The 48863-nt window shown below is 70.4% G+C and carries 41 protein-coding genes and 5 pseudogenes; 22 read left to right on the top strand and 24 right to left on the bottom strand.

Going from position 1 to position 48863, the window contains the following annotated elements:
• Positions 1-195: 195 nt before the first annotated feature.
• Positions 196-570 (bottom strand): hypothetical protein, encoded by a 375-nt coding sequence (locus ACF1CT_RS34590; RefSeq protein WP_391787992.1) that lies wholly within the window; start codon positions 568-570, stop codon positions 196-198.
• A 62-nt stretch (positions 571-632) separates the two neighbouring features.
• Between ACF1CT_RS34590 and ACF1CT_RS34585 the strand changes: the two genes are divergently transcribed.
• A protein-coding gene (locus ACF1CT_RS34585; protein WP_391787991.1) for an IS5 family transposase occupies positions 633-1441 on the top strand; the annotation gives its coding sequence in 2 pieces (ribosomal slippage) (positions 633-972 and positions 972-1441; 810 coding nt in all).
• Between the two features lie 26 nt (positions 1442-1467).
• Here ACF1CT_RS34585 and ACF1CT_RS34580 read toward each other — a convergent pair.
• A pseudogene (locus ACF1CT_RS34580) lies at positions 1468-2362 on the bottom strand (IS982 family transposase).
• A gap of 145 nt (positions 2363-2507) precedes the next feature.
• On the opposite strand from ACF1CT_RS34580, the gene ACF1CT_RS34575 reads away from it, so the two are divergent.
• Complete coding sequence (locus ACF1CT_RS34575) at positions 2508-3461, top strand: hypothetical protein (RefSeq protein WP_391787990.1); 954 nt, start codon at positions 2508-2510, stop codon at positions 3459-3461.
• The gene (locus ACF1CT_RS34570; protein WP_391787989.1) at positions 3461-3619 is read left to right on the top strand and encodes a hypothetical protein; all 159 of its coding nucleotides are present in this window, start codon (positions 3461-3463) and stop codon (positions 3617-3619) included. The genes ACF1CT_RS34575 and ACF1CT_RS34570 overlap by 1 nt, the downstream gene beginning before the upstream one ends.
• 927 nt (positions 3620-4546) lie before the next feature.
• Here the strand turns inward: ACF1CT_RS34570 and ACF1CT_RS34565 are convergent.
• Positions 4547-6202 carry an ISL3 family transposase gene (locus ACF1CT_RS34565; RefSeq protein WP_391787988.1) on the bottom strand — a complete coding sequence of 552 codons (1656 nt, stop codon included), beginning with the start codon at positions 6200-6202 and terminating at the stop codon, positions 4547-4549.
• A gap of 110 nt (positions 6203-6312) precedes the next feature.
• Between ACF1CT_RS34565 and ACF1CT_RS34560 the strand changes: the two genes are divergently transcribed.
• Entirely contained in the window at positions 6313-9273 is a 2961-nt protein-coding gene (locus tag ACF1CT_RS34560; protein ID WP_391787987.1) for a hypothetical protein, read from the top strand.
• A 131-nt stretch (positions 9274-9404) separates the two neighbouring features.
• On the opposite strand, the pseudogene ACF1CT_RS34555 reads toward ACF1CT_RS34560, so the two are convergent.
• The 5 genes and pseudogenes from ACF1CT_RS34555 to ACF1CT_RS34535 form a co-directional block, all read right to left on the bottom strand.
• Positions 9405-9527: pseudogene (locus ACF1CT_RS34555) on the bottom strand (flavoprotein); the annotation flags it as partial.
• 47 nt (positions 9528-9574) lie between these two features.
• Positions 9575-10541, bottom strand: a pseudogene (locus ACF1CT_RS34550) (FAD-dependent oxidoreductase).
• 20 nt (positions 10542-10561) lie between these two features.
• Positions 10562-10973: pseudogene (locus ACF1CT_RS34545) on the bottom strand (NUDIX domain-containing protein).
• Positions 10974-10975: 2 nt separating this feature from the next.
• The gene (locus ACF1CT_RS34540) at positions 10976-12175 is read right to left on the bottom strand and encodes a damage-control phosphatase ARMT1 family protein (RefSeq protein WP_391787986.1); all 1200 of its coding nucleotides are present in this window, start codon (positions 12173-12175) and stop codon (positions 10976-10978) included.
• Positions 12176-12200: 25 nt separating this feature from the next.
• Positions 12201-15731: an NB-ARC domain-containing protein gene (locus ACF1CT_RS34535; RefSeq protein WP_391787985.1), complete on the bottom strand. Its 3531-nt coding sequence runs from the start codon at positions 15729-15731 to the stop codon at positions 12201-12203.
• Between the two features lie 270 nt (positions 15732-16001).
• Here ACF1CT_RS34535 and ACF1CT_RS34530 point away from each other — a divergent pair, with 270 nt between their 5' ends.
• From ACF1CT_RS34530 to ACF1CT_RS34505, 6 genes are read left to right on the top strand one after another with little or no spacing between them, the layout of a single operon-like run.
• Positions 16002-16679, top strand: coding sequence for a class I SAM-dependent methyltransferase (locus ACF1CT_RS34530; RefSeq protein ID WP_391787984.1), 678 nt, complete (start codon positions 16002-16004; stop codon positions 16677-16679).
• On the top strand, positions 16676-17992 hold the full coding sequence (locus ACF1CT_RS34525) for a N,N-dimethylformamidase beta subunit family domain-containing protein (RefSeq protein ID WP_391787983.1): 1317 nt from the start codon (positions 16676-16678) through the stop codon (positions 17990-17992). The genes ACF1CT_RS34530 and ACF1CT_RS34525 overlap by 4 nt, the downstream gene beginning before the upstream one ends.
• A gap of 19 nt (positions 17993-18011) precedes the next feature.
• Positions 18012-19160 (top strand): glycosyltransferase family protein, encoded by a 1149-nt coding sequence (locus ACF1CT_RS34520; RefSeq protein ID WP_391787982.1) that lies wholly within the window; start codon positions 18012-18014, stop codon positions 19158-19160.
• 5 nt (positions 19161-19165) lie between these two features.
• Positions 19166-20767: a hypothetical protein gene (locus tag ACF1CT_RS34515; protein WP_391787981.1), complete on the top strand. Its 1602-nt coding sequence runs from the start codon at positions 19166-19168 to the stop codon at positions 20765-20767.
• Positions 20719-21273, top strand: coding sequence for an FkbM family methyltransferase (locus ACF1CT_RS34510; RefSeq protein ID WP_391787980.1), 555 nt, complete (start codon positions 20719-20721; stop codon positions 21271-21273). The genes ACF1CT_RS34515 and ACF1CT_RS34510 overlap by 49 nt, the downstream gene beginning before the upstream one ends.
• A 23-nt stretch (positions 21274-21296) precedes the next feature.
• Positions 21297-21935: a histidine phosphatase family protein gene (locus ACF1CT_RS34505; protein WP_391787979.1), complete on the top strand. Its 639-nt coding sequence runs from the start codon at positions 21297-21299 to the stop codon at positions 21933-21935.
• A gap of 32 nt (positions 21936-21967) precedes the next feature.
• Here the strand turns inward: ACF1CT_RS34505 and metG are convergent, their stop codons facing one another.
• On the bottom strand, positions 21968-23692 hold the full coding sequence (gene metG, locus ACF1CT_RS34500) for a methionine--tRNA ligase (protein WP_391787978.1): 1725 nt from the start codon (positions 23690-23692) through the stop codon (positions 21968-21970).
• Between the two features lie 348 nt (positions 23693-24040).
• On the opposite strand from metG, the gene ACF1CT_RS34495 reads away from it, so the two are divergent.
• The 3 genes and pseudogenes from ACF1CT_RS34495 to ACF1CT_RS34485 form a co-directional block, all read left to right on the top strand.
• Positions 24041-25336, top strand: coding sequence for a nucleotide sugar dehydrogenase (locus tag ACF1CT_RS34495; protein ID WP_391787977.1), 1296 nt, complete (start codon positions 24041-24043; stop codon positions 25334-25336).
• An 11-nt stretch (positions 25337-25347) separates the two neighbouring features.
• Positions 25348-26289 carry an NAD-dependent epimerase/dehydratase family protein gene (locus ACF1CT_RS34490; RefSeq protein ID WP_391787976.1) on the top strand — a complete coding sequence of 314 codons (942 nt, stop codon included), beginning with the start codon at positions 25348-25350 and terminating at the stop codon, positions 26287-26289.
• A gap of 498 nt (positions 26290-26787) precedes the next feature.
• Positions 26788-26919 (top strand): annotated as a pseudogene (locus ACF1CT_RS34485) (undecaprenyl-diphosphatase); the annotation flags it as partial.
• Between the two features lie 94 nt (positions 26920-27013).
• Here ACF1CT_RS34485 and ACF1CT_RS34480 read toward each other — a convergent pair.
• Complete coding sequence (locus ACF1CT_RS34480; protein WP_391787975.1) at positions 27014-27268, bottom strand: LapA family protein; 255 nt, start codon at positions 27266-27268, stop codon at positions 27014-27016.
• Positions 27269-27518: 250 nt separating this feature from the next.
• Here ACF1CT_RS34480 and ACF1CT_RS34475 point away from each other — a divergent pair, with 250 nt between their 5' ends.
• On the top strand, positions 27519-28367 hold the full coding sequence (locus ACF1CT_RS34475; protein ID WP_391787974.1) for a universal stress protein: 849 nt from the start codon (positions 27519-27521) through the stop codon (positions 28365-28367).
• 165 nt (positions 28368-28532) lie between these two features.
• On the top strand, positions 28533-30107 hold the full coding sequence (gene lnt, locus ACF1CT_RS34470; RefSeq protein ID WP_391787973.1) for an apolipoprotein N-acyltransferase: 1575 nt from the start codon (positions 28533-28535) through the stop codon (positions 30105-30107).
• A 104-nt stretch (positions 30108-30211) separates the two neighbouring features.
• Here the strand turns inward: lnt and ACF1CT_RS34465 are convergent, their stop codons facing one another.
• Positions 30212-31117 carry a Gfo/Idh/MocA family protein gene (locus ACF1CT_RS34465; RefSeq protein ID WP_391787972.1) on the bottom strand — a complete coding sequence of 302 codons (906 nt, stop codon included), beginning with the start codon at positions 31115-31117 and terminating at the stop codon, positions 30212-30214.
• Positions 31118-31516: 399 nt separating this feature from the next.
• On the opposite strand from ACF1CT_RS34465, the gene ACF1CT_RS34460 reads away from it, so the two are divergent.
• Complete coding sequence (locus tag ACF1CT_RS34460; protein ID WP_391787971.1) at positions 31517-31963, top strand: hypothetical protein; 447 nt, start codon at positions 31517-31519, stop codon at positions 31961-31963.
• A gap of 56 nt (positions 31964-32019) precedes the next feature.
• On the opposite strand, the gene ACF1CT_RS34455 is transcribed toward ACF1CT_RS34460, so the two are convergent.
• From ACF1CT_RS34455 to ACF1CT_RS34425, 7 genes are all read right to left on the bottom strand, one after another.
• Positions 32020-32505, bottom strand: coding sequence for a hypothetical protein (locus ACF1CT_RS34455; protein ID WP_391787970.1), 486 nt, complete (start codon positions 32503-32505; stop codon positions 32020-32022).
• Positions 32506-32664: 159 nt separating this feature from the next.
• Entirely contained in the window at positions 32665-33348 is a 684-nt protein-coding gene (ung, locus tag ACF1CT_RS34450) for a uracil-DNA glycosylase (RefSeq protein ID WP_391787969.1), read from the bottom strand.
• Between the two features lie 86 nt (positions 33349-33434).
• Positions 33435-35015 carry an ABC transporter substrate-binding protein gene (locus ACF1CT_RS34445; protein WP_391787968.1) on the bottom strand — a complete coding sequence of 527 codons (1581 nt, stop codon included), beginning with the start codon at positions 35013-35015 and terminating at the stop codon, positions 33435-33437.
• Between the two features lie 118 nt (positions 35016-35133).
• The gene (locus ACF1CT_RS34440) at positions 35134-35889 is read right to left on the bottom strand and encodes an SDR family oxidoreductase (protein ID WP_391787967.1); all 756 of its coding nucleotides are present in this window, start codon (positions 35887-35889) and stop codon (positions 35134-35136) included.
• Positions 35890-35909: 20 nt separating this feature from the next.
• Positions 35910-36671, bottom strand: coding sequence for a 3-oxoacyl-ACP reductase FabG (gene fabG, locus ACF1CT_RS34435; RefSeq protein WP_391787966.1), 762 nt, complete (start codon positions 36669-36671; stop codon positions 35910-35912).
• 323 nt (positions 36672-36994) lie between these two features.
• A complete protein-coding gene (locus ACF1CT_RS34430; protein ID WP_391787965.1) occupies positions 36995-37378 on the bottom strand; it encodes a DUF3037 domain-containing protein in 384 nt (127 codons plus the stop codon).
• A complete protein-coding gene (locus tag ACF1CT_RS34425; RefSeq protein WP_391787964.1) occupies positions 37375-38232 on the bottom strand; it encodes a HipA family kinase in 858 nt (285 codons plus the stop codon). Before ACF1CT_RS34425 ends, ACF1CT_RS34430 begins: the two co-directional genes overlap by 4 nt.
• A gap of 251 nt (positions 38233-38483) precedes the next feature.
• On the opposite strand from ACF1CT_RS34425, the gene ACF1CT_RS34420 reads away from it, so the two are divergent.
• From ACF1CT_RS34420 to ACF1CT_RS34410, 3 genes are all read left to right on the top strand, one after another.
• A complete protein-coding gene (locus ACF1CT_RS34420; protein WP_391787963.1) occupies positions 38484-38918 on the top strand; it encodes a hypothetical protein in 435 nt (144 codons plus the stop codon).
• Complete coding sequence (locus tag ACF1CT_RS34415; protein ID WP_391787962.1) at positions 38884-39261, top strand: hypothetical protein; 378 nt, start codon at positions 38884-38886, stop codon at positions 39259-39261. The genes ACF1CT_RS34420 and ACF1CT_RS34415 overlap by 35 nt, the downstream gene beginning before the upstream one ends.
• A gap of 192 nt (positions 39262-39453) precedes the next feature.
• Complete coding sequence (locus ACF1CT_RS34410; protein ID WP_391787961.1) at positions 39454-39906, top strand: Rieske (2Fe-2S) protein; 453 nt, start codon at positions 39454-39456, stop codon at positions 39904-39906.
• Here the strand turns inward: ACF1CT_RS34410 and ACF1CT_RS34405 are convergent.
• Positions 39890-40555 (bottom strand): cysteine hydrolase family protein, encoded by a 666-nt coding sequence (locus ACF1CT_RS34405; protein ID WP_391787993.1) that lies wholly within the window; start codon positions 40553-40555, stop codon positions 39890-39892. The two genes, ACF1CT_RS34410 and ACF1CT_RS34405, sit on opposite strands and share 17 nt — an antisense overlap.
• Before the next feature lie 234 nt (positions 40556-40789).
• On the opposite strand from ACF1CT_RS34405, the gene ACF1CT_RS34400 reads away from it, so the two are divergent.
• Entirely contained in the window at positions 40790-41266 is a 477-nt protein-coding gene (locus ACF1CT_RS34400) for a pyridoxamine 5'-phosphate oxidase family protein (RefSeq protein WP_391787960.1), read from the top strand.
• Positions 41267-41306: 40 nt separating this feature from the next.
• Here the strand turns inward: ACF1CT_RS34400 and ACF1CT_RS34395 are convergent, their stop codons facing one another.
• Positions 41307-42224: a LysR family transcriptional regulator gene (locus ACF1CT_RS34395; RefSeq protein ID WP_391787959.1), complete on the bottom strand. Its 918-nt coding sequence runs from the start codon at positions 42222-42224 to the stop codon at positions 41307-41309.
• A gap of 73 nt (positions 42225-42297) precedes the next feature.
• Between ACF1CT_RS34395 and ACF1CT_RS34390 the strand changes: the two genes are divergently transcribed.
• Positions 42298-43377, top strand: a complete 1080-nt coding sequence (locus tag ACF1CT_RS34390; protein ID WP_391787958.1) for a DMT family transporter — start codon at positions 42298-42300, stop codon at positions 43375-43377.
• Here the strand turns inward: ACF1CT_RS34390 and ACF1CT_RS34385 are convergent.
• Complete coding sequence (locus ACF1CT_RS34385; RefSeq protein ID WP_391787957.1) at positions 43364-44695, bottom strand: aminotransferase class I/II-fold pyridoxal phosphate-dependent enzyme; 1332 nt, start codon at positions 44693-44695, stop codon at positions 43364-43366. The genes ACF1CT_RS34390 and ACF1CT_RS34385 overlap by 14 nt on opposite strands.
• A 35-nt stretch (positions 44696-44730) precedes the next feature.
• Between ACF1CT_RS34385 and ACF1CT_RS34380 the strand changes: the two genes are divergently transcribed.
• A complete protein-coding gene (locus ACF1CT_RS34380; protein WP_391787956.1) occupies positions 44731-45432 on the top strand; it encodes a pyridoxamine 5'-phosphate oxidase family protein in 702 nt (233 codons plus the stop codon).
• Between the two features lie 45 nt (positions 45433-45477).
• Here the strand turns inward: ACF1CT_RS34380 and ACF1CT_RS34375 are convergent, their stop codons facing one another.
• From ACF1CT_RS34375 to ACF1CT_RS34365, 3 genes are all read right to left on the bottom strand, one after another.
• Complete coding sequence (locus ACF1CT_RS34375) at positions 45478-46431, bottom strand: EamA family transporter (protein ID WP_391787955.1); 954 nt, start codon at positions 46429-46431, stop codon at positions 45478-45480.
• Positions 46432-46774: 343 nt separating this feature from the next.
• Positions 46775-47806, bottom strand: a complete 1032-nt coding sequence (locus tag ACF1CT_RS34370) for a DMT family transporter (protein WP_391787954.1) — start codon at positions 47804-47806, stop codon at positions 46775-46777.
• 262 nt (positions 47807-48068) lie between these two features.
• Entirely contained in the window at positions 48069-48620 is a 552-nt protein-coding gene (locus ACF1CT_RS34365; protein ID WP_391787953.1) for a Clp protease N-terminal domain-containing protein, read from the bottom strand.
• Between the last annotated feature and the right edge of the window lie 243 nt (positions 48621-48863).

The following is a 48863-nucleotide window of genomic DNA, read 5'->3' as shown; positions in this document are numbered from 1 at the left end:
AAAACGCTCGGCTGGAAAACCCCAGCCGAGCGCCTGCGTGATCTACTGACGACCACGTAAGCCATCAGGTGTTGCGAGGACCCCAAGAATCCGCCACTGCCGTGCGGGCCCTTCCGTACAGAGGGTGGAGCGGGTCAGCTGGGGTTCATGTCCGGCCTAGACGAGTAACTGATCGTTTCAGAATGGAGCCGACGGTCAGTCGTCGTCGAGCCGCTGAAGGACCTGCGTGAAGTCACCACAATCGAGCAGACCAGTCAGCACGTTCGTGATGTTGTCGATGCCTGCGTCTCGAACGATGAGGCCGTCGGAGCACCAGAAGTAGCGGCCGCTCAGGGACTCGCCGGTTCGGGAGTCCTTTCCCATGAGGCGCTCGACCTCAGCAAGAGTGAACACGGTCGCGCTCCAGCGTGACTCGTCCGCTGTCAGCCGGACCTCGACACCGACGTTGCAGACGGCATCCAGGGGCTCGTCCGCGCTGGGCAGGAATGATGCCTGGAAGCGTTCTGTTCGGACGCGATACCAGGGAGCGTCCCACCCCTGCTCAGTGGCTTCGGCCCCGTTGCTGGTCATGCGGGGAGTATGTCGAGCTGGCCCGGAGGGCTCAACCGGATTCTCTGGCAGGCTTCAGCATCGTGACCAAGAACCTTGTCCCCGACGAACTGTGGGACCGGATAGCCCCGCTGCTGCCAGCACGACCCGCGCGCCGACATCGCCACCCCGGGCGGCTCCCCGTGCCGGACCGGGTCGCACTGGCCGGCATCATCTACGTCCTCCGCAAGGGTGTGGCCTGGCGTGACGTACCGAGCACCGTCGTGGGTTGCTCCGGTGTGACAGCCTGGCGCCGGTTGCGTGACTGGACCGAGGCCGGTGTCTGGCCGCGCCTGCATGCCGCCCTGCTGGGCGAACTGCGCCGCGCGGACTTGCTGGACATGGACGACTGTGCCGTGGACGGCTCGCACATCCGGGCTCTCAAAGGGGGGACCATGTCGGCCCCTCGCCTGTCGACCGTGCCCGTCCCGGTTCCAAACACCACCTGATCGTCGACCGCCACGGAACCCCGCTCGCCGTCACACTTACCGGCGGCAACCGCCATGACGTCACCCAGCTCCTGCCGCTACTCGACGCCATCCCGTCGATCCGAGGTATGCGGGGACGCCCCCGCCGCAAGCCCCGGCGCCTGTATGCCGACCGGGGCTACGACTTCGACAAGTACCGCCGCCTGCTTTGGGAACGCGGCATCAAACCGCTGATCGCCCGCCGAGGCGAGGCCCACGGTTCCGGACTGGGCAAGGTCCGCTGGGTCGTCGAGCGCACATTTGCCTGGCTGCACCAGTTCAAACGACTCCGCATCCGCTACGAACGACGCGCCGACATCCACCAAGGTCTCCTCCAGCTTGCCTGCAGCATCATCTGTCTCCGACGGCTTCGGGCGGCATTCTGAAACGATCAGTAAGACCGAAGTGCTGGTCAGTGGTCGTAGGCGATGAGTGATCGGGTGATGGGTGTTCCGTTGGCCCGGTTGTGCCAGATGGCTGCGGTCAGGGCGAGGATGCGTTGTCCGACGCGGGCCAGGACCCCGGCTGGGGTTCTGGCGCCGTGGCGTTCGAGGTCGAGTTGGCCCTTGAGGGTGTCGTTCACCGACTCAATGAGCTGCCGGATTGGTTTGAGCAGGTGCTCGCCCGGCCGTGGTTTGCGGTTGCGGTAGTCTGGGCCGCAGCAGGGTCAGGCCGTGGTCGGAGATGAAGGCGTCCAGGTGCCTGGAGACGTATCCCTTGTCGCCGACGATGGTCTGCCCGGGGTGGGTGGCCAGTAGGTCGGCATCCTGGGTGAGCATGCCGGCGAGGACTTCGCGCTCGTCCGTTTTCGGGCTGGCCAGTGCCCAGGCGACGGGCAGGCCGCCGGGTGTGCAGAGCAGATGCAGACGCAGGCCCCAGAAGAACCGTGAGTGCGAGGCGCAGTAGCCGTATGCGGCCCAGCCTGCCAGCTCCGGGCGTTTGACCGTGGGCCTGGAGCGGGCGCACTCGACGGGTGTGGAGTCCACGACCCACACATCGTCGTGCCACAGGTCGGTGTCCCGGGCGAGGTTCCGGATGAACCGGCCGATCAGGACGTTCGCAACCCGCAGACGCTTGTTGTAGCCGGATTGCTCGGGCAGGTAGGGGAACTCGGCGGCGAGGTGGCGGCGGGCGAACCGCAGCCAGCGGGCCTCGGAGACGAACCCAAGGACCGACTGCATCACCGCCAGCGTCAGCAGCTCGGCATCCGTCAGCCTCGGCGGACGCCCGAATCGCCGCGTTCCTGCCAGAGAGTCATCGATCCTCACGTACAGTGCTGTCGCGAGGGTTTCGAGGTTTGTCGTCACAAACAAACCAACGAGACCCTCGCTTCATGCACCCGGCCACTTCGGACTTACTCGTCTAGGCCGCGGCCTGTACGTCGGAGCGCCGTCCCTCCCGGAAGGACACGAGACAGCGGCCGGGCTCCCGCAGGCAGGGACGGGGCTGGGGATGACCGACCTGGTCGCGTCGGCGTGGTCGGCCATGCAGGACCTCCCGCCCATGCCCGCAGCATGGTTCGCGGAGCCGACCACCGAGGAGCTGCCGCCCGGGTCGGGGGGAGTCCACTACGCCAACGGCCGGGTCTACGGATGGGTGGCCAAGGCCGGTGAGCCCCACGCCGGGATGCCGGGCCGGAACCTCACGATCGAGTCCCTGGGCACCATCGACACCACCCACTTCCTGCGCGCCCGCTTCAACCTGGACGACGGCACCATCGTCCGGGCCGGCGCCATGACGATGAACGTGGGCCACCACCGCGACGGCGCGGAATGCGAAACCTCCGCCTGCCAGTTCGACGACACACGGACCGTCGGCGCGATCGTCACCGTCGGCATCAACGCCGGCGGGATGTGGTTCTCCGGGGCAGCCGCCCCGTGGCTCTCGGAATGGGACCGGTTCGTGTTCCAGGGCTGCCAGCCCAGCTACCACATGCTGGAACGGCCCGGCGGGTACGAGCTGCGCGCGGTCCTCACCGTGCCCGTCCCCGGCCACTCCTCCCAGCTCCTGGCGTCCGTCGCCGAGCGCTCCAACCTGGCCCTGGCGGCGTCGGCAGCAGCCGCCCAAGACACCCCGTCCGGACACGGCACCGCCCCTGCGGACACCGTGTCCGAGACGGCCCCGGCACAGCCGGTACCCACCCCCACCGACCTGCCCGGACAGCGCCCGGACACCCTGTCCGCCCCGGTGCCCGGACAGCCGGACACCGGCTCCGGGGACGTCGTCGAAGCCATGGCTGCGCTGCTCACCAGCCCCGTGTTCCTCGACCAGTTCGCCGACGCCCTGGGGCGCCGGGAGACCGAGCGCGCCGAGGAGCACCGGGCGGAGCTCCAGCGGCTCATGGCCGCTGTCGCCCCTGCCCGTCAGGAACTCACCACCACCACTACGGAGAAGGAGGCCGCGTAATGGCCTGCGCCTGCAAGAACAAGAACAACCGGCACGAGGTCGTCCAGAACGGCAAGGTCGTCTACCAGGGCAACAAGGCCACGGCGCAGGCCGTGGCCAAGCGCTACCCGGGCAGCGAAGTCCGCCCGGTCGGTAACACCGGCGCCAAGGCGCAGTAGGCCCGTTGGCCGGGCCCGTCCCGCCCCGGCATGGTGGCGGGGCGGGCCGGACGTGCAACGAGCCCTCGGCTGCCGGGGCTTGATCGCCTTCGGAGGCTCGGGGAGGGGGCCTCGCGTGCACGGAACGGGCCCGTGACCCCGAGGGGTGACGGGCCCGCCCTGTTCAGCCGTGCTGTCGCTCAGCGCCGGGCGCTGACCCACAAGATCAGCACTGTCACAAGGCTGCTACCTGCCTTGTATGCCGCTCCGCGCACGACCTCGTATCCGAGGCCGGGGGGGCGGTGGCCTGCCCGCTTCATGAGTCGGTGCAGGTGATCGCGGGTGCGCGTGAGCAGAGCGATCAAGCCCGTAAGGCGCCGTCCACGGCCCTTCGGGATACGCTTCATTTTGGTGCCCTTCATGCAGTTGGTTGGACTGGCGCCGCAGAAGGAGTTCATCTCGGCTCAACTGGCCTAGGAACCAGAGCAGAGGTGGACTCCTTTTCTGCGGTCTGCGAACCGGAACCAAGCACTCAGTGGGTGCTCCCGAGGAGAGCCCCGCAGGCCCGCCTGTGCTCGCCGGAACTGCGAACTAGGCGTGGGTACTTGATGACGATTTCGCGGAATCTCGCACGTGCTCCGTTGCGCGCGCGTGACCGTTCCTTGAGGCTACGCGCATGAACGAGGTACGCAACTGTGTCAGGCGCCGGGGAGGCGGTAAACGTGTACAAAATAGTCATAAGGTAAATGCTTGCTCACGCGTTTGGGTGTGTGCATGAGGACTACCGCGCTGAGCGCCTGCTGATCTTCCGTCAAAACCGCATCCCTCAAGGCGCAGATCGTGGCTCACGACTTGACACCGGGGCCTGATCCCCCGGCGGGCTAGGATGCTGTTTTCGACGGGTAGTAGCGGGGTCTGGCACAAGTTCCGTGAGCTGGTCACGTAGCGTCACGCAAGGAGGACGCGTTTCCGGAGTAGCGGGAAGCCTGCACGGCCAAACATCTGTCGTTTAAGCATCTTGATCCGGTTGACTGCCCCTTCGACCGGACCGGAGTTCCAGTGCGTGGTCAGTCCAGCGGTCACGGCGTCGTAGTCGCTGTTCAGGCCGGTGGCGAAGCTGCTGATGCCGGGGAGGTTCGCGGCGGCAGCCCGATTGATCCAGGCGGGCAGGCCGGCGCCGGAGAGCGTGGTGAGCATCTCGGCGAAGGAGCTGACCAGGTCGGCGGCAGCGGCGAGTTCAGGGCAGCGGGCCAGTACGGACTTGCGGAGAAGCTTGTCATCCTCTGTGAGGGTGCCGGGGTGGCGCGTGAGTAGGCCGGTGACCTGCCGGACCGAGGGAGTCGGTGGGGGTGGAGGCGCCTTCTCGTAGGCCGGGAGGTCGCGGCGGATCCAGTCACGGACGAGGGAGTAGTGCCCGCGCCAGCCACGTGCGCTGATCTCCCGGTGGAGGTCGAAAATGGTCACCCGGCCTTCTTCTTCCGCCCAGCGGTGTTCCAGGTAGGGCTTGAACGGATCGAGCCTTGTGCGGCGGGGCGGTTTCCGGCCCTTGACCATGTCCTGCCAGCGGGCGGCCCGGGCGTATCGCTGGACGGTGTGCCGGCCCCAGCCCAGGTGCTGAGCGATCCCCCGCAGGCTCATGCCTTGGGCGAGGAGTTCGTGAACGAGCGTGTGATGAGCGCGGGCGCGGTCCGCGAACTTCCCCGTCGGCTCGGCCTCCTGGAAGTCGTCAAGTTCCTCCTCGTGGCCCGGGCCGTCGTGACCAGCGGACTCTTGCGGGAGGGGGGTCTGCCACGCTGGCTCAGGCGCGGGGACGTCGGGGGTGAGGGTCTTGAGGTGCGCGCGGTGGGCGGCGACGGTTTTCTCGGTCGCGGTGGCCAGGTTCTGCCAGAGGTGGAAGCGGTCGGCCACTTGCTGGGCCTTGGGTGCGGCGGTAGAGGCCGCATCGGCGTAGGCGCCGGACCTGTCTCTGCAGATCACCTCGATCTCCGGGTGCCCTTCCAGCCAGGGGATCAGGGTGTCGGCGTCGCGTTCCGGGAGCAGGTCGAGGACCTGGTGGGTGTCGGCATCGATCACGACGGTGCCGTAGACGTGACCGCGGCGCAGGGCGAAGTCGTCCACCCCGACCGCGCGGGGTGCGGTGGCCGCTGGGTCGGGCAGGTCCATGACGCGCCGCAGGAGCGTGCTACGGCTGAACGGGACGCCCAGGTGACCGGCCATGCGGGCACCGGCCCGGCCGGCCAGCGCCAGGCCGAGCAACCCGAGCGTGTTCCTCAGCCGCTCGGTGACCTGTCCGTGTCGGCGCGTCAGCCCCGGCACCTGCTCGACGAACGTCCTGCGCGGACACGGCGCGGAGTCGCAGAAGAACCGCCTCACCCGCAGAGCCACGGTCACGGCCCGCCCCGCGGCCGACAGGTCAGCGGGAAAGCGCAGGTAGGCGCTGTGGATGCGAGTGGCCTCCTGCTCGCATCCGGGACATGCCGCCGCTGAAGGTGTGCACCGCGCCTCCAGCCGTATGCCCGCACCGGTGCCGTACACGGCTGTGACGGCCAGCCCACGAACCCCGGGGAACAACAACTCCTCTATCGCACACGCGAGATCGTCCACAGCGAACGAATCTCGACTGAACCACCCTTACGAGGAGCGAAATCCGGGCGATCTCCCGAGCCGTCACATAACCACAATTAGTCACGCTACGTGACCGGCTCACAGAACTTGTGCCAGACCCCAAAAGCGAACTGCCCAGCGAGTTCGACGCCCATCTGACCGTCCTCATCGACGCCTTCGGCGGCGAACAGCACACCTCCGTCGGGCGTCACGACATCGCGCACGCTCCGGTCCACGGACTCGTCCAGGCGACGTCCGCCAGCTACGAGGACACCGACCAGCAGATCGTCTGGCGGACTGTGCCACGTCACGGGACCGCTCTGCCAACGCAGGACGCCGAGGACCTCGCCACCCTGCTCAGCCGCCTGCCCGGCCTGCTCGCCGGCGCCGCCGCCAACGTCGCCACCGCAGGGCAGGCACCGCTCAACGTGCCCTGCACCGTTCTCTCCCTCGACAACGAAGACCGAGCCCTCCTTTACCAGGCCCACAGGATCGGCGACTGGGTCGTGACCATCGACCGCACCCTCGGTCTGGAGTACTTCCATCATGCCGGCCGACACGACCGGCCTGAATACGTCATCGACTATGCACCGCCGCTCGACAGCGGCCTCGGTCACCAGATCATGGTCAGTTCGAACTCGGTCGACGAACTCCGCAACCTACTCGGCCCCACCGCCGAACAACACGGCATCGACGTAGAGCAGCGGCACCTCAATAGCTTCTTCGAGCAACTACGGCTGCTCTCCGGAAACCTCGCCTTCAAGCTGGCCTCAACCGCCCCTAACCAGCGCACCGAGGTCCTTGGCCTCTCCCTGGCCCGCCTCTACCTGGACTACCAGGGCGCGCTCCACAACCAGGTCGTCGTCCCGCTCGACGCCCATCCTGAGCTGTACACCGAAGCCCGCCGCCTGTCCCGCGAACTCGGCGAATCCCTCTCTTTCCAGCGCAGCGACCTCGCCCTGTTCCACCTCGATGCACAACGGCGGACGATCACCTGCCGACTCGTCGAGGTCAAGTGCTATACGGCGCTCGACGACATTGGCGCCTACCAGCGCCTGAAGACGAAGGTCTCCCAGCAGCTACGACAGAGCGAGACCATCCTCGCCGAATCCTTCGACCCGGCTCGCTCCACTCCAGACCGGGTGGACCGCCCGGTCAAGAACCTTGTCCTAGCCTCAATGCTCCGCTTCTATCTGGATCGGGCGGTACGCCACGGCACCGTGGGCCACATGCCCCGGGTTGCGGCACACTCCCTCCTCGACAGCCTCGATGACGGCTATCGCCTCGAGTTCACTCGCAGTGGGCTGATCTTCGATCTCGCACGAAGCGGCACCGATCGCGAACACGAGGACGGGGTGGGGTACCACCGGATCGGCAACGACCTGATCACGGAACTGATCAACGCGATCCCCACCGTGCGGTCAGATGTTCCTGCGGACGCGCTGGTCGAGGAGCCAAACGGAGACGCCCCGGAGGCGGACAGTGCGGCCACCGCTCCCACATTGGCGCTACTGCAACTGTCGGTTCCGCGCCTCCCCGACGCGGAATTCCAGGCACCCGACACGGCAAGCATTCCGGAGTCGGAGGATGGTCCGGCAAGCGAAGGGGAAGCGATGCCCGTCGCCGACGAGGCCGGCGCGGCACCCGAGGCAGACAATGCTTCCGCACCCACCTCTGCTGAACGGCGGGGTCATGCCAACAACCCGGATTCGGAAGAGTCCACACCCGCTATCGAAGTAGCTGCTCCCGTACCCGCCATCCCTGACCAGGCCCCCCTGGACGCCGTCCTCGACCAGCGCGGCTTCCACAATGCTCCGACCATCGACGCCCAGCCCACCCCCGTTACTCCGGCCAAAACTTTGCAAGAAACACTCCCCGAAATCTTCCTCGGCGTCACTCGTCCGTCCTCGCAGCACGGCGTGCTCGGCGAAGTGGCTGGCCGGAAAGTCGCTGTCGACCTTTATGAGACCCACACCATCAGCCTCTTCGGCGTGCAGGGAGGCGGCAAGAGCTACACCCTGGGCAGCATCATCGAGATGGCCACATTGGCCACCCCGCCTATCAATGCACTCCCCCACCCCCTGGCGACCGTGGTGTTCCACTACAGCCGGACCATGGATTACGCCCCGGAATTCACCTCCATGGCTCGGCCGAACGACGACAGCGCACAGCTCGATGTGCTCAAGGAGCGCTACGGGGCCGAACCCCAGGCCCTGACGGACGTTCTGCTGCTCGCCCCCGCCGATCAAGTAGCCAACCGACGGTTGGATTTCCCTGGTATCGAGGTTCAGCCACTGGCCTTCTCCTCTAGCGAGCTCCAGGTATCCCACTGGCGCTTCCTCATGGGCGCGGTCGGTAACCAATCGACGTACATCCGGCAACTCACCCGCATCATGCGGGCGAACCGCAACAACCTTAGTCTCGACGTTATCCGGCAAGGAGTTGCCGACTCCGGTATGCCGGACCACGTCAAGCAGCTCGCCCAGGATCGACTGAACCTCGCCGAGGATTACATCGACGACAGCGCCCATCTCACCAAGCTGATCCGCCCCGGCCGCCTGATCATCGCGGACCTTCGCGACGAGTACATCGGGAAGGACGAGGCCCTCGGCCTCTTCGTCGTCCTCATGCAACTCTTCGCCGAGGCCCAAGACGAAGAGGAGCACTTCAACAAGTTGGTCGTATTCGACGAGGCCCACAAATACATCGACAGCCCCGACCTCGTCGCCGGTCTAGTCGAGACGGTCCGCGAGATGCGGCACAAGGGAATGAGCATCCTGGTCGCCAGCCAGGATCCTCCTTCCGTGCCGATCTCCCTGATCGAACTCTCCGACCATGTCATTCTGCACAAATTCACCTCGCCGGCCTGGCTGAAGCACCTCCAGAAGGCCAACACCGCCTTCGCTGGGCTGCGCTCAGAGCAGATGGCTCAGCTTCAACCTGGCGAGGCGTACGTGTGGTCGAGCAAGGCCACCGACCCCGAATTCACCAGCGGTGCCTTGCGCATCCGGTGCCGCCCCCGGGTGACGATGCACGGAGGTGGGACCAAAACTGCGGGAGGCGGCAGGTGATGTGCGTTGGCGCACGCCGCTCCATGGGTCCGGCCCAGCCCTCCGGCTGGTGGTCATAACCGGACTTCCTTCCGATGCACACAGCGAAAGACAGCCGAGAATCCCCGGTTCGTGCTTTGCCCGCAGCTGGTCATGCTTCGGCCGAACACCAGGTGGGCGGCCATGGCGGCGTTCACGTACGGCAGGACCACGGTCGGGATGCTCATCCCGTATGCCTCACACAGGATGCCCAGGGCGAGGGTGTCGGCGACGCCGACGGCGCAGACGACGACGTATAGGAAGGGCTACGTCGTCTGGTCGTTCATCGCTTGTCTCTCTCGTCGGGGGCCAGGAGGCTCGAGGCTTCCTCAGCGCAGCCCCACGAGAGCGTGACGCCGGCGCCTCCGTGCCCGTAGTCGTGCAAGACCACGGTGCCGTCCTCCGACTGCTCCACTTCGACCCGAACCATGGCCCGGGTCGGCCGGACACCGATCCGGTGTTCCAGAACGCGGGCCTCGGCAAGGCGAGGTTCGACCTCGGCGCAGCGGGCCAGGATGCCAGCCGCCGCTTTGTCGTCGGGGGCGAGATCGACTTCGCCGTCGATGGCGGTGCCGCCCAGGACGACTGTGTCACCGTGGGGGTAGAAGCACAGCAGGTCTGGGGAGAGGCCGGTGTCCTCGGAGAAGAACCCGGTCAGCCCGGGGTTGGTGACAACGACGTGCTGGCCGCGGATGGGCCGAAGGTCAGAGTCCGGGACCAGCCCCTTGGCACCGAGGCCCGCCCAGTTGACGATCACAGGGGCCGGGCCGACGTCCGCGAGCGAGGCCAAGAGCCGCCACTCGACTGTTCCTCCAGCAGCATCGAGCCGGCGCAGAAGGTAGTCGAGGTAAGTGGGCATGTCGAGCAGCGGCACGGTGAACTTGTAGCCAACCGAGAACCCGGTCGGCAGTTCGGCCGGCTCGCATGGTCGGAAGTCAGGCAGAGTGGTGGCCCAGTCCGGTGGCGCCTCGGCCGTGCGGGACGCCTCAATGCCACTGGTGAGCCGGACCCCCGCCGAAGGGTCCTCGGCAAGCTTGCGGAAGACCTCCAAGGACCACTGCCCCCGCTGGTCGACCTTGTCCCTCGGCTCAACCAGGTACGCCCCCCATATCGCCCCGGCCTCCAGCGAGGTGACGCCCGGCACCTGCCCGGCGATCACGTGCACCGATGCTCCAGCCTCGGTGCACGACAGCGGTGGTGAGCCCTGCCACCCCAGCCCCGACAACGACAACGCGCACCTCACGCCTCAAGGATGCTGACCCGAAGGAGCTCACGAGAGCAGAGCCCCATCGAGGTAGTCCTGCACCGGCTCGAACAGCCCGTACGGCACGTACTGCGGGATCTCGCCGTACGTGGCCCAGGCCCAGGCCGGCCACCTCATCAGCACTCGCCACGACCGCCTGGCCGCCGACGGGGCGGCATGCGATGTAGTGGATCTCCCGGCCTGTCATGGGGTGCACCCGTTGTCCCAGCACACTCTGCGGCACCACCAGGAGCCCGGTCTCTTCCTCGGTCTCACGCGCTGCGGCTTCCCCGGGAGTCTCCTCGGGTTCGACCTTCCCGGCCGGAAACTGCCACGAGAGTGCGCCTTCCGCCACACGTCGCCGCACGAGCAGGACTCGCTCGCCCTGAGCGACGACGGCAGCGGCGACTGCTCTCTGGGCCTCGGTCGTCACGAAGATCCCTACCGTCGCACCTGAATCAGCGCGTGCGTTCCACTCGTACGCCAGGCATCCCCAGCCATTTCGAGAGCATCCACGATCTCCTGCTCCAGGCCGACGATGACATCGGACTTCAGGGTCCGGAGCGCCGCGACGGCCCCGGGGAAGTACCCGGTGCGTTCAGCGAAGGGTGTCGTGGGGTGCCATAGCTGGTCGCCCACCAGACGGCGGTAGTTGAGGTCGCCCTTCAGGATGGTGAGCGTCGCGCTCGCGAACTCGCCGCGAAGGTCCTCGGGCATCTCCTCGTACGGCAGCGGAGCGCAGAAGAACGGGTGGGTGCGGACCTCTAGGCTTCCCTCCGCCATGGCCCTCCACAGTCGGCCGCCGATCCGGCCAGCTTCGCCGGGCGCCTCGGTAAGGCGGCGGAGGCAGTCGACCACGTCCGCCGTCATCGCGTCGGAGACGTAGTACGGGTAGGGCTTCACGTGAAGCACCACCCGCTCGGCATGCCCGTGTTCGAGGAGGTGGTCGATGAGAACGAGGTCGGGAATCAGCTCACGTCCCGCGTTGTCGGCCACCACGGCTACGGTGGCCGAGGTGCCGGCGGGCAGGAGCTGCCACAGCGTGGCGCTGTCGTCGGCGACCAGCGCAGAGGTCGCGGCGTCACTCGTTCCCGACTCCCCTGCCGAGACGCTGAAGCCGAGGTCCGCGCGGTTGCCCCAGAGCGAGGCGTGTAGCAGGGCCGTAGCCCGCTCTTCGGCCGAAGCATCAGCGAGGGGGTCCAAGGCTCGCAGCTCCTCCTCCACCGCCTCGCCGCGCAGTTCGGCCTGCTTGAACGGCGCGAACAGATCAACTCCCTGCCACGGCCCGCTGCCGAAGTACCCGACCGCGCCAAGGAGCCTGCGGTAGAAGTAGCTCTCCGCCCACAGGAACGGGGCGTCGTACCACGAGCGCCCGAAGTGCTCCTGCCCCCAGCCCGCCCAGCGCTCGTAGTCGTGTTCCCCGGGGCCGAGCGGCTCGACCACACCGTTGGTGATCTCGTCCAGCAGGGCGTCGAGGGCCTCGTGCTGTCGGCGGCCATACGGGAAGGCGTCTCGTACCTGTTGGATGAGCGCGGGGTGGCGCTTGGCCAGCACGCCCCAGGCGAACGAGCCGGGCTCGTTGCTCAGGATGACCGGCGCGCCAGCCACATCGCCCGAGCCACGGGAGGTCTTCTCTGTCATGGTGTCCAAGCCCTTCGGTTCTCGCTCACGTATCCATGATCCCCAGGGTCACGACGCCGGCCGCACTGCCCACCAGCACCTCGCCGGTCGTCGGCTCGAAGGCCGCGCAGTGCAGTGAGGCGTCCACTCGGACCTTGGCGATCTGCCGCTGCTCACCGAGCGACCACACGCGCACCGTCCCATCCGCGGCAGCCGACACGAGGCGGTCCTCGTCGCTCATGAAGCCCAGCATGAGGATCCGGCCCGTGTGGCCGGAGAGATGGGAGGTGAACCGGTCCGTCCCCAGGTGACGCACCGCTATGTCGCCAGTTCCCGCCCCGACCGCTACGCGGTTGCCCGGACCGTCCACGGTGACAGCGCGGGCCCAGCCGCTGGGGCTGCTGAACCGGCTCCTGAATTCTCCGGTGAGGGCGTGCCACACGCGTACAGAACCGTCGCCACCGCAGGCGGCCAGAAGGTCTCCGCCGTCGTCGAAGGAGAGCGACCGCAACCGACCGGCGTGCACGTCCTGGCTCCACAACGGCGTCCCGGTGGGGAGATCCCAGCACCGGATGTGTCCGTCGCCCGTGCTCGCGGCAACCCGAGGCGTCGAACGGGCCATCGCCACGGCCCACGTACGCGGGGTGTCCTGGTTCAGAGTGAGCGACCAGGCCGTGTCTCGCAGCGACCAGACCCTGACGGCCCCGTCGCCACAGGCCGCGGCCACGTGTTCTTCGCCGCAGGCCAGCGACCAGACACGTCCGTGGGCCGCCGGCAGCTTCCGCCTGACCGTCGCGGTCGTGGCGTCGATGACGTCGACGCCGCCGGCCCCGTTGCCGACCACGGCGGTACGTCCACTGGCCGCGAACTGCGTGGACCACACGGTGTTCGAGCCGCTGGCCAGGGTCCTGAGCCTGCTCTTCCCCACTGTCCAGACGCGGACAGCACCGTCCTCGCATCCGGCGATCACAGTGCCGTCGCCCGTTCTAGCGAGGGAGCGCACCCAGTCCACGCCTTGTGGGAGCTGCGTCTCGCTCACCGGGTTCTCCGCCGAGAACGCCTGGATCCTCGGCTCCTCGGTGGCGGCGACGAGGACGTCGTCGTGCGGGGACGGGGCGACGGCGCGCACGCGCGCCTTGAGGCCGGTCAGCTGACGGACGAGCGCGAGTTTCCCGTCGGCCACGTCCCACACGGCTACGGAACGGTCACCGGACCCGGAGGTCAGGAGGGACGAGCCCGGGGTGAAGGCCACGGAGCGGACCCAGTCCCGGTGCGCCGCGCGTTCGTCCAGGAGGCGGCCGGTGCGCAGGGCGAAGAGTCGGACGAACTCGTCCTCGCCGGCCACGGCCACGAGCGAGTCGGAGTCCCCGCCGATCGCCACGGACCAGACGGGGGTGCCCGCGGCCCGCATCGTACGCAGGAGCACCAGCCGCTCCAGGTCCCACGCGCATACGGCTCCGTCCTCGGCACCGGAGACGAAAACCGGGTCGGCTGAGGAGAAGGCGAGGCTGCGAACACGGCGGTTGTGCCCGGGCAGCACCCCGACGGGTTCGCCGGTGTCTGTGCGCCACAGTCGGATCGCTCCGTCGTCCCCCGCTGAGGCGAGAACCATCCCGTCCGCGGAGAGCGCGGTGGCGAACACCCACCCGGTATGGGCTTCGTGGGCTCGGAGAAGCCTGCCCGTGTTCAGGTTCCACAGCCTGACCACCCCGTCCTCGCCACCTGATGCCACGAGGTCGCGGACGGCGGACACGCTGACGACCGCACCGATGTGACCGCGCTCCGTCGCCGCCTCGGAGCTCACCTCAGGGGGCGGCAACAGCCACCGCGGGGCGAGCACCGTCCCCTCCCTCGCAGCGCCTTCCAGGGTTCGGGTGGCCTCGGGGGTGGATGCACGCCGCAGCACGATCGAGAGAGTCGAGGCGATGTCGGCCGGGCTCTCCAGCCCGTTCAGCAGATACCCGGCACCGGTCAGGGCCCGGGCGGTGACCCACACCTGGTGCTGCGGGTGGCCGGCATCGTGGCGTTCGGGCATGGCGTCGAGCACGGCGGCGTCCGCGGTCAGCGACTGGTGCCCGACCAGTTCGACCTTGCGCATGACGTACGTCGGAGAGGCCAGCAGGCTGACGAGCTCGGCGTCGAGGCCCGCCTCACGCAGGTGGTAGGGGAGGTGACGCCACAAGTATCCCTCGCTATCAGCGAGCGTTTCCCAGGCACCGTCCGTGCTCTGCCGGTACGCCTCGATCAGGGACCGGTGAAGGGGCTCCCACTGATCGCCGATCAGATGGCGCAGGTAGGACCGGAACACGTCGTGCAACACGATGGCATTCCGGTCGGCCAGGTAGGCGCTGATCAGGGACCGGTCGGAAAGCACCCGGCAGAACTGGCGCACCACGTGGGGAGCCCATCCGTTCGCGGTGCCCCACCAGTGGGTGAGGACGGACATAGGAATCGGCACCGACGGAGGGAACACGGCTAGGGAGAGATACCGGTCTCGCAGGTCCGTGCGCCCGGCGATCGACACGCTCTCCGCGAGGCTGCGGAGGCTGGACTCGAGCGCCTGCCCAATGGCGTGCTTGCGCTGGTCGGAATCCCAGACGTCGAAGGCCTGAGGGCCGTACGCACGGATCGCCGCGTTCGTCTCCGTGACGGCGCGACCGGCCGGGGCGCCGAAGCCGACCTCCTGCGAGACGTTCGCACCGACGATCGACGCGAGCAGCGGCCATCCCCCGCACACGCCCGCGAGGCGTGCGGCCTCGGCATCGCCGAGGGCACCGACGTTGCGGACGAGCAGCTCGCGGATCTCCCCCGGCGCCATGGGCCCCAGGCGCACGACTCGCGCGGAGCTGGGGCACACACGCACGTTCCTCGTGGTCACGAGCCGTACGCAGTCCTCGCCGCCGAGCAGGAAGGGGCCGAGGTCGGTGGCGGACCAGACGTTGTCGACGACGAGGAGGGTGCGTCGTCCCTGGAGCAGACGGGCGAGGTGGAAGCCGGCCTGCTCCGGATCCGCAAGGGACGGACGGTTGCCGTCGAGGTGGACGCACAGGTCGGAGATCAGCTCGACGACCCTGGCGGCCGTGCACCCCTCTCCGGTCTCCACCCAGAGGATCTCCGAGAAGGAGTCCCGTACGCGCGGGTCGTGGCACACCTGCGTGGCCAGCGTCGTCTTCCCGAACCCACCAGGGCCGCACAGAGCGACCGCGGCGACGGTGTCGTCCTGCGTCGCCTCCCGGAGTACGGAGACGAGCCCTTCGAGATCTTCGGACCTGTGTACCAAGCCGGGCTCCGGAACGGGTATCGGGAGGTAGTCGTCCGGCGCCTGCGCGACCTCGGGCGTCGGAACACCGACGGAGGCCCAGAAGCGCTGCCGCACCTCCGCGTCGCTCCGTTCCAACGCCGTGTCGAGTAACGCCTGGGAGTCCGGTGCGACGACGATCTCCTCGCCCCGGGCCTCCCAGTTGGACACCGTCCGGTCGCTGACGCCGAGGTAGGACGCGAAGCCACGCACGCTCCGACGCGTCGCGAGCCGCAGAGCGCGCGCCTCCCGTCCGGTCCAGCGCTGCACTGTGGCCACCTGAGCTCCTTCGACCGACACCGACGACGGTAACAGGGTAGGGCGGTCTGACCAGCGGCGTAGGGCCTTCGCTGCGACGGGAGTTCAGCACGGATGCAGCACCCGGGCCATTCCGGTCAGGTCCGACCGAGGCGCACCCGTCGCCGTGGACAGCGGCGGTGCTGCACCGCGAGTGCGACACCACGACAGCCCGCTGACCAGCGCCGCTCGGCAGTCTTCTCGGCACGGAGCACGGCAGCTCCGCACCTAGTCGAGAGGGGTGGTCACAGCGTGACCGGAACGAAGGCGCGACAGGGCGGTCCGGGCGACTGGTCCGGAGGCCAGATCGCCTACTACCAGGCGCGAGCCGACGAGTACGACGCCACGTACAGCACCCGGATGGACATGCCGCGACTCGCGAAGGCCCTGGACTCGCTGCCGGTGGGCGGTGACGTCCTGGAGATCGCCTGCGGCACGGGCCAGTGGACGCGGCTGCTGTCCCACCGGGCCCGCAGCCTGACCGCACTGGACGCGGCGCCGGAGATGCTCCGCCGGGCCCGCGACCGCATGCGAGGCACCGAGACCCGGTTCATCGAGGCGGACGTCTTCGAGTGGGAGCCGGACCGCCAGTACGACACGGTGTTCTTCGCGTTCTGGCTCAGCCACGTGCCGCCGGTGGAGATGGAACCGTTCTGGGACCTGCTCAGGTGGGCCTTGGTGCCCGGCGGTCGCGTGGTGTTCCTCGACGACTCGCCGGCGAAGGCGGAGATCGAGGACCGGGTGGAAGCGGCGCCCGTGCCGACCGTCCATCGCACCCTCTCCGACGGTTCCCGCCACGTCGCCGTGAAGGTGCTCCGAGACCCCACCGAGCTCACCTCCCAGCTGAGCGGCCTGGGTTGGGACGCCCGCGTCAAGGCGATCGACCCCTTCCACCTCGCCGGCGTGGCCCGTCCCGAGGGGGGCATGTGAGCACCGTCGACGGCTACGCGGCCCGACCGAGCGTCCGAGCCGGCGAGGTGGTGCGCCTGCACATCGCCACCACCGCGCCCCGCTTCCACGTCGACTTCTACCGCTGGGGAGCCGAACCGCAGCACGCGGGGCACGTCGAATGGCCCGGCCGTCCCGCGTCTCCTGGACGTTTCGACGCGGACTGGCAGTGGCCCGCGTACGAGTTCCTCGTACCCCCGGAGTGGCGGTCCGGTGTCTACATCGCGGTGCTGGGCACGGAGCGCGCGTCCGGCATGCCGCCGCTGGATGCCCGGGAGGCGCGCATCCTCCTGGTCGTCACCCCCTCCGCGCCCTCCGGCCGCAGCATCCTGTACAAGATCCCGACGTTCACCTACCAGGCGTACAACACGGCGGGTGACGGCAGCCTCTACAGCGCCGCTCAGGTCACGACGCGCCGCCCCGGGGGCGGTGTCGGCGGGCCCGTGAAGGGCCTGCCCGACGCGTACGACCCGTCATCGCCCCGGCAGACGTTCGCCCACTGGGACGCCCCCTTCATCGCCTGGATGGAGCGGAACCGGATCGAGGCCGACTGCTGCACCGACCTGGACCTCCACGACGGGCTGTTCCTGCGCGACGGATACCGCCTCCTGGTCGCCGCCGGTCACGACGAGTACTGGAGCACCGACCTCCGCCACCACGTGACCGCCTTCCGGGATGCCGGCGGCCACATCGCCAACTTCGGTGCCAACACCTGCTGGTGGCGCGTCGGCGTCACCCCGGACGGGACAGGGCTGTCCTGCGACAAGTTCCCGCCCGGAGCCCCCGCCGGCACCGACCCGGACAGCTCGTACGGGTGCCCGGACCACTGGTGGGAGTCGGAGCCGGAGAACACCCTCCTGGGCGTGAGCTACCGCAACGGCGGTGGCCACTGGGACGGTATCCGCGCTTCCCGGGGCTTCATCGTCACGGACGCCGGTCACTGGGCGTTCTCCGGCACGGGGCTCAGGACCGGCGACAGCCTCGGACACGACGGGGCTCTGATCGGCTACGAGTGCGACGGCACGGCCTACGAGTACGACGCCGCCGGCCGCCCGCGCCCCACCGGCCGGGACGGAACCCCGAAGGACTTCGAGATCCTCGGCATCGCTGAACTCCTCCCGGACTGGAACTTCGCCGCCCGTGAGCCGCTGCCCAGCCCCCGGGCCGCCACGCTCGGCGTCTTCATCGCCGGCGGCACGGTCTTCACCGCCGCCACCACCGACTGGGCCCGCCTCCTGTCCACCCACCCCCAGGTCGCCACGGTCACCCGCAACGTCATCATCCGGCTCTCCTGACCGAAGGAAAGGGATCGTCGTGTCCGGAAACGGAAACGTACGGCCGCTCGACGTCGTCATCGGTGTCAACGGCATCGGCATGGGACACACCGTCCGGCAGAGCGTGATCGCCCAGTTCCTCCGCGACCGCGGGCACCGCGTCCGGATCGTCACCAACGGCGCCAGCCGGGCCGAGTACTTCCGAGACCTCGGATTCCTCGCCTGGGACGGCTGGATGCCGATGCTGCTTGCGCGCGACGACCGGATCCACGCGCGCGACGCCATACGCGCGAACATCCGGCAGGCGCCCGGAGGCTTCCTCCGGCACCTCCAGCTGCGCAGCGCCGTCCGGAACAGCGGCGTCCCGGACGTGTTCGTCACCGACTACGAGCCCAACACCCCTCGCCTCGCCTACCACTTCGGCCGACCGCTGGTGTCCATCGACCAGCAGAGCAAGTATCGGCACCTGGACCTTCCCGCCGTCGGCCGGTACGCCCGCACGGCCGACGAGCAGCGACTGCGGTACTTCGCGCCGCGCGTGGACCGGTCCTTTATCTGCTCCTACGTCCCGCTGAACGCCGAGGACCACAGACTGGAGTTCATCGCCCCGGTCGTTCCCGACCTCGTCCGGTCGGCGCCGGTCGCCACCGAGCCCCTCGCCACGGCCTACTTCTCCCGCTACTTCGACCACGGCCCGGAGGAGTCCGTCCGCGAACTGGCCTCGGTCTTCCGCCAGTCCGTACCGGACCGCACGCTGCGGATCTACGCGCAGCCGACTGAGATGGGGTCGCTGCGCGGGTACGCGGACCCCCGGGTCGAGATCCGTACCTTCGACCGCGAGGCGTTCATCGCGGACATGGCCCGCTCCGAAGTCGTGTTCTCCAACGCCGGCTTCAACCTGATCAGCGACGCCCTCGTTCTCGGCAAACCGGTCCACCTCATCCCGTTACCGACTTACGACCAGCACTGGTGCGCCAAGGTCGTCGACGAGGCGGGACTGGGCACGGCGGCCCCACGCGTCGAACGACGAGCCGTCCTCGACTTCCTCGCGCGTGGTCCGGCGCTCCGCGACAACGTCGTGCGTCACCGGGACCAGTACCTCTCCGCCGATCCCCGCGAGCGGATCGCCTCGTACCTGGAGAGCCTGCCGGCCGTCGACCGGCCGATGCCCGCGCCGATCGCGGGGTAGTCGACATGCCGACTCCCCCGGTTCCTTCCTACGTGGTGACCATGGCGGTCGTGGCCGCCGTGGTGGTCTGCTACCGATTCGGGGTCTCCCCTGCGGTACGGGCTCTCGCCCGGCACCCCACGCCACTGGCCATGGGTGCGGCCGTCGCGGTCATCGCCCCCTTGGCCCTCTGTCCTTCGCCCCTCCCCGAACAGCTGCGCTGGTTCGTCGTCTCCGTGATCGCCCTCCTCACCTGGCGAGGCGCCACGAGCGACTACGACGTCACGCTGCCCATCAGTCCCCAGCGTAGGGACAAGCTGCTCCTCCTGTTCCTCGCCGTCGCGTCCTGCCTCTGGGCTCCCGCCCTGCTGGCGTGGATCGCCGTGTTCTGCGGCAGGCTGCGTGGCTGGCAGCACCACGCGATGATGCCGGTGAGACTGCTGAAGGGGTACCTCGCCTGGTTCCTCGTGACCGCGGTCCTCACCCCGCCCCCGTCCGACTCCACGGCGGGCCTGGTGCTGGTGCTCGGCTGTGTCTCGCTGTCCCACTACGTCAAGCCGGCCTGGAGCAAAGCACATCTGGGGCCTCGCCCCTGGTCCTGGGCCTGGCACAACCGCACGCACTACCTCATGGCCTCGGCGTACTCCTGGGGCTGGGCGCGCTTCCTCCCGTCCGGGAAGGTGTCTCAGCTTCTGCGCCGAGCGAGGGTCGTGGACCGCCCCGTCAACATCCTCACGATGGTCGTGGAGGCCGCCGGGCTGGTCGCCTTTCTCGACCGTCGGCTGCTGATCACGATCCTGGTGACGACCGTGCTCTTCAACCTCGCCGTCGCCCTCGCCTCCGGCATCCTCTTCTGGGAGAACATCGCCGCCAACATCGGACTCGCGACGGCCTTCGGGTTGCTTCCCGACACGGGGTACGACACGGCCTTCGGGTGGCCCGCCGCACTGGTCGCGCTCACCGTAATCCTGCTCAGCACCGCCGACCTGCTGTGGCAGCCCTGGCATCTGGGGTGGTGGGACGCGCCCTTCACCGCCCGCGTCCACTGGCAGGTGGAGACCGTGTCCGGCGCGACGCGGGGGCTCTACAGCGACTACATGTGCCCGTACGAGCGCGAGTTCGGCCGCGTAGAGGGCTACTTCCTGACGGACGAGCCCGTCCTCCACGGCCACCTCGGAATCGTCTGGGACCGGCGGATTCGCGATCTGCTCGTCCAGGCCGGCCGGGACCGGGGCCAGCTGCACACGCTCAAGCAGACATACGGCCGAACGCACAGGGACGAGGAACGCTCGGCCGAGCACGTCGCCTTCCTGACCGCCATGTTCACCCGGCTCAACGCCGGTGCTCGGAAGAGCCCCCTGCCCCGGTGGCTACGTCACCTCAAGGCGCCCGGGGGCCAGCTCTACCGGTGGGGCGATCTGCCCGCCTACCGCGGCGAGGAACCCGTCCGCCGCATCACCATCCGCTACGAGGAGCGCTGCTACCTCCCCGAGACCGGCGACTTCGTCCTGCTCGCCGACCGCGTCGTACGGGAGATCGACCTCAGCGCTCCGATGACCGACCTGGAGGACAACACCACATGCGCAAGATCTTCGTCGACTGCGGCGCCAACCTCGGAATCGTGCTGAAGCACTTCATGCACGAGCTCCCGGACCACGACTTCTACGCCTTCGAGCCCAACGCGACCCTGCTCCCCTCCATCACGGCGAACGTGGAGCAGGCCCGGCACGCCGGCCTGGTCGAGGTCTCCCCCAGTGCGGTGTGGACCGAGGACGGCACGATCGACCTCTTCCTCGGCCACCACGAGAGCTCCACCGTGATGCCCGGCAAGCGGGTACCGCCCGTGTACGACCAGCAGATCGACTACAGCTCACCCGTCGCCGTGCCGGCGGTGGACTTCAGCGCCTGGCTCCGACGGACTGTCACGCCGGAGGATCACGTCGTCGTGAAGATGGACATCGAGGGCGCCGAGTACCCCGTGCTCAGGAAGCTGCTCGCCGACGGGACGATCGACCTTGTCTCCGTCCTCTACGTCGAGTGGCACCACGACCGCTTCCCCGCCATGAGCCGGGCCGAGCACGACGAGGTCGCCGCCGCCGTCTCCGCACGCGTCGACGTCCGCCACTGGGACTGACCGGAGTGAGGGGACACGACGCCATGGACACCCAGCGCATCTACCTGATCAAGCACGGCGAGACGGAGGAGAACCTCCAGGGCATCCACCAAGGCCGCGCGGTCGGCGGCCGACTCAGCGGGCGTGGACGCGCCGACATAGGACGGGTCGGCGCCTGCCTCGCGGCGGCCTGGGTCGCCGTGGACCAGATGCTCGTCAGCCCGATGTCCCGTTGCCGGGAATCGGCCGCGATTCTCACCGCCGCGCTCGCCCCGGCCGACGTCCGCGTCGACGAGCGTCTGGCCGCCAAAGACAGCGGTCACCTCGGGGGCCGGCCCAGGGAACTCGCCGCCGCCGAGGCCGCGCGCCACGGTGTGCCGATCCACCGGCTCCGCACGCCGGGCGGCGAGTCGTCGGAGGACGTGCAGGCCCGCTACGTGGACCTCTGGGACGAGGTCTGCTCCGGCGAGCGGCGAACCACCGTCCTCGTCGGGCACGGTGGGGGCATCGCCTGCCTGCTGCTGTGGCTCACCGGGAACGGCTTCGACCGGTACCTCCAGCACGTGCCCGGGTCCGCCGGGGTCACGTGCGTGGAGATCGGCGGCCCGGCTCCGCGCGTGCGGCTCATGAACGTCTCACCCGCGGACCTGCCCGTCCTCCTCAACGCCCGTGCCGCCCGATGAGAGTCGGGACGGTACGGGTGCGGGGACGCCTGTCATGCCTCCGGGGCGCCGCCGAAGCGCTCACGGTAGGACTCCAGGTCCTCCTCCGTGATCTTCGCGAAGAGCACCGGAGGCACCGTGAACGCGGTGCCGGCAGGGACGGTGTCCAGGGACCTGGCCTGCTCCGCCGTCACCCAGGTCGCGGTGTCGTTCTCCAGGGCGAAGGCCCCGCGCATGGCGGCCGACGAGGCCGGGATGAACGGCTCGGAGACGACCGCGTAAAGGTGGATCAGGTTCATCGCGGTACGGAGCGTCAGTGCGGCGCCGTCGGCGTCGGTCTTGATCTCCAGCCACGGCGCCTTCTCCTCCAGGTAGGAGTTGCCCGCGGACCACAGCGCACGCAGGGCGGCGGCGGCCTTGCGGAACTGCAGGGCCTCCATCTGCTCCTCGTACTCGCCGAGCAGCCGTGCGATCTCCTCGCCCAGCCTGGTCTCCGCCTCGCCGGCGGCGTGGCCGGCCGGGACCTCGTCGCCGAAACGCTTGCGGGAGAACGACAGCACGCGGTTGACGAAGTTGCCGAGGGTGTCCGCCAGGTCCTTGTTCACCGTGGCGGTGAAGTGCTCCCACGTGAAGGAGGAGTCATCCGACTCGGGGGCGTTGGCGATCAGGAAGTAGCGCCAGTAGTCGCCCGGCAGGATCTCCAGGGCCGCGTCGGTGAAGACACCGCGCTTCTGGGAGGTGGAGAACTTGCCGCCGTAGAACGTCAGCCAGTTGAAGCCCTTGACGACGTCGACCTTCTTCCACGGCTCGCGTACGCCGAGTTCGGTGGCCGGGAACATCACCGTGTGGAAGGGGACGTTGTCCTTGGCCATGAACTGCGTGTACCGGACGGTGTCGTCGGCCTCGTACCACCACGACTTCCAGTCGCGGGTCTCACCGTCGGAGGCGGCGTCCGCCCACTCCTTCGTCGCGCCGATGTACTCGATCGGGGCATCGAACCAGACGTAGAAGACCTTGCCCTCGGCCGCGAGCTCGGGCCAGGTGTCGGCCGGAACCGGCACGCCCCAGTCGAGGTCGCGGGTGATGGCGCGGTCGTTCAGGCCCTCGGTCAGCCACTTACGGGCGATGGACGTGGACAGGTGCGGCCACTCCGCACTGACCGTGGCGATCCACTCCTCGACCTCGTGCTGGAGCTTCGACTGCAGCAGGAAGAGGTGCTTGGTCTCGCGGACCTCCAGGTCCGTGGAACCGCTGATCGCCGAACGCGGGTCGATCAGGTCGGTCGGGTCGAGCACGCGGGTGCAGTTCTCGCACTGGTCGCCGCGGGCCTTGTCGTAGCCGCAGTGCGGGCAGGTGCCCTCGACGTACCGGTCCGGCAGGAAGCGGCCGTCGACCGGCGAGTACACCTGGCGGATCGCCCGCTCCTCGATGAAGCCGTTCTCGTTCAGCTTCCGCGCGAAGTGCTGGGTGATCTCGACGTTCTGCTGCGAGGAGCTGCGCCCGAAGTAGTCGAAGGCCAGCTCGAACCCGTCGTACACGGCCTTCTGCGCGTCATGGGCCTGCGCGCAGAACTCGGCGACCGTCAGCCCGGCTTCCTTGGCGGCCAGCTCGGCCGGCGTGCCGTGCTCGTCGGTGGCGCAGATGTAGAGGACGTCGTGACCGCGCTGGCGGAGGTACCGGGAGTACACGTCCGCCGGAAGCATCGACCCGACCATGTTGCCCAGGTGCTTGATCCCGTTGATGTAGGGAAGCGCGCTGGTTACCAGGTGTCGAGCCATCCTTGGATGCTCCATTTCGTACGTACGGCGCCGGTGGCGCTGCCACGGCGGGCCCAGGTCGGGAGGCCGCAGCCGATGCGATCACTCCGATCGCACACCAGCGTCACGCACAGTGACGAACGGGGCTGCAAGCCACGGTCATCGTATCGAACCGGGGGTTTGGCCAGCCCACGGGTTTTCTGGCCTCCCCGCGCTGCCCACGAAAGCACTCGGCCGTCCGAGACAGGCGGCCAAGCAAGTCTCGTACGGCCGAGGCGCTCCCCATCCTACGGCCACCGCCGACCGCAAATCCCGCACCACAAGTACGTCCCCGCTCCCCCAAGCCCAGACCTCAGCGAGGTGGACCACATGCTCAGGAATCACGAGCCCCATCGACTCCGCGTGGTCGTCGTGGGGCAGGGATACGTCGGCCTCCCGCTGGCCGTGCGCGCCACCGAGGTAGGGCACCACGTCGTCGGCCTCGACGTGGACGCCGGGCGGATCAAGAGGCTCATGCTCGGCGAGTCCTACGTCGAGGACATCTCGGACCGGCGGCTGGCGCCCCTCCTCGCCGCCGGCGTCTACAGGCCGACCGTCGACCCGGCCGACTGCGCCGGGTTCGACGTGGCGGTCATCACCGTCCCGACGCCGCTGTGCGACGGTGCGCCGGACCTGTCGCACGTCGAGGACGCGGCGCGGACGCTCGGCCGCCACCTGACCCGCGGAGCGACGGCCATTCTGGAATCGACCACGTACCCCGGGACGACCGAGGAGGTGTTCCGCCCACTCCTCGAGCGCGGCTCCGGACTGACCGCCGGCCGCGACTTCCACCTCGGCTACAGCCCCGAGCGCATCGACCCCGGGAACCTCAGCTGGAGGCTGGAGAACACGCCCAAGGTCGTCTCGGGCATCACCCCGTCTTCCTTGAAGTCGGTCCGTGACTTCTACGCGTCCCTTGTAGACACAGTCGTCCCCGTGGCCACCTGCAAGGAGGCGGAGCTGACCAAGCTCCTCGAGAACACCTTCCGTCACGTGAACATCGCCCTCGCCAACGAGCTGGCGATCTTCGCCCACGACCTGGGCATCGATGTCTGGGCGGCCATCGACGCGGCGTCCACCAAGCCGTTCGGGTTCATGCGCTTCACCCCCGGCCCCGGGGTCGGAGGCCACTGCCTGCCCGTCGACCCCTCGTACCTGTCGTGGCGGGTCGAACGAACCCTGGGGCAGAACTTCCGCTTCGTCGAGCTGGCGAACGACGTCAACAACCACATGCCCGACTATGTGGTGCGGCGTCTCGTGGCGGGCCTCAACGAACGTGGAAAGCCGCTCAAGGGCTCCCGGATCCTGCTGCTCGGTGTGGCGTACAAGGCCAACACCGGGGACGCCCGTGAGACGCCGGCGGCCCGCATCGCCGAACTCCTCACCGGTATGGGCGCCGACGTCCAGGCCGCCGATCCCCATGTCCTGGATGACGCCCACCCCCGCGCCGCCGGTCTGGAGCACCTCCAGCGGATCGAGGTGACCCCCGGCCTGCTCGCGACAGCCGACGCCGTAGTCCTGCTCGCGGACCACGACGCCTTCGACTACCCCCTCATCAGCGCCCACTCCCCGTACATCCTCGACTGCCGACGCCGGCTCACCGGTACCCACGTCGACTCTCTCTGAAGGGAAGCAACGTGAAGATAGTGATCACCGGCGGCGCCGGATTTATCGGCGGCAACCTCGCCCGTGCGCTGACCGGGCTGCCTCAGGTCACCCAGCTCCGGGTCGTCGACAACCTCTCCACCGGGGACAAGGCGAACCTTGCCGGCCTAGACGTGGACTTCTTCGATGGAGACGTCCAGAACGACGCTCTCCTCGACCAGGCGTTCCGCGATGCCGACGCCGTCGTCCACCTGGCCGCCCTCCCCTCGGTGCCACGCTCCCTGCGTGACCCCCTGGCCAGCCATCACGCCAACGCGACCGGCACACTCCAGGTTCTGGAAGCCGCCCGCCGGGCCGGCGGCCCGCACGTGATCGCCGCGTCCTCGTCCTCCGTCTACGGCGCCAACCCCCAGCTACCGAAACACGAGGACCTCGTCTCCGCCCCCATGAGCCCGTACGCGGTCACCAAGCTCACGACGGAGGCGTACCTGAGCGCCTACCACCACAGCTTCGACCTTTCGGTGCTCCCCTTCCGCTTCTTCAACGTCTACGGCCCCGGCCAGCGCGCCGACCACGCCTACGCCGCCGTCATCCCGAAGTGGATCAGCGCCACCCTCGCAGGCGAGCCGGTGACCATCCACGGCGACGGCACCCAGACACGCGACTTCACGTACGTGGGTACGGTCTGCGACGTCCTCACCGATGCCCTCCTCCGCCGGGTCGTGGACCCCCGCCCGGTGAACCTGGCCTTCGGCAGCCGTACCTCGCTTCTGGACCTGGTCCAGGAGATCGAGACGGCGACGGGGCTTCCCGCGCGCCGGGAACACGTGCCGGTCCGTGTAGGCGATGTCCCTCACTCGCAGGCCGACAGCACGCGGCTGAGGGATCTGTTCCCTGAAGTCGCCACTGCGGCGTTGCGGGAAGGGATCCCCGCCACAGTCGGCTGGTTCCGTCAGCGTCCAACTGCACCGTAGGAGGAGTGCTCCCACACCGCCTCATGCCCCAAACCGCCCCATAGACTGAGGCGCATGGCCTCGGCCTGCCCCGGGAGGGATCCGCCGGCCCTGCGAACGAGTCCGAAGGTTCCGCCGCCTCGGGGTTGGCCGGCCACCCGCGCTCAGGAGGGGGTGGCCGCAGGCTGCCGGACCGCCGGGCTCCCGTCTTATCGGATGGAGACCCGCCGGCTCCGGGCCCGTGGAACCCGGCGCAGCCGCAGCAACACGCGACGACCTCGCCCGACACTCTCAAGACAAATTGGGTTGAACTGATCGCCTCAAGAAACAGTGATCACCGCTGACGCACCGAGGCTGACCATGGAGCAGGAGATTGCCGATCCGCTGCAAACCAGGTGGCTGCGCTTCGTGGCCAGCGAGGGAGAGCACTGGAAAGTGCCATCTCCCACTGCTCTCCCATTCAATCTTGATGAGTGGTGGAAACAGCAGGTCAGAGCCGCTCAGAACCTCGACTTGAACTGGTTCATGAAGTTCATCACCACCAAGAGCTTCATGCCGTTCGTGATCTACCGCGTGCTGCTCGGACTCGTGCTGTTCGCCCTGGTGGCGGCGGGGGTGCTGAGCCCGCACGCGGGCGAGTCGGCGGGCTAGGACCTGCCCTCGGACCGGGCCCGGGCCCTCCCGTTCGGATCGTGCCGGGCTCGCGGGGCCCGGCACACACCGTCACGCCGTTGTCGTCGGGGGCTCAGCGCCTGGCCCGGCGGTGGGCGATCAGCCCGCCGAGGACCATTCCGGCCACCAGCGTCACGGCCAGCACGGCCCAGAGCGGCAGGGTGAGCACGGGGATCCACAGACGGATGGCCACCGACGCCGTGTTCACGGCGATGAACCAGATCGCGACAGCCGTCAGTACCACGATTCCGATGGTGCGCATCCGGATGTCCCGGCCCTTGACGGAGAGGGTCGGCGGAGCGTGCGGTCGGGTCGTTTTCTGTGCCATGGTCCCAGTATCGGGCGATATGGACGAAGTCGGCCTGTCCGGCGGGCCGGGGCCGGGAGTCCGGTTCCGGTACGGACTTCGCACCGGAGTGCCGACATCCCCGGGCGCACCGCGGAAACACGGCCCGCGGCGGGCCGGTGCGACCTGGACAGGGGCCGGATCCTCCCGGCAGTTGGGGCCGAAAGTCCCTGCCGCAGGCCGTGCGCGCGTACCAGCCTGGAAGGCGTACCGCAGGACCTTGGAGGAAACCATGACCACCGAGCCTCCCGTCATCGCAGCAGTCGATGGCTCGTCGCACAGTCTCGAAGCCCTCGACTGGGCCGCCCACGAGGCGGTGCGTCGCGGGCTCGCGCTGGTCGTCGTGCACGCGCGGACCCCGATGCCGCACGCCGCCCGGGAGACGCAGCAGCGCGAGGCGGAGGAACTGCTCACCCTGTGTGTGCGAAGGGTGTCCCGTCTCGCCCCGGACCTGCACCCGACGACGCTCACTCCGATGGACTACCCGGCGGCGGCGCTCACCTCGCTCAGTCGCGACGCGTCCCTGGTGGTCGTCGGTTCGCGGGGCCTGGGAGGCTTCCGTTCGCTGCTGCTCGGTTCCGACAGCATGGCGATCGCCTCGATGGCCAAGTGCCCGGTCGTCGTCCACGGCGGACCGCCCGAGCAGAGCCGCGAGGAGACGTCCTCGGACATCGTGGTCGGCGTGGCAGCCGACGAGAGCAGCGAGGCGGTGCTCGGCTTCGCCTTCGCCACGGCCGCGTCCCGGCCCGGTGCCCGGCTGCGGATCGTGCACGGCTGGACGATGGTCTCCTCGATGCTGTCCGGCGGCCCCGTCTTCGACCGGGACGCCGCCGCGGGCGCGGCCGAGCGGACCCTCGCCGAGCTCACAGCGGGTTGGCGGGAGAAGTATCCGCAGGTCGAGGCCGTCAGGGAATCGGTCGGCGGATCCGCCTCGCGCGCTCTCGTGACGGCTTCGGCCACCGCGGCCCTGACCGTGGTCGGGCGGCGACGGGGCGGTGAGTCCCTCGGGCTCGGCCTCTCCCCCGTCGCCCAGACCACGCTCGGTCACGCGCTCGGCCCGGTGGCCGTGGTGCCCTGCTGAGCACCGGCCCCTCGCACACCGGATCCGCTCCGCCCACCGCGCTTCCGCCGCCCGGCACCGGGGAAGAACTGCCGAACGGGGGCCCCGGGGTGACACTGCTGATCAGGCAGGACGAGGAGGCGCGGCATGCGGGTTCCGGCCGGTCGGAGCGAGGGACGCGCCCGGATGCCGCGATCCGGCCGGTGGCGCTGGTGCCTCGCGCTGCTCGCCGGTGCGCTGCCCGCGCTCGCGTTCCCCGCGCCGTCGCTGTGGTGGCTGGCCTATGCGGGCCTGGTGCCGTGGCTGCTGCTGATCCGGTCCGCCGGTACGGGCCGGCGGGCGGCGCTCGACGGCTGGCTCGGCGGGGCGGGCTTCCTGCTCGCCGTGCACCACTGGCTGCTGCCGAGCCTGCACGTGTTCCTGTTGGTCCTGGCGGCCCTGCTGGGTCTGCTGTGGGCGCCGTGGGGGCTCCTTGTCTTCCGGCTGCTGCGCGCAGGGGTGTCCGCGAAGTCGGCCGCGACGGCCGTCGTGGTGGTGCCGTGCGGCTGGCTGCTGATCGAGGCGGTCCGTTCCTGGGACGGGCTCGGCGGTCCGTGGGGGCTGCTCGGCGCGAGCCAGTGGGAGGTGCCCCCGGCGCTCCGGGTGGCGTCCGTGGGTGGTGTGTGGCTGGTGAGCCTCCTGGTGGTCGCGGTGAACGTCTGCGTCGCCCTGTTGTTCGCGAACGCCTCCGCTCGCGCGGTCGGGGTCGTCGGTGTCGCGGTGTGCGCCCTGTCGGTGGGCGCGATGGCGCTGTGGGCCCCGCGGCCCCGGCCGTCCGGTGTGGCCAGGATCGCCGTGGTGCAGCCCGGTGTGATCACGGGCCCGCGCAGCGTCGAACAGCGGCTCGCGACCGGTGAGCGGCTGACCGGATCCCTGGCGGGGCGCGATCTCGATCTGGTGGTGTGGGGCGAGAGCAGTGTGGGCCTGGATCCGGCACGGCACCCGGACGTCACCGGCCGGATCGCGGAACTGTCGCGCCGGGTGGGCGCGGACGTGCTGATCAACGCGGACGCCCGGCAGACCGACGGATCGGACCGGTCGGGCATCTTCAAGTCCGCGCTGCTGGTGGGGCCGGACGGACTGACCGGGGATCGGTACGACAAGATGCGGCTGGTGCCGTTCGGCGAGTACATCCCGGCGCGCTCGTTGCTCGGCTGGGTCACATCCGTGGGCCGGGCGGCCGGAGAGGACCGGTTGCGGGGCGCCGAACCGGTGACGATGGAGCTTCCCGCGGCGGCCGGTGGGAAGGGCCTGCGCATCGGGCCGCTGATCTGTTTCGAGTCCGCCTTCCCCGACATGAGCCGGTGGCTGACCCGGCACGGCGCCCAGGTGCTGGTCGACCAGTCGTCCACGTCGACGTTCCAGCACAGCTGGGCACCCGAACAGCACGCCTCGCTGGGGGCGCTGCGGGCCGCCGAGAACGGCCGGCCGATGGTGCACGCCACGCTCACCGGCGTCAGCGCGGCCTACGGCCCGCGGGGGGAGCGTGTCGGCGCCCCGCTCGGCACGGACACGAGCGGGGCCGAGGTGTTCGACGTACCGCTGGCGTCCGGCACCACCCTCTTCGTCCGGTGGGGGGCCTGGCCGCTCACGGGCGCGGCGGTGGTGCTCGTCCTGTACTGCGCCTTCGAGGGGGTGCGGACGCTGCGCGAGCGCGGCAGGGAGGGAACGGGGCGCCGGTCCGGCCGCGCCCCCGGCCCGCGCGCAGGGGGCCGCGTCTGAGGCCCCGGCCGGGGACGCCCGTAACGGAGACCGGACCGGGGCCGGCGTATCGGTCCGGCCCCGAACGGCAGCGGCCCGGCCGACCGGTCACCAGCCCGTCGGGCTCAGCGCGGGGTCCCTTCCAGATCGCGCAGGACACGCTCGCACAGCTCGTGTGTCCGCAGGGCGTCCCGGGCGCTCAGCACCGTCCCGGCCCGCACGGCGTCGAGGAAGGCCAGCACGCCCTGCTCGATGCCGCGCTGGCGGGCCACCGGAACCCAGTCGCCGCGCCGCCTCACGCTCGGTTGCCCCTTGTGGTCGATGACCTCCGCGAGATCGAGGACCTCGCGCTTGGCGTCCTGGCCCGAGACCTCCAGTCGTTCCTCGACCGAACCGCTGAGCCGGTTCATCGCACCGATGGCGGTGAACCCCTCGCCGGACAGCTGCAGCACGACGTGGTGCAGCAGCCCGTCGACGATCCTGCCGTGCACGACGGTGTGCTCGATCGTCCCCGGGACGAGGAAGCGGAGGGTGTCCACGACGTGGATGAAGTCGTCGAGCACCATGGTGCGCGGGTCCTCGGGCAGGCCGACCCGGTTCTTCTGCATGAGGATCAGCTCGCGCGGGTGCTCGGCGCACTGTGCGTAGCCGGGCGCCGTGCGCCGGTTGAAACCGACGGCGAGGCTCGTCCGGCGTTCCTCGGCGACACGCACCAGCCGTTCGGAATCGGCGAGTTCGTAGGCCAGCGGCTTGTCGACGTAGGTCGGGACACCCGCCTCCAGCAGTCGGCCGACGATCTCCGGATGCACGGCCGTGGGCGCGTGCACGAACGCCGCGTCCAGCCCCTGGGCCAGCAGGGATTCGAGGTCCGCGTGGCGTTGCCGGGAGGGAATCCGGTGGGTTTCGGCGACGGCGGCCAGAGTGGCGGGGGTACGGGTCTGCAGATGCAGTTCGACCCCCGGAACCGTGGTCAGAACCGGCAGATACGCCTTCCTCGCGATGTCGCCGAGCCCGATGCAACCGACCTTCACTAGGTCTCCCTCCCAGAGTTCCGGCGACGGCCGGCGCGCGGTCGACCGGGCGGGTGCGCCCCCTCGGGCCACTCGGTCCGGTGCCTGACGCGGCGACCTGCGCGCCCCTTCGTCCGGGCAGCATACGTCCGCCGCCCGGGACGCCGGTCCGCGATGCCGCGGGGGGACGCGCCGGCCCGCGCCGCGACGCGGCACGGAACGGGAGGCGCACGGCGGGACCTCGCACCGGCCGAGAAGGAACGGCGGGCGGGTTTCGCCGGAACGCCGTGCGGGACACCGGACCCCGACGAGGCGGCACCGTCCCGTCGAGCGGCGTTGCGCCGACCGGAGTCACTCGTGCGGGCCAATCCCCGCGGTCCGGCTCACACGGAGCCGGACCGGCACAGCAGAGTTGATCAGGTGCAACGAACCAGAACCACCGTGAAGCTCCTGGTCGGCGTGGCGGTCACGGCGCTGTCCGGCTGCGTGTCCGTGACGCCGCAGCAGGGCGTTCCGCCCCGGCCCGGGAACAGCAGGCCCGCCCAGGACCTGACGCCCCAGACCGCTCGGCCGCCGGTCCACGACAGTCTGGCCGCTGTGGAGGGCACCGAACCGTCCGCCGCCGCGTCGGCCCCGGCGCCCGGTGCCTCGCCGGACACCCGACGCGTCGCGCCACGCCCTCCCCGGCGGCCAAGGCACCCCGCCCCGACGCGCCCCCGGCAGGCACCGCCCGTCGTCTCCGTGCCCGCACCGCGTCTGCCGGCCCCCGTCACCGGGAAGGGTGTCTGCGCGATGGGACGGGGTTACGGGCACTGGCCCGCCGGCAGCCCGCAGTCGCGTATCTGCGACGACACCTACGGCCACTGAACGCGGTGGGAGAACGGTGAGCGGGTGACCCGTCCGGCCCCGGACGGGTCACCCGCTCACATGTCGCGCAGGCGCAGCTCCAGCCGCGCGATCGCCGCACGGACTCCTCCCGCGTACCCGTCGTCCGCCCCGTCCCGCGCGAGCGCTCCGGAGGCCGCGCGCGCCCGGTCCAGATGGGTCCGGGCCGCGTCCGGCCGCTGGAGCTTCACATAGTCCGCCGCGAGATTGAGGTGCAGCGACGGGTAGAAGACGCGTACCGCGAGCGCGTCGGCATGGTGTGCCGCGCGTTCGTCGGTCACGCTGTCGGCAGCGGTCAACGCCCGCAGGTCCCAGGCGAGTTCGTCGCCGTGATCGTCCTGGGCGTCGGCCATGTAGTGGGCGAGGGTGCACCGGTGCAGGGCGTCGCCGTCCTCGCCGATCTCCGACCAGAGGCCGCCGAGACGATTGCGGGCCTCCTCCCGGTCGCCGCCGTGCAGCAGCATGATGGCCTGACCGATCCTGGTCATGACGGCGTCCTTCGACGCCTCCTGCTGCTCGGTCATGACGGCCTCCCTGTCCGGTGCACCCGCTTCCCGGACGACGCTAGCCCCGACGGCGGCCGATCCGGCTGAGGCTCGTGCGGACACCGCCGCCGGTCCATCGCACGGCGTCCTCCGGAGGACCGGAGGACGCGTTCGGGCGGCCCCGTCGGGCCGCGGACATCAGCCCAGGTCGGGGATGCGCCAGTCGATGGCCTCGTGCCCCTGCGCCGCGACCGCCTCGTTGATCTGTGTGAAGGGGCGGGAGCCGAAGAACTTCTTGGCGGAGAGAGGTGACGGGTGTGCGCCCTTGACCACCACGTGGCGCGTCTCGTCGATCAGCGGCAGCTTCTTCTGGGCGTAGTTCCCCCAGAGCACGAAGACCGCCGGGTCGGGCCGGGAGGCGACCGCGCGGATCACCGCGTCGGTGAACTTCTCCCACCCCTTGCCCTTGTGCGAGTTCGCCTCGCCCGCGCGGACCGTCAGCACCGCGTTGAGCAGGAGCACGCCCTGCTGGGCCCAGGGCATCAGATACCCGTTGTCGGGGACGGGCAGGCCGAGTTCCTCCTTCATCTCCTTGTAGATGTTGCGCAGGGAGGGCGGCGTCTTCACGCCCGGGCGCACCGAGAAGCACAGACCGTGTCCCTGCCCCTCGCCGTGGTACGGGTCCTGGCCGAGGACGAGAACCTTCACGTCGTCGTACGGTGTGGCGTCCAGCGCGGCGAACACCTGGTCGCGCGGCGGGTAGACCGGCCCCTTGGCCCGCTCCTCCTCGACGAACTCGGTGAGCTCCTTGAAGTAGGGCTTCTGCAGCTCATCGCCGAGGACGCCGCGCCAGGACTCGGGCAGCAGGTCGGTGTCGGTCACGTCAACAACCTCCGGTAGGTAATACGTTCTTCACCCGAGAACCTACCGGGGGCCACTGACAACGGGCCCCGCGAACCCCTGCCGGGCTACCAGCTGGCCTTGCGGTAGAGCTCCCACATCTGCATGACCGTCTGCGGGTCGAGAGCGCGCTCGCCGCCACCGATGTCCTCGCCCGAGGCCACGTACAGCTTGCCCTGCCACAGCGGCAGCATCCGGACGTCGTCGACAAGGATCTTCTGGGCCCGTTCGAACTGCTTGCTGACCGCCCCCCGGTCGCTCTTCTTGCGGGTCTGCGGCAGCAGCTGCTCGGTGATCTCGTTCTTCACGTAGGGCATCCCGGTGATGCTGTCCTTGCCCACGAACGGGGCGATGAAGTTGTCCGGGTCCGGGAAGTCCGGGAACCAGCCGCGGCCGAAGACCGGGTATTCGCCCTTGTTGAAGCCGTCCTGGAACTCCGTCCAGGGCTTGCTCCTCAGCGTGATCCGGAACAGTCCGGACGCCTCCAGCTGGCGCTTGATCTCGTCGAACTCCGGAGCGGTGGAGGAGCCGTAACGGTCGGTGGTGAACCAGAACGTCATGGCGACCGGCTTGGTGATGCCCGCCCGCCTGAGGATCTGCTCGGCCTTCTTCGTGTCCGGGTCGCCGTAGGCGTCGAAGAAGCTCGTGGTGTGTCCGCCGATGCCCTTGGGGACCATGGAGTACAGCGGCTCGGCGGTGCCCCGGTAGACCTTCTCCACCAGTGCGTCCCGGTCGATGAGCTGCGCGACGGCCCGCCGCACGGCGACGTTCCCGGAGGCCGGGTCCTCGGGATTGAAGACCAGGAAGCGGATGTCGGCGCCGACCGTCTCGACGATCTGCACGTGGCCGTTCTCGTTCTGCTTCTCCTCCAGGTCGACGACCTCCTCCGCGGTCAGTCCGCGGTATATGGCATCGATCTCGTTCTTCTTCAGCGCCGCGACCACGGGGGCGGATTCCTTGAAGTACCGAATGGTCACGGCGTCGTTCTTGCGGTCGGCGAATCCCTTGTAGTCCGGGTTCCGCACGAGTTCCGCCCGGTTCCCCGGCTTGTACGAATCCAGCAGGTAGGGCCCCGAACCGGTGACCTTGCCGTCGTCGCGGATCTTGTGCGTGGAATAGTCACCCGGCGCCACCAGCGACATCGCGGGGGTGGCGAGTATGAACGGGAAGGTCGCGTCCGGCTTGCTGAGATGGAAGACGACGACGTCGTCCCCTATCGTCTCGATCCGGTCGAGCGAACCGAGCATGCCGACCGGTCCGCCCTTGACCTTCAGGGTGGATATCCGGTCGATCGAGTACTTCACGGCCTCGGCGTCGAGCGCGGCACCGTTGGAGAACTTCAGTTCCTTGCGGAGCTTGCACCGGTAGGCCGTGCTGGTGTTGTCGGTGAACCGGCACGATTCGGCGGCGTCCGGCTCGGGACGGGTGCTGCCGGTGGGGAAGCTCACCAGAGTCTGGAAGACATTCCTCATCAGTTCCCACGAGTTGTCCCACGCCGCCGCGGGATCGAGGGTGGAGGGCGAGCTTGTCGTACCGACGACTAGCTTCTGCTCCCCTTTCGAGCCGCTGTCGGAAAGAAGTCCGCAGCCTGCCAGCAGAGAAAGGGAAATAAGGACCGCAGCGGCCTGCAGTCTGGCCCGGTAGAACACGTGGACGCTCCTCGATCAACCATGGGTCGGCAGACCATACCGCAGCGCCCCGTCGGGTCAATCCGCAGGCCCGACAGGGCACTTGAGTCATTCTCGGCGAAATCCGCTCAGGCCGATCTCAGCCCACCCCCGCATTCAGGAACATTCCGCCGTCGACCACCAGCGTCTGTCCGGTGATCCAGTCGGAGTGGCTCGATGTGAGGAATGCGGCGGCGCCGCCGATGTCCTCCGGGACACCGAGCCGGCCGAGCGGGTAGGCCGCGGCGGCCTCCTCCTCACGGCCCTCGTACAACGCCCGGGCGAATTTCGTCTTCACGACCGCCGGGGCGATCGCGTTCACCCGGACGACGGGCGCGAACTCGTGCGCCAGCTGGAGTGTCAGGTTGACCATCGCGGCCTTGCTCATGCCGTACGCGGCGATGAGCGGGGAGGCCGAGACGCCCGAGATCGAGGCGATGTTGACGATCGCACCGCCGTTGTCCTTCTGCCAGGCCTTCCAGGTCAGCTGGGCGAAACCGAGTGCCGAGACGACATTGGTCTCGAACACCTTGCGGACGACGTCGAGGTCGAGGTCCGCGATGGGGCCGAACACCGGGTTCGTCCCGGCGTTGTTGATGAGGAAGTCGACCCGGCCGAACGCCTCCATGGCGCGTTCGACTGCCACCTCCCGGTGGGCCGCGTCGTGCGCCTTGCCCGCCACGGCGATCGCCCGGTCGGCGCCGAGCCGCTCGACGGCCTCCCGGAGCGCGTCCTCGCCGCGTCCGGTGATGCACACCCGGTCGCCGCGGGCCACGAGCGCCTTCGCGATGCCGTAGCCGATTCCCCGGCTCGCCCCCGTGATGAGGGCGACCTTCCCACTGTCCTGCGCAGTCATGATGTCCGAAACCCTCCGGGTCAGTTGAGCGGTCCGCCGGCGACGTACATGACCTGACCGGAGATGAAGCCGGCCTCGTCGCCCGCGAAGAAGGCGATGGCGGCGGCGACGTCCTCGGGACGGCCGACGCGCTGGACCGGGATCTGGGTGGCGGCGGCGGCCTGGAACTCCTCGAAACCCATGCCGATCCGGGCGGCGGTCTGCGCGGTCATCTCGGTGACGATGAACCCGGGGGCGACGGCGTTGGCGGTGATGCCGAACTTGCCGAGTTCCTTGGCGAGCGTCTTGGTGAAGCCCTGCAGACCGGCCTTGACCGCGGCGTAGTTGGCCTGGCCCCGATTGCCGAGGGCCGAGGAGGAGGAGAGCGAGACGATACGGCCGAACTTGGCGTCCACCATGTGCTTCTGAACGGCCTTGGCCATCAGGAACGCGCCCTTGAGGTGCACGTTCATCACGGTGTCCCAGTCGGACTCGGTCATCTTGAAGAGCAGGTTGTCGCGGAGCACGCCCGCGTTGTTGACGAGGATCGTCGGAGCACCGAGTTCGGCGGCGACCCGCTCGACCGCGGCCTCCACCCGGGCGCCGTCCGACACGTCGCAGCCGACGGCGAGCGCGGTGCCCCCGGCGGCGGTGATCTTCTCGACGGTGTCCCCGCAGGCCGCCTCGTCCAGGTCCAGTACGGCGACCGCCCGGCCCTCGGCGGCCAGGCGCACCGCGGTGGCGGCGCCGATCCCCCGCGCCGCTCCGGTCACGATGGCGACGCGCTGCTCGGTGGTGGACATGCTTGGTTCTCCTCGCCCTTGGATCGCCGCTCAGCGGACGTCGGGACGGTCCGGCACGCAATCCTCGCGCGGGCCGGGCCCCATGGACTGAGCGACCGCTTAGTACCTTCAGCAGACGAGACGCTAGAAGCCCGGGCACCCGGTGTCAACGGCGCGCGGCCGCAGGGGCGCATGTCACACCCCGGCACCGTCGCACGGCGGGGCCGGGGCGCCGGGACCGCCCCGCGGCGGACGGTACGAAAAGGCCGGCCGCCCCACCGACGCGGGACGACCGGCGGGACGGCCGGCGGAGGGACCGGCGGAGGGACCGGCGGAGGGACCGCTCAGCGCACCAGCAGATCGAGCAGTCGCTCGACCTCGGCCTCCGGATCGCCGGTGAGGCCGCTGTGCACGGGACTCGGCTGGATCACGGTGGAACGCGGCGCGATCAGCCAGCGGAAGCGACGTCCGGCGTCGTCGCGAGCCGCCTGTCCCGCGTCCGTCCCGCCCCGGCATACGCCCTCGACGGCATGCAGGGCGGCCCGCACCCCGACCACGTCCGCCGCCGGGTCCAGGGCCTTCAGCTTGGCCTCGTCGAGATGCGTACGGGCGGCGACGAAGCTCCGCGCGCGGCAGTAGACGACCACACCCGCGTTGAAGAACTCCCCGCGCTGCACCCGCGGCACCACGCGCAACAGCGCGTACTCGAAGACATCGCGCTCGTTCATCGCCTGCCGCCCTCGTCCTTCTGCTTCCTGGTGGGGTGCGGCCACTCGGTGAGGTGCTCGGTGAGCCAGCCGGGGGCCCGGGACGGCTCGGTCCGCGTGGGGCCGTCCATCGTGATCCGCTCGTGGATGGTCGCGGCGCGCGGCAGCAACGCCTCCACATAGGCGCGACGCAGCTCGTCCGTGGAGTCGAAGCCCGGTTCGTCGGCCAGCCACTCGTCGGGGACGTCCGCGGTGACCTCGGTGAGCAGTTCCTCGGTGACCAGCGGTGCGAGTGCGGCGGCCGCGGCCGCGACGTCGGGGGCGAACGGGGCGAGCGCGTGATCCGACGCGTTGTACGGCTTGGCCGCCGACGCCCGCGCGCCGGGCCAGTTGTGGTGCCAGATCATCGTGGCGCCGTGGTCGATGAGCCACAGGTCGCCGTGCCACACCAGCATGTTCGGGTTGCGCCAGGACCGGTCGACGTTGTTGATCAGCGCGTCGAACCAGACGACCCGTCCGGCCTCCTCCGGGTCCACCTGGTAGGCGAGCGGGTCGAATCCGATGGATCCGGGCAGGAAGTCCATCCCGAGGTTGAGACCGCCGCTCGCCTTCAGGAGCTCCTGGACCTCCTGGTCGGGTTCGGCGAGCCCGATGACAGGGTCGAGCTGGATCTGCGCGAGTTCGGGGACACGGAGACCGAGCCGACGGCCGAGCCGCCCGCAGACGACCTCCGCGACCAGCGTCTTGCGCCCCTGTCCGGCTCCGGTGAATTTCATGACATACGTGCCGAGGTCGTCGGCCTCGACGATCCCGGGCAGCGATCCGCCTTCCCGCAAAGGCGTCACGTAGCGGGTCGCTGTGACTTCGGTGAGCATTTCCCCAGGCTATCCCCGGTCCCGACAGGCGATGACGCGTGTGCGCCCCGTGCGGCCCGGCCGCGGCGCACCACCGCCGACGGCGCACCCGGACGACGGGGGACCGGGGCCGGACGACCGGCCCCGGAGGCCGTTCGCCCGTTTCGCGTCCGTGAACGCACCGGACGACTCCGGCCGGTGCTCCGCCGCGGCGAGGCACCGGGGCGACCGTCGGCCGCCCGGCACGTTCGCTCACTCAATGGCGTCGCCGTATGCCGTCAGGCACCCAGCGAAAGCGCATCCGCAAGTCGCCGTCGGACCGGCGCGCGGCGATAGTCGACACGGCTGCCGCCACCGCGCTGACCGAGGGACTTGAGTGCGTCACCCTGTGCCGGGTGGGCGAACGGCTCGACGTCCGCCCGGGTCTCATCAGCCACTGCTTCCCGGTGGTGGAGCAACTCGTGGCCGAGGCCTTCGGTACGGCCGCCGGTGGCGAGCTGGACGCCCTTCTTCCCCCGGACCGGGCCGAACGGCCGCCCACCGAACGTCTTGCACGGTTCTTCGCTCTCGCGACCGGACCCGCGTTCGACGATCTCAGCCGGCTCCGGATCTGCCCGGCACCTCAGTCGCTGTCGCCCGGTGCTGCGCGAACGGGTCGGCCGGCAGGAGGCCGTGTGGCGCGGACGCCCGGAGGAGCTGATCGGTGAGGGTGTCGCCCGTGGCGAGTTCCACACCCGCGACCCGTACGCGGCGACGATCCAGATCCTCGTCGTCATCGACGGGCTCGGCGCTCACGCGAACACCGACACCTCCGACCGGCCGGCCGTGGTGACGCGGATGGCCGTCACCACCGCCGAGCGGGAACTCGGACTGGCGATCGGCACGCTCACGCACGGCCCCGGTGCCGGGCGGCTCCGGCGACGCCCCGCACGGCCCGGCCGAGTCCCGGGCCATCTCGTCCCGGACCGCCCCGTCCCGCACGCCTCGGCACTCGTTGAGCGCAATGCCGGCTCCGCCACCCGGATGCTTTTCGCCGGCGTACCCCGGTGACGCGCCGTCCCGGGGCTCCCGGGCACGGACGCGCGCTCATGCCCCTGCCGCGTCGTGCCGATGACGAGGGGGTCCCCGGGCCGCGGATCGCACACGGGTCCCGTCGCACGTGCTCCGGGGCGTGCACATGAACCATGAGGACCGAAGTCGCGCACATCGGGCAGCCACGACTGCCCGGAAGGGAGAACCGGCGTGAGCACATCTCAGGACGACGAGGCCCGTCCCGGGCGTCGGACCGTTGTCGCGGCGGTCGGGGCCGCCTCCGTGGCCGCCGCACTCACCGCCTGCGGCGGCCGACCGGAGCCGAGCCGTTCGGGTACGGCCGGACCGGCCGACGACGGTATGGACGGCGGCCCGGACGTGCTGGCGAGGACGGCCGACATCCCGCAGGGCGGTGGAACGGTCTTCGCCGACCGGGGCGTCGTGGTGACGCAGCCCGAGTCCGGTGCCTTCAAGGCGTTCTCGTCGAAGTGCACCCATCAGGGATGCACGGTCGCGAGCGTCTCGGACGGCACCATCAACTGCCCCTGTCACGGCAGCAGGTTCGACGCGGCGACGGGCGAGGTCGCGGCGGGGCCCGCCACCCGGCCCCTGCCCGCCCGGGAGATCAAGGTCAAGAACGGATCGATCACGCTCGGGGCGTAGGTCCCCGCCCCCGGCCGGACCTCGGAGCCGGACCCTGACCCGGTCCGTCGTCCGGCACCGCGTCGGCTCCGCGACGGTCGTGCCAGCAGTCGAGCACCGCGTCGGTGGTCGTGACGGTGGCGACGAGGGCGAGCGTGTGACGGATCATCGCGGGGGTGTACTCGGCGGGCACCCCCGCGATCGCGTCGGACGGAACGACCACCGTGTAGCCGAGGTTCACCGCGTCGAACACGGCGTTGGGAATGGCGACGTTGGCCGAGACCCCGGTGACGACGAGGGTCCGGCAGCCCAGGTTGCGCAGCAGCGCGTCCACCTCCGTGCCGGCGATGGGCGAGAGGCCGTGCAGCCGACGCACGACGAGGTCCTCGCCCGACACCTCGACGGGTTCGGCGATCCGGACCGCCTCGGTGCCCGGGTGCTGCTGCACGGGCAGCCGGCCGGCGGCCCGGAAGAGCCTGGCGTTGTCGTTGGAACCGCGCCCGTCGGGGCGGCGCTCGGCCACCGCGTGCAGCACCTGGACCCCGGCCCCGTGGGCGGCCGCGACCAGTCGGGCCACGCGGTGCAGCGTTCCGGAGGACCGGGCCTCCTCGGCCAGTTCGGGCAGTGCGCTCCCGGGTCCCACGACGCCCTGCTGGCACTCGACCGTCATGAGTACGCAGTTCGCCGGACCGAGTTGTCGGGCGAGTCGTTCGGTGAGCGGCTGCTTCGACGGCACGGCAGTCCCCTTCGGTGGAGGATCGGCTCCGCGGGTGACGGGTGACCTCGCCGACGGCGCCCGGGTTCGCACGTCGACGGCCGGGCGCGCGAGGCTAGCCGCCATTGCGTGACGAGGGAAGAGACCCCATGCTTTCTGACGCACAGTCAGTCGATGTGAGGAGCATCCGTGACCACCACACAGCGCAGGGGCCGTCGGATCATGATGTCGGGGACGGAACGCGACTCCTACCTCGCCGAGCGACGAACCTGCCGGGTCGCCACCGTGTCCGCGGACGGCCGCCCGCACGTCGGGGCCCTCTGGTTCGTCTGGGACGGCGGCTCGCTCTGGCTCTACTCGATCACCCGCAGCCTGCGCTGGGCGCAGCTGGGCGCCGATCCGAGGATCGCGGTGGTCGTGGACGACGGGGTGGAGTACGGGGAACTGCGCGGTGTCGAACTCTCCGGCAGCGCCGTCCCCGTCGGCGAAACCCCCCGCACCGGCGCCGACTGCCCCGAACTGGTCGTACCGGAGGGTCTGTTCGCCCGGAAGTACTTCGGGATGGACACGATGCCGCACGACGGTCGTCATGCCTGGCTGCGGCTCACCCCGGAGGCCATCGTCTCCTGGGACTTCCGGAAGCTCGCGATGCCGCCCGCGCCCTGAGCCCATGCGCGCGGCACCCTGAGCCCGTGCGCGCGGCGCCCTACGGCGACACCTCGCCCGTCGCCCGGTCGGCGGCCGCCCCGAGCGCGGCCAGCACCGCCCGGATCGACGGGCGGCGATCCGCGTCCGCCCGCCACACGGCGTGCACGTGCCGTCGCATCCGCTGCCGCACGGGCACCACCCGCACCCCGTCGGGCACCGGGCCGCGCCCCAGTCGCGGCGCCACACTGACTCCCATCCCCGCCGCGATCAGGGCAAGTTGGGTGTGATGCTCGCCCGCCAGGTGCGCGATGCGCGGTTCGAAACCCTTCGACCGCAGCGTGAACATCAGCCAGTCGTGACAGAACTCTCCCTCGGGCCAGGAGACCCAGTCGTCGTCGGCGAACTCCTCCAGGTCCACCTCCGCACGCTCAGCGAGCGGATGGTCCGCGGGCATGGCGATGTCCGGCACGTCGTCCAGGAGGTCGGCCCGCGCCAGGCCGCCGGGTACCGGCAGTCGTTTGTTGCTCCAGTCCAGCACGACCGCCAGATCGATCTCGCCCCTGATGACACCGCGGATTCCGTCCTCGGGTTCCCATTCCCTGGTCCGGACGCGCAGTTCGGGGTGGTCGGCGCGCAGTGTCCGGAGCGCGTCGGGCAGGAGCCCCCGCGCCGCCGTGGGAAAGGCGGAGAGCAGGATCTCGCCCACCACCTCTCCGCGCTGCGCCTCGATGTCGGACTGCGCCAACGCGACCTGGGAGAGAATCCGCGCGGCGTGGTCGGCGAGCAGCCGGCCGGCGTCGGTGAGCCGCACCCCGCGCCCGTTCCTGGCGAGGAGCCGCTGCCCCACCTCACGTTCCAGCTTCGCCATCTGCTGGGAGACCGCCGACGTGGTGACGTGCAGGCCCTCGGCGGCCGCGCTCACCGAACCGTGTCGGGCGAGGGCGTCAAGGGTGCGCAGGCGCTCCAGATTCAACATGTAAGCAAGACTAAGGGGATCGGCACAGAAATTCTCACTTGTTCTACGCGATCGGCTTCGTCATCGTTGGCCCATGAGCCCATCCGCCGCTTCGGGAACCACCCCGTCCGCCGCCTCCGCCTCCGCCACCCCGCCCACCGCGGTACCGGGCCCGAGCCCGAGCCCGGTCCAGGAAGCGGACGCGGCCCCGGCCGACGCCTCCCGGCCGCGGTCGGACTGGCGGATACGCTTCGGAGCGCTCGCGCTCATCTGGGGCTTCAGTTTCCTTCTCATCAAGGTGGGCACCCACGGGTACGCCCCGTTCCAGGTCACCCTCGGCCGGCTCCTGGCCGGGACGGCCGTCCTCGCCGTCGCGATGGCCGTGCGGCGGGAAGGGCCACCGCGCGGCCGCCGCACCTGGGGGCATCTGGCCGTCGCCGCGTTCTTCCTGAACGCGCTGCCCTTCTCGCTCTTCGCCTACGCGGAACTGAGCATCCCGTCGACCCTCGCCGGTATCTGCAACGCGACGTCACCGCTCTGGGGAATGGCGCTGTCGCTGGTGGCCCTCTCCGAGGACCGGCCGACCCGCCGCAGGGTCGCCGGACTCGGCCTCGGATTCCTCGGCGTGCTGACCGTGCTGGGTGCCTGGCAGGGTTTCTCCGGACTGGACCTCGGCGGCACGGCGATGGCCCTGCTGGCCTCGCTCAGCTACCCGGTCGGCTGGATCTACGTCCGCAGGACACTGTCGGACAGCACATCGTCGGCCCTCGCCCTGACCGGTGGCCAGCTTCTCCTCGCAACGGCGCAACTCGCGCTGGTGACACCGTTGTTCACCACCCTCCCCGAGGCGTTCCCGCTGCTCCCGACCCTCGCGGTGGCGGCCCTGGGCGCACTGGGCACCGGCCTCGCGGTACTCGTCCAGTACGGCCTGGTGGCGGAGGTCGGACCGACGACCGCGCAGATGGTCACCTACTTCATCCCGGTCGTCGCCACCGCCGCCGGAGTCGCCGTGCTCGGCGAACGCCTGAGCTGGAACACACCGGTCGGCGCCCTCGTGATCCTCGTGGGCGCCGCCCTCACCCGAAGCCGGACACACGACGGCGGGACCCGGCCGGGCTCCCGGAGGCCGGCCGGCCCCGGAACCGTCCGACGGGGCCGGGTCAGCCGTAGCTGAACGGGGCCGCCGGTCCCGCGGCGGCGGCCACCGCGTCGGCAAGCGGCGCCAGGTCGGCAGCGGCGAGCGGCGAGACGGTGAGCCGGATTCCCTGGGGTGCGACCATCCGGAATCGCGCACCGGGCGCCACCGCCCAGCCCTCGTGCAGCAGCCGCGCCACGGCCCCGGTCTCGTCACTGACCGGCACCCACACGTTCATGCCGCTCCGTCCGCGGGCCGTCACGCCCCGGTCAGCCAGCGCCCGCACCAGGGGGTCGCGCCGCTCCGCGTACGCCCGCGCCACCGCCGCCGGATCGACGGCTGCCGAGTTCCACAGGTGCACCACGGCCCGCTGCAGCAGCCTGCTGACCCAGCCGGGACCGAGCCGCTGCCGCCCCGAGACCCGGTCCACGGTCACCGGGTCGCCGGTGAGCACGGCGACCCGCAGATCGGGCCCGTACGCCTTGGCCACGGACCGGACGAACGCCCACCGGTCCGTGACGCCCGCCAGCGGGTGCAACGGCAGGTCGACTATCCCGTGCCCGTGGTCGTCCTCGACGAGCAGGACATCGCGGTGCCCCGCGAGGACGGCCCGCAGTTCAAGGGCGCGGGCGGCGCCGATCGCGGCACCGGTCGGGTTCTGCGCGCGGTCGGTGACCACGAGCGCCCGGGCACCGGCGTCCAGCGCGCGTTCCACGGCCTCGGGCAGCGGCCCGTCGTCGTCGAGCGCGACGGGCACCGGACGGAGTCCCAGCGCAGGTACGAGATCCAGCATGCTGCCCCAACCGGGGTCCTCGACGGCCACCGCGTCACCGGGTCTGAGATGCGCGCCCAGGACGCGCTCGATCGCGTCCAGCGAGCCGGAGGTCGCGACGACCGCCCCGGCGGGCACGCCGTCGGCGTCCAGGGCCGCGCGGGCCGCCGCCGCGAATTCCGGCTCCACCGGTGCCTGTCCGTACATCCCGGGTTCATGGCGGTACGCCTCCGTCGCCGCCGCGAACGCCTCTCCCAGCGCGGGCAGCAGCGCCGGATCGGGGTTCCCGGTACCGAGGTCCCGCACGCCGGGCGGAGCGTCCACCCGGAGCGAGCCCCGCGCCGTACTCGCGGGGCGCGACCGCACCCTGCTGCCCCGGCGACCCGCCGTCTCGATCACCCCGCGCTCGCGCAGCGTGCGGTAGGCGGCCGCCACCGTGTTGGGGTTCACCCCCAGCAACTGGGCCAACTCCCTCATGGGCGGCAGCGCCCGACCGGGCGCGAGGTCGCCCGATCCGACGCCCCGTTCCACGCTGGCGGCGATTTCCGATGCGCGTCGACCTTCGATCCGATACTCTCCTAGCACAAAAAATATTATGCACTAGTGCAATGGAGTACGCGATGCCGGACACCACGGAACCCCGGTCCACGGGCCCGAGCCCGGGCCCCACGAACGGATACCCGCCGACCGGGCGCACGGTCCCCACCCGCTCCTCCGATCGCGCGGCCTACGACCGGGATCTGATCCACTCGATACTCGACGAGGCGTACGTCTGCCACCTCGGCTTCGTCCGCGACGGCGCGCCGGTCGTGCTGCCCACCCTCTACGGCCGGGTCGGCGAGCGGCTCTACGTGCACGGCTCGACCGGTTCGCGGCCGCTGCGGGAAACCGGTCGGGCCGACCCCGGCCTGCCCGTCTGCCTCACGGTGACGCACGTCGACGGACTGGTGCTCGCACGTTCCGCCTTCCATCACTCGATCAACTACCGGTCCGTGGTGGTCCACGGCATCGCGCGCACGGTGACCGATCCGCAGGAGCGGCGCACCGCGCTGGACGCGATCGTCGACCACGTGGTGCCGGGCCGGTCCGCGGACTCGCGGCCCGCCGACGCGAAGGAACTCGCCGCGACGGCGGTGATCAGCCTCGATCTGCGGGAGGTCTCCGCCAAGATCCGCACGGGCGGGCCCAACGACGAGCCCCGCGATCTCGCGCTGCCCCACTGGGCGGGCGTCGTGCCGCTCACTCGTGGTTGCGCCGCACCTGTCGCCTCCGCGGACCTGGACCCCGCCATCGGGGTGCCGGACTACATCACCGCGCTCTGAACGGGTCCCTGGGCGCGGCGGCAACGGCCCGGGCTGCGGGCCCGCTCAGCCCGGAGCGAGTGCGCGGCGGCGGTCACGGGCGTCGCGCGTCTCGGCGAGCGCCAGCCCGGCCACGGCCGCGAGGAGCAGCAGGGTGCCGAGGACGGTGGCCGCGGTGAGCCGTTCGCGCAGCACGGTGACGGCGATGACCGCGGCACTCACCGGTTCGAGCAGCATGATCACGGACACGGTCGCCGCACGCACCGCGGCGGCGCCCGCGAAGTAGAGCGCGTAGGCGAGCGCGGTCGGCACCGCCGCCACGTACACCAGCAGCACCACCACCCGCACCGCCTGGCCGGTATGCGGGACCAGCCCTTCGGCGACGGCCATGGGCAGCAGCCCGAGGGCTCCGACGCCGAAGGCCCAGGCACTGGTGGTGAGCGGGTCGGCGGTGCCGCCGTCACGGCCCAGCCACCGGGTGAGCAGCGCGAGCGCGGCATAGCCGGCCGCGGAAAGCAGCGCCAGCGCCACCCCGGCCGGCCGCACCGTCGCACCGTCGCCGCCCAGCACCAGTACGGCGAGTCCGGCCAGGGCGCCCGCCACCGCGACGAGGCCGCCGCGCCCCAGCCGCTCCCCCATCGTCAGTCGCGCGCCTGCCGCGATGAACACGGGGCCCGCGCCGAGCGTGACGACGGTTCCGACCGCGAGCCCCGTCGCCTCGACGGCCGCGAAGTACGCGCTCTGGAAGACGGTGAGGCCCAGCCCGGTACCGAGGACGCGCAGCACGCGGCGGCCGAACGGTTCGGCGGGGGCCGCCGCGCGGCGGGGCCTCAGCGCCAGCGCGGCGAGCAGCAGGGCCAGTCCTCCCGCACAGCGCCAGAACGACAGGGCCAGCGGGCCCATGTCGCCGGCCGCGAAGATCAGCGAGGCGGCGGCCCCGGCGGTGCCCCAGGCCACACCGGCGACGATCAGATAGACGAGGCTCCGCCCGATGGGCAGGCCGGTAGCGGTGTTCGACACGTGACTCCTCCGGGTGAAGGACAGGAAGGTGAGCGCTCGGCTCCGCACGCGGGCGGCGACCGGCCGCCCGGTTGCCGCCCGAGCCCGGTCCTCGTGGGAAGTGGCCGCCCGCACCGGGCCTTTCGTCCCGATCGGGCCGGATCGGGGAGCGGGGCCCGGTACGTGCGCTCGCGAGGCGGAGGAGGGAGCCGGGGGCTGAGCCACGACAACCGACGGCAACGGCGCGAACGCGCCTGCCGGACCCCGCGAGCCCGGCATGATCCGGACGAGAGGCTCTGGGGCCGCGTCAGACACGGCCTAGAAATCGGGCGGCGAAAACACGTTCGGACGCATGATCGTCACACTACGTCGCGGCGTGGTCGGTGGACAACTCCCCCTCGGGGGCGGGGGCGCGGCCCGTGCCCCTTCCCTCGGCACGGCCCGCACCCGGCCCGGCCGCGACCGGTCCCGAGGGCCTCGCGGGGGTCGCCGACTGTGCGACGAAGGCACCGACCAGCACCATGGAGCCCCCGACGAGCTGCGGTGCCGACAGGTGCTCGCCGAGCAGTACCCAGGCAAGGACGGTCGCGACGACCGCCTCCAGGCAGGCGACGACGCCCGCCACCGCGGGAGAGAGCAACCGTACCGAGATCACCCCGGTGACATAGGCGAGCACCGTGGCGATCAGCACGACCCAGACGAGCAGCAGCCAGGCCGGGACCTCCGTGCCGTCCATGGCGGCGCCATCGCCGAGGACGCGCCAGTCCATGTTCCACGGACGCGCGACCACGGTGAGGACGAGTGCGCCGGTCAGCAGCCCGTACGCGATGACGCCGACCGGGTTCGGCGGTTCGACGCCCCCCGCCCGGTCCCCGCTCCCCCGGTCGGACAGGACGAAGTAGCCGACCTGGCAGCACGCGGCACCGAGCGCGAGCAGCAGCCCGAGCGCGTCGAAGGTCAGCCCGGACCAGACCTCGACGACGCAGGCGAGTCCGCCCACGGCGAACACCGCGCCGACCGCGGCCCTCCGGCTCACCGGCCGACGCTGGACGAACCTGACCCACCCCAGGACGAGCGCGGGCGCCAGGTACTCGATCAGCAGCGCGACCCCGACGGGGATGCGGGAGATCGCGGCGAAGTAACACGCCTGCACACCCGCGACGGCCAGCAGCCCGAACCCGAGCAGAAGCGCCGGACGGCCGCGGACCAGTTCCCGGTGGCGCCAGGCGACGGGCAGCATCACGAGGGCGGCACCCGCCACCCGCAGCCACACCACGTGGAGCGGGTCGACGCCCGCCTCGATGAGCGGCTTCGCCGCCACGCCCGAACCGCCGAATGCGAACGCCGAGACCAGGGCGAGTCCCAGGCCGACGCTTCTCCCCTGAGACGCGTGCATCGGCACATCATGGCAGTTGCCGTCAGGAGCGTCATCCCGGTGACCCCTGTCGGCCCCTCACATGCCCTCCGCCGCCCCGCCGCCCGGCCGCACGGTGGAGAGCGACCCGGAGACGCGGCCCGGCACACGCCGATCGGTACACGCGGCCCGGTACACGCAGGCCGTCGCACCGGGAGGTTCCGCGCCGCACCGCCGCACCGCAACCCCGCGCGACCGGCACACCCGCCCGCCTGCCGGATGCCGCTCCGGGTGCTCGTACGGGTCAGCCCCGTTCCGACGCCCGCACGGCGCGGGCCGCAAGCCGCGCCGCGTCCACTCCGGCCCGCTCCAGCACCGCGACCGCACGGCACTCGTGGTCCGCGGCGAGAGCGGCGAGCAGGTCCAGCCCTCCGGCCTTCCCGTCGCCGCGCCGCGCCGCCCGCACGCGGGCCTCCGCCATCGCCGAGGCAGCGGTGGGCGACCAGCCTTCCGTGCCGGGGTCGCTCACGGCCGCCCCCGGGTCGGTGACGACCGGAACGGCACCGGAGTCCTCCACCGATCCCTGCCATCGGAGCCCGTATCCGATGCTGCGCTGGACGAGGTAGCCGAGTACCTTGGCCAATTGCGCACCCCCGTCGAAGACCGCCCGGGCCCCGGGGTCCGATTCAATGAGGGAATGCAGCAGATGTGCCGTGTCGATGTGCCGATCGCCGTCGCGCAGCGCGCGTCTGCGGGCGCCCGTCACCACAGCGGTCAGCTCCGCGGTGAGTCCGGCGTCGGGCTCGGCGCGGATCGGTACGGGCTCTTGCGGGATCCGCGGCGTCCGGTTCTGCACACCTCCCACTCCATCAGCCGTACGGCGCCGAAACATCCCCGGAGGGACCCATTGCGGCATCCCGCGCAAGTTGGGCACGCCGGTGCGGTTCCTCCTCCTTGCGGATGAGATCTCGCCATTTCCGGAACCCGGTCGGGGGGGGGGGGGGCCCCCCCCCCCCCCCCCCCCCCCCCCCCCCCCCCCCCCCCCCCCCCCCCCCACCGCCCCCCCCGCCCCCCCCCCCCCCCCCGCCACCACCGCCAC

The organism is Streptomyces sp. NPDC014734, from assembly GCF_043083325.1.
Taxonomy (GTDB): domain Bacteria; phylum Actinomycetota; class Actinomycetes; order Streptomycetales; family Streptomycetaceae; genus Streptomyces.
The sequence above is the reverse complement of the archived record's forward strand: the minus strand, read 5'-3'. Positions and strand labels throughout refer to the sequence as shown.

Excerpts from the sequence above, each read along its gene's own strand:
- ACF1CT_RS34590 (WP_391787992.1), bottom strand. The coding sequence starts at position 570 with ATGACCAGCAACGGGGCCGAAGCCACTGAGCAGGGGTGGGACGCTCCC.
- ACF1CT_RS34575 (WP_391787990.1), top strand. The coding sequence starts at position 2,508 with ATGACCGACCTGGTCGCGTCGGCGTGGTCGGCCATGCAGGACCTCCCG.
- ACF1CT_RS34570 (WP_391787989.1), top strand. The coding sequence starts at position 3,461 with ATGGCCTGCGCCTGCAAGAACAAGAACAACCGGCACGAGGTCGTCCAG.
- ACF1CT_RS34540 (WP_391787986.1), bottom strand. The coding sequence starts at position 12,175 with ATGACAGAGAAGACCTCCCGTGGCTCGGGCGATGTGGCTGGCGCGCCG.
- ACF1CT_RS34515 (WP_391787981.1), top strand. The coding sequence starts at position 19,166 with ATGCCGACTCCCCCGGTTCCTTCCTACGTGGTGACCATGGCGGTCGTG.
- ACF1CT_RS34510 (WP_391787980.1), top strand. The coding sequence starts at position 20,719 with ATGCGCAAGATCTTCGTCGACTGCGGCGCCAACCTCGGAATCGTGCTG.
- ACF1CT_RS34505 (WP_391787979.1), top strand. The coding sequence starts at position 21,297 with ATGGACACCCAGCGCATCTACCTGATCAAGCACGGCGAGACGGAGGAG.
- metG (WP_391787978.1), bottom strand. The coding sequence starts at position 23,692 with ATGGCTCGACACCTGGTAACCAGCGCGCTTCCCTACATCAACGGGATC.
- ACF1CT_RS34495 (WP_391787977.1), top strand. The coding sequence starts at position 24,041 with ATGCTCAGGAATCACGAGCCCCATCGACTCCGCGTGGTCGTCGTGGGG.
- ACF1CT_RS34480 (WP_391787975.1), bottom strand. The coding sequence starts at position 27,268 with ATGGCACAGAAAACGACCCGACCGCACGCTCCGCCGACCCTCTCCGTC.
- ACF1CT_RS34475 (WP_391787974.1), top strand. The coding sequence starts at position 27,519 with ATGACCACCGAGCCTCCCGTCATCGCAGCAGTCGATGGCTCGTCGCAC.
- lnt (WP_391787973.1), top strand. The coding sequence starts at position 28,533 with ATGCCGCGATCCGGCCGGTGGCGCTGGTGCCTCGCGCTGCTCGCCGGT.
- ACF1CT_RS34455 (WP_391787970.1), bottom strand. The coding sequence starts at position 32,505 with ATGACCGAGCAGCAGGAGGCGTCGAAGGACGCCGTCATGACCAGGATC.
- ACF1CT_RS34440 (WP_391787967.1), bottom strand. The coding sequence starts at position 35,889 with ATGACTGCGCAGGACAGTGGGAAGGTCGCCCTCATCACGGGGGCGAGC.
- fabG (WP_391787966.1), bottom strand. The coding sequence starts at position 36,671 with ATGTCCACCACCGAGCAGCGCGTCGCCATCGTGACCGGAGCGGCGCGG.
- ACF1CT_RS34430 (WP_391787965.1), bottom strand. The coding sequence starts at position 37,378 with ATGAACGAGCGCGATGTCTTCGAGTACGCGCTGTTGCGCGTGGTGCCG.
- ACF1CT_RS34425 (WP_391787964.1), bottom strand. The coding sequence starts at position 38,232 with ATGCTCACCGAAGTCACAGCGACCCGCTACGTGACGCCTTTGCGGGAA.
- ACF1CT_RS34420 (WP_391787963.1), top strand. The coding sequence starts at position 38,484 with ATGCCGTCAGGCACCCAGCGAAAGCGCATCCGCAAGTCGCCGTCGGAC.
- ACF1CT_RS34405 (WP_391787993.1), bottom strand. The coding sequence starts at position 40,555 with ATGACGGTCGAGTGCCAGCAGGGCGTCGTGGGACCCGGGAGCGCACTG.
- ACF1CT_RS34395 (WP_391787959.1), bottom strand. The coding sequence starts at position 42,224 with ATGTTGAATCTGGAGCGCCTGCGCACCCTTGACGCCCTCGCCCGACAC.
- ACF1CT_RS34390 (WP_391787958.1), top strand. The coding sequence starts at position 42,298 with ATGAGCCCATCCGCCGCTTCGGGAACCACCCCGTCCGCCGCCTCCGCC.
- ACF1CT_RS34380 (WP_391787956.1), top strand. The coding sequence starts at position 44,731 with ATGCCGGACACCACGGAACCCCGGTCCACGGGCCCGAGCCCGGGCCCC.
- ACF1CT_RS34370 (WP_391787954.1), bottom strand. The coding sequence starts at position 47,806 with ATGCACGCGTCTCAGGGGAGAAGCGTCGGCCTGGGACTCGCCCTGGTC.